52 protein-coding genes, 1 pseudogene and 1 riboswitch are annotated in these 56,526 nt (G+C 72.3%); of the genes and pseudogenes, 43 read left to right on the plus strand and 10 right to left on the minus strand.

The window, feature by feature from the left end:
• On the plus strand, positions 1–852 hold an 852-nt coding region (gene metK, locus ACWC2T_RS29420), incomplete at its 5' end, for a methionine adenosyltransferase (RefSeq protein ID WP_450673375.1).
• A 196-nt stretch (positions 853–1,048) separates the two neighbouring features.
• A complete protein-coding gene (locus ACWC2T_RS29425; RefSeq protein ID WP_450673376.1) occupies positions 1,049–3,208 on the plus strand; it encodes a primosomal protein N' in 2,160 nt (719 codons plus the stop codon).
• Positions 3,209–3,329: 121 nt separating this feature from the next.
• Here the strand turns inward: ACWC2T_RS29425 and ACWC2T_RS29430 are convergent, their stop codons facing one another.
• Positions 3,330–3,878, minus strand: coding sequence for a hypothetical protein (locus tag ACWC2T_RS29430; RefSeq protein WP_450673377.1), 549 nt, complete (start codon positions 3,876–3,878; stop codon positions 3,330–3,332).
• 263 nt (positions 3,879–4,141) lie between these two features.
• On the opposite strand from ACWC2T_RS29430, the gene fmt reads away from it, so the two are divergent.
• The 9 genes from fmt (at position 4,142) to ACWC2T_RS29475 (ending at position 13,289) form a co-directional block, all read left to right on the plus strand.
• Complete coding sequence (fmt, locus tag ACWC2T_RS29435) at positions 4,142–5,074, plus strand: methionyl-tRNA formyltransferase (RefSeq protein ID WP_450673378.1); 933 nt, start codon at positions 4,142–4,144, stop codon at positions 5,072–5,074.
• An 89-nt stretch (positions 5,075–5,163) separates the two neighbouring features.
• Positions 5,164–6,582 (plus strand): RsmB/NOP family class I SAM-dependent RNA methyltransferase, encoded by a 1,419-nt coding sequence (locus tag ACWC2T_RS29440; protein WP_450673379.1) that lies wholly within the window; start codon positions 5,164–5,166, stop codon positions 6,580–6,582.
• 133 nt (positions 6,583–6,715) lie between these two features.
• Positions 6,716–7,399 carry a ribulose-phosphate 3-epimerase gene (rpe, locus tag ACWC2T_RS29445; protein ID WP_450673380.1) on the plus strand — a complete coding sequence of 228 codons (684 nt, stop codon included), beginning with the start codon at positions 6,716–6,718 and terminating at the stop codon, positions 7,397–7,399.
• A gap of 90 nt (positions 7,400–7,489) precedes the next feature.
• Complete coding sequence (locus ACWC2T_RS29450) at positions 7,490–8,533, plus strand: sugar-binding transcriptional regulator (protein WP_228618930.1); 1,044 nt, start codon at positions 7,490–7,492, stop codon at positions 8,531–8,533.
• A gap of 74 nt (positions 8,534–8,607) precedes the next feature.
• Positions 8,608–9,066 (plus strand): ribonuclease domain-containing protein, encoded by a 459-nt coding sequence (locus ACWC2T_RS29455; RefSeq protein ID WP_450673448.1) that lies wholly within the window; start codon positions 8,608–8,610, stop codon positions 9,064–9,066.
• Positions 9,063–9,383, plus strand: a complete 321-nt coding sequence (locus tag ACWC2T_RS29460; RefSeq protein ID WP_450673381.1) for a barstar family protein — start codon at positions 9,063–9,065, stop codon at positions 9,381–9,383. The genes ACWC2T_RS29455 and ACWC2T_RS29460 overlap by 4 nt, the downstream gene beginning before the upstream one ends.
• A 208-nt stretch (positions 9,384–9,591) precedes the next feature.
• A complete protein-coding gene (locus ACWC2T_RS29465; protein WP_450673382.1) occupies positions 9,592–11,034 on the plus strand; it encodes a GuaB1 family IMP dehydrogenase-related protein in 1,443 nt (480 codons plus the stop codon).
• Positions 11,035–11,321: 287 nt separating this feature from the next.
• Positions 11,322–12,809, plus strand: coding sequence for an amino acid permease (locus tag ACWC2T_RS29470; RefSeq protein ID WP_450673383.1), 1,488 nt, complete (start codon positions 11,322–11,324; stop codon positions 12,807–12,809).
• Positions 12,810–12,836: 27 nt separating this feature from the next.
• Complete coding sequence (locus ACWC2T_RS29475) at positions 12,837–13,289, plus strand: Lrp/AsnC family transcriptional regulator (protein ID WP_031174468.1); 453 nt, start codon at positions 12,837–12,839, stop codon at positions 13,287–13,289.
• Positions 13,290–13,305: 16 nt separating this feature from the next.
• On the opposite strand, the gene ACWC2T_RS29480 is transcribed toward ACWC2T_RS29475, so the two are convergent.
• Positions 13,306–14,046 carry a GntR family transcriptional regulator gene (locus ACWC2T_RS29480; protein ID WP_450673384.1) on the minus strand — a complete coding sequence of 247 codons (741 nt, stop codon included), beginning with the start codon at positions 14,044–14,046 and terminating at the stop codon, positions 13,306–13,308.
• A gap of 204 nt (positions 14,047–14,250) precedes the next feature.
• On the opposite strand from ACWC2T_RS29480, the gene ACWC2T_RS29485 reads away from it, so the two are divergent.
• From ACWC2T_RS29485 to ACWC2T_RS29530, 10 genes are all read left to right on the plus strand, one after another.
• Positions 14,251–15,411, plus strand: coding sequence for an ABC transporter substrate-binding protein (locus ACWC2T_RS29485; RefSeq protein WP_450673385.1), 1,161 nt, complete (start codon positions 14,251–14,253; stop codon positions 15,409–15,411).
• The gene (locus tag ACWC2T_RS29490) at positions 15,408–16,307 is read left to right on the plus strand and encodes an ABC transporter permease (RefSeq protein ID WP_450673386.1); all 900 of its coding nucleotides are present in this window, start codon (positions 15,408–15,410) and stop codon (positions 16,305–16,307) included. The genes ACWC2T_RS29485 and ACWC2T_RS29490 overlap by 4 nt, the downstream gene beginning before the upstream one ends.
• Positions 16,292–17,113 carry an ABC transporter permease gene (locus ACWC2T_RS29495; protein WP_450673387.1) on the plus strand — a complete coding sequence of 274 codons (822 nt, stop codon included), beginning with the start codon at positions 16,292–16,294 and terminating at the stop codon, positions 17,111–17,113. Before ACWC2T_RS29490 ends, ACWC2T_RS29495 begins: the two co-directional genes overlap by 16 nt.
• A gap of 5 nt (positions 17,114–17,118) precedes the next feature.
• A complete protein-coding gene (locus ACWC2T_RS29500; RefSeq protein WP_450673388.1) occupies positions 17,119–18,189 on the plus strand; it encodes an ABC transporter ATP-binding protein in 1,071 nt (356 codons plus the stop codon).
• 14 nt (positions 18,190–18,203) lie between these two features.
• Positions 18,204–19,670 carry an HAD-IA family hydrolase gene (locus ACWC2T_RS29505; protein WP_450673389.1) on the plus strand — a complete coding sequence of 489 codons (1,467 nt, stop codon included), beginning with the start codon at positions 18,204–18,206 and terminating at the stop codon, positions 19,668–19,670.
• A gap of 93 nt (positions 19,671–19,763) precedes the next feature.
• A complete protein-coding gene (locus ACWC2T_RS29510; RefSeq protein WP_450673390.1) occupies positions 19,764–22,508 on the plus strand; it encodes a nitrate- and nitrite sensing domain-containing protein in 2,745 nt (914 codons plus the stop codon).
• A complete protein-coding gene (locus ACWC2T_RS29515; protein ID WP_450673391.1) occupies positions 22,498–22,920 on the plus strand; it encodes a roadblock/LC7 domain-containing protein in 423 nt (140 codons plus the stop codon). The genes ACWC2T_RS29510 and ACWC2T_RS29515 overlap by 11 nt, the downstream gene beginning before the upstream one ends.
• Positions 22,921–22,930: 10 nt before the next feature.
• Positions 22,931–23,311, plus strand: coding sequence for a DUF742 domain-containing protein (locus ACWC2T_RS29520; RefSeq protein WP_450673392.1), 381 nt, complete (start codon positions 22,931–22,933; stop codon positions 23,309–23,311).
• Positions 23,312–23,723: 412 nt separating this feature from the next.
• Positions 23,724–24,521, plus strand: a complete 798-nt coding sequence (locus ACWC2T_RS29525) for a carbon-nitrogen hydrolase family protein (RefSeq protein ID WP_450673393.1) — start codon at positions 23,724–23,726, stop codon at positions 24,519–24,521.
• A gap of 61 nt (positions 24,522–24,582) precedes the next feature.
• Entirely contained in the window at positions 24,583–26,280 is a 1,698-nt protein-coding gene (locus ACWC2T_RS29530) for a flavin monoamine oxidase family protein (RefSeq protein ID WP_450673394.1), read from the plus strand.
• 40 nt (positions 26,281–26,320) lie between these two features.
• On the opposite strand, the gene ACWC2T_RS29535 is transcribed toward ACWC2T_RS29530, so the two are convergent.
• Both ACWC2T_RS29535 and ACWC2T_RS29540 read right to left on the minus strand, forming a co-directional pair.
• Positions 26,321–27,250, minus strand: a complete 930-nt coding sequence (locus tag ACWC2T_RS29535; protein ID WP_450673395.1) for an LLM class F420-dependent oxidoreductase — start codon at positions 27,248–27,250, stop codon at positions 26,321–26,323.
• 98 nt (positions 27,251–27,348) lie between these two features.
• Positions 27,349–28,035 carry a DUF5995 family protein gene (locus tag ACWC2T_RS29540; protein ID WP_450673396.1) on the minus strand — a complete coding sequence of 229 codons (687 nt, stop codon included), beginning with the start codon at positions 28,033–28,035 and terminating at the stop codon, positions 27,349–27,351.
• 110 nt (positions 28,036–28,145) lie between these two features.
• Here ACWC2T_RS29540 and ACWC2T_RS29545 point away from each other — a divergent pair.
• A pseudogene (locus ACWC2T_RS29545) lies at positions 28,146–28,257 on the plus strand (alginate lyase family protein); the annotation flags it as partial.
• Between the two features lie 106 nt (positions 28,258–28,363).
• A complete protein-coding gene (locus ACWC2T_RS29550) occupies positions 28,364–28,822 on the plus strand; it encodes an acyl-CoA thioesterase (protein ID WP_450673397.1) in 459 nt (152 codons plus the stop codon).
• On the opposite strand, the gene ACWC2T_RS29555 is transcribed toward ACWC2T_RS29550, so the two are convergent.
• Positions 28,782–29,999, minus strand: a complete 1,218-nt coding sequence (locus ACWC2T_RS29555; protein WP_450673398.1) for an MFS transporter — start codon at positions 29,997–29,999, stop codon at positions 28,782–28,784. The two genes, ACWC2T_RS29550 and ACWC2T_RS29555, sit on opposite strands and share 41 nt — an antisense overlap.
• Positions 30,000–30,127: 128 nt before the next feature.
• Here ACWC2T_RS29555 and ACWC2T_RS29560 point away from each other — a divergent pair, with 128 nt between their 5' ends.
• Complete coding sequence (locus ACWC2T_RS29560; RefSeq protein WP_450673399.1) at positions 30,128–31,393, plus strand: ROK family transcriptional regulator; 1,266 nt, start codon at positions 30,128–30,130, stop codon at positions 31,391–31,393.
• Positions 31,394–31,533: 140 nt separating this feature from the next.
• On the opposite strand, the gene ACWC2T_RS29565 is transcribed toward ACWC2T_RS29560, so the two are convergent.
• A complete protein-coding gene (locus ACWC2T_RS29565; protein ID WP_450673400.1) occupies positions 31,534–32,277 on the minus strand; it encodes an SDR family oxidoreductase in 744 nt (247 codons plus the stop codon).
• A gap of 104 nt (positions 32,278–32,381) precedes the next feature.
• Positions 32,382–33,272, minus strand: a complete 891-nt coding sequence (locus ACWC2T_RS29570; RefSeq protein WP_450673401.1) for an RNA polymerase sigma-70 factor — start codon at positions 33,270–33,272, stop codon at positions 32,382–32,384.
• A 269-nt stretch (positions 33,273–33,541) separates the two neighbouring features.
• Positions 33,542–33,672: riboswitch (FMN riboswitch) on the plus strand.
• A gap of 156 nt (positions 33,673–33,828) precedes the next feature.
• Here ACWC2T_RS29570 and ACWC2T_RS29575 point away from each other — a divergent pair.
• The 9 genes from ACWC2T_RS29575 to ACWC2T_RS29615 all read left to right on the plus strand — a co-directional run bounded on the left by ACWC2T_RS29575 (position 33,829) and on the right by ACWC2T_RS29615 (position 41,241).
• Positions 33,829–34,437 carry a riboflavin synthase gene (locus tag ACWC2T_RS29575; RefSeq protein WP_450673402.1) on the plus strand — a complete coding sequence of 203 codons (609 nt, stop codon included), beginning with the start codon at positions 33,829–33,831 and terminating at the stop codon, positions 34,435–34,437.
• On the plus strand, positions 34,434–35,084 hold the full coding sequence (pnuC, locus tag ACWC2T_RS29580; protein ID WP_450673403.1) for a nicotinamide riboside transporter PnuC: 651 nt from the start codon (positions 34,434–34,436) through the stop codon (positions 35,082–35,084). The genes ACWC2T_RS29575 and pnuC overlap by 4 nt, the downstream gene beginning before the upstream one ends.
• Positions 35,081–36,370, plus strand: a complete 1,290-nt coding sequence (locus tag ACWC2T_RS29585) for a bifunctional 3,4-dihydroxy-2-butanone-4-phosphate synthase/GTP cyclohydrolase II (RefSeq protein WP_450673404.1) — start codon at positions 35,081–35,083, stop codon at positions 36,368–36,370. The genes pnuC and ACWC2T_RS29585 overlap by 4 nt, the downstream gene beginning before the upstream one ends.
• Positions 36,371–36,393: 23 nt before the next feature.
• Positions 36,394–36,879 (plus strand): 6,7-dimethyl-8-ribityllumazine synthase, encoded by a 486-nt coding sequence (ribH, locus tag ACWC2T_RS29590; protein ID WP_351028309.1) that lies wholly within the window; start codon positions 36,394–36,396, stop codon positions 36,877–36,879.
• A 33-nt stretch (positions 36,880–36,912) separates the two neighbouring features.
• Positions 36,913–37,185 carry a phosphoribosyl-ATP diphosphatase gene (locus ACWC2T_RS29595; protein ID WP_450673405.1) on the plus strand — a complete coding sequence of 91 codons (273 nt, stop codon included), beginning with the start codon at positions 36,913–36,915 and terminating at the stop codon, positions 37,183–37,185.
• Positions 37,186–37,239: 54 nt separating this feature from the next.
• A complete protein-coding gene (gene hisG / locus ACWC2T_RS29600) occupies positions 37,240–38,088 on the plus strand; it encodes an ATP phosphoribosyltransferase (protein ID WP_450673406.1) in 849 nt (282 codons plus the stop codon).
• 15 nt (positions 38,089–38,103) lie between these two features.
• Positions 38,104–38,568: a PH domain-containing protein gene (locus ACWC2T_RS29605; protein WP_450673407.1), complete on the plus strand. Its 465-nt coding sequence runs from the start codon at positions 38,104–38,106 to the stop codon at positions 38,566–38,568.
• Between the two features lie 268 nt (positions 38,569–38,836).
• Positions 38,837–40,171, plus strand: a complete 1,335-nt coding sequence (locus ACWC2T_RS29610) for a hemolysin family protein (protein ID WP_450673408.1) — start codon at positions 38,837–38,839, stop codon at positions 40,169–40,171.
• Complete coding sequence (locus ACWC2T_RS29615; protein WP_450673409.1) at positions 40,168–41,241, plus strand: hemolysin family protein; 1,074 nt, start codon at positions 40,168–40,170, stop codon at positions 41,239–41,241. Before ACWC2T_RS29610 ends, ACWC2T_RS29615 begins: the two co-directional genes overlap by 4 nt.
• An 80-nt stretch (positions 41,242–41,321) precedes the next feature.
• Here ACWC2T_RS29615 and ACWC2T_RS29620 read toward each other — a convergent pair whose 3' ends face one another.
• The gene (locus ACWC2T_RS29620) at positions 41,322–43,184 is read right to left on the minus strand and encodes an AAA family ATPase (protein WP_450673410.1); all 1,863 of its coding nucleotides are present in this window, start codon (positions 43,182–43,184) and stop codon (positions 41,322–41,324) included.
• Positions 43,185–43,612: 428 nt separating this feature from the next.
• Positions 43,613–44,233 (minus strand): uridine kinase family protein, encoded by a 621-nt coding sequence (locus tag ACWC2T_RS29625; RefSeq protein WP_450673449.1) that lies wholly within the window; start codon positions 44,231–44,233, stop codon positions 43,613–43,615.
• Positions 44,234–44,461: 228 nt separating this feature from the next.
• Between ACWC2T_RS29625 and ACWC2T_RS29630 the strand changes: the two genes are divergently transcribed.
• The 8 genes from ACWC2T_RS29630 (at position 44,462) to ACWC2T_RS29665 (ending at position 53,589) form a co-directional block, all read left to right on the plus strand.
• The gene (locus ACWC2T_RS29630; protein WP_450673411.1) at positions 44,462–45,418 is read left to right on the plus strand and encodes a hypothetical protein; all 957 of its coding nucleotides are present in this window, start codon (positions 44,462–44,464) and stop codon (positions 45,416–45,418) included.
• A 58-nt stretch (positions 45,419–45,476) separates the two neighbouring features.
• A complete protein-coding gene (locus ACWC2T_RS29635) occupies positions 45,477–47,006 on the plus strand; it encodes an amino acid permease (protein WP_450673412.1) in 1,530 nt (509 codons plus the stop codon).
• Positions 47,007–47,218: 212 nt separating this feature from the next.
• A complete protein-coding gene (locus ACWC2T_RS29640) occupies positions 47,219–48,589 on the plus strand; it encodes a peptidase C39 family protein (protein WP_450673413.1) in 1,371 nt (456 codons plus the stop codon).
• A 68-nt stretch (positions 48,590–48,657) separates the two neighbouring features.
• Positions 48,658–48,810 carry an SCO1431 family membrane protein gene (locus ACWC2T_RS29645; RefSeq protein WP_450673414.1) on the plus strand — a complete coding sequence of 51 codons (153 nt, stop codon included), beginning with the start codon at positions 48,658–48,660 and terminating at the stop codon, positions 48,808–48,810.
• 104 nt (positions 48,811–48,914) lie between these two features.
• Complete coding sequence (locus tag ACWC2T_RS29650; RefSeq protein ID WP_450673415.1) at positions 48,915–49,568, plus strand: TetR/AcrR family transcriptional regulator; 654 nt, start codon at positions 48,915–48,917, stop codon at positions 49,566–49,568.
• Positions 49,569–49,861: 293 nt separating this feature from the next.
• Positions 49,862–51,034 carry an acyl-CoA dehydrogenase family protein gene (locus ACWC2T_RS29655; protein ID WP_450673416.1) on the plus strand — a complete coding sequence of 391 codons (1,173 nt, stop codon included), beginning with the start codon at positions 49,862–49,864 and terminating at the stop codon, positions 51,032–51,034.
• A 342-nt stretch (positions 51,035–51,376) separates the two neighbouring features.
• Positions 51,377–52,477: a hypothetical protein gene (locus ACWC2T_RS29660; RefSeq protein WP_450673417.1), complete on the plus strand. Its 1,101-nt coding sequence runs from the start codon at positions 51,377–51,379 to the stop codon at positions 52,475–52,477.
• A gap of 14 nt (positions 52,478–52,491) precedes the next feature.
• A complete protein-coding gene (locus ACWC2T_RS29665; RefSeq protein ID WP_450673418.1) occupies positions 52,492–53,589 on the plus strand; it encodes a phosphotransferase family protein in 1,098 nt (365 codons plus the stop codon).
• A gap of 6 nt (positions 53,590–53,595) precedes the next feature.
• Here ACWC2T_RS29665 and ACWC2T_RS29670 read toward each other — a convergent pair whose 3' ends face one another.
• Entirely contained in the window at positions 53,596–54,030 is a 435-nt protein-coding gene (locus tag ACWC2T_RS29670; protein ID WP_450673419.1) for a hypothetical protein, read from the minus strand.
• A 244-nt stretch (positions 54,031–54,274) separates the two neighbouring features.
• Here ACWC2T_RS29670 and ACWC2T_RS29675 point away from each other — a divergent pair, with 244 nt between their 5' ends.
• Together ACWC2T_RS29675 and ACWC2T_RS29680 are read left to right on the plus strand one after the other, a co-directional pair.
• Positions 54,275–54,715 (plus strand): Lrp/AsnC family transcriptional regulator, encoded by a 441-nt coding sequence (locus tag ACWC2T_RS29675; protein ID WP_043498889.1) that lies wholly within the window; start codon positions 54,275–54,277, stop codon positions 54,713–54,715.
• A 62-nt stretch (positions 54,716–54,777) separates the two neighbouring features.
• Positions 54,778–56,391 (plus strand): amidohydrolase, encoded by a 1,614-nt coding sequence (locus tag ACWC2T_RS29680; protein ID WP_450673420.1) that lies wholly within the window; start codon positions 54,778–54,780, stop codon positions 56,389–56,391.
• The last annotated feature ends 135 nt before the right edge of the window (positions 56,392–56,526 follow it).

Raw genomic sequence — 56,526 nt, forward strand, 5'->3', positions numbered from 1 at the left:
GACGAACTGGACAAGCAGGGCGCCGGCGACCAGGGCCTGATGTTCGGCTACGCGTCCGACGAGACGCCGACGCTGATGCCGCTGCCGATCTTCCTGGCGCACCGGCTGTCCAAGCGCCTGTCCGAGGTGCGCAAGAACGGCACCATCCCCTACCTGCGCCCGGACGGCAAGACGCAGGTCACCATCGAGTACGACGGCGACAAGGCCGTCCGCCTGGACACGGTGGTGGTCTCCAGCCAGCACGCCTCGGACATCGACCTGGAGTCGCTGCTGGCGCCCGACATCCGCGAGTTCGTCGTGGAGCCGGAGCTGAAGGCGCTGCTGGACGAGGGCATCAAGCTGGAGACCGAGGGCTACCGCCTGCTGGTCAACCCGACGGGCCGCTTCGAGATCGGCGGTCCGATGGGCGACGCCGGCCTGACCGGCCGCAAGATCATCATCGACACCTACGGCGGCATGGCCCGCCACGGCGGCGGCGCGTTCTCCGGCAAGGACCCGTCCAAGGTGGACCGCTCGGCGGCGTACGCGATGCGCTGGGTGGCCAAGAACGTCGTGGCGGCGGGCCTGGCCTCCCGCTGCGAGGTCCAGGTCGCCTACGCGATCGGCAAGGCCGAGCCGGTGGGGCTGTTCGTGGAGACCTTCGGCACCGCCAAGGTCGACGCCGAGAAGATCGAGAAGGCGATCGACCAGGTCTTCGACCTCCGCCCGGCCGCGATCATCCGCGACCTCGACCTGCTCCGCCCGATCTACGCGCAGACGGCCGCCTACGGCCACTTCGGCCGCGAGCTGCCCGACTTCACCTGGGAGCGCACCGACCGCGTGGACGCCCTGCGCGCCGCCGTGGGCCTGTAAGCACCGATCACCCTTCTCACCGAGGCCCGGACCCCCTTGCCGGGGGCCGGGCCTCGGCGCGTCGGGCTCCTCGCGGACCGGGGCCCGGCCGCGGAGTGCGCCCTGAGGGGCGTGCGGTGAAGCTGAATCCGTACCGCTGCCGACCGGGATCCCGGGCGGACGTCGGTTGTCAGTGCCGTTTGGTAAGAATGCAAGCGTGAGCAGCGAGAACGGGGCGCCCCCGGCAGCAGGGGACGGCGGGGCCGAAGGGGCGCCGCCGGAGCAGCTCGCGCTCATCCGGGAGAGCGTGCGCAAGGCGAAGGTGCCGCGGGCCAAGCCGCGGACCTGGCGGGGAGCCGAGCTCGCCCCGCGGCTGCCCGTCGCCCGGGTGCTGGTCGACAAGGGCGTGCTGCATCTCGACCGGTTCTTCGACTACGCCGTGCCCGCCGAGCTGGACGAGCAGGCCCAGCCCGGGGTGCGGGTCCGGGTGCGGTTCGGGGCCGGGCGGGGCCGGGTGCGGGACGGGCGTCGGGAGGGCGGCGGCCTCATCGACGGGTTCCTCGTCGAGCGGCGGGCCGAGTCCGACTATTCCGGGCCGCTCGCCGCCCTGGCCCAGGTCGTGTCGCCGGAGCCGGTGCTGAGCGAGGAACTGCTCGGCCTCGCGCGAGCCGTGGCCGACCGGTACGCCGGAAGCCTCGCCGACGTGCTCCAGCTGGCCGTCCCGCCGCGCAGCGCCCGCGCCGAGCAGCGGCCGTCGCCCGCCCCCCTGCCCCCGCCGAAGGCACCGGAGGCGGCCTCCTGGGGGCGGTACGAGCACGGGGAGGCATTCCTCCAGGCCCTGGCCTCCGGCGGGTCGCCCAGGGCCGTCTGGAACGCACTGCCGGGCCCGCTGTGGAGCGAGGAACTGGCCCGCGCCGTCGCCGCCACGCTCGCCTCGGGCCGCGGCGCCCTCGTCGTCGTACCGGACGGGCGTGCCGCCGCACGGGTCGACGCCGCGCTCACCGCGCTGCTCGGCACGGGCCGGCACGCGCTGCTCACCGCCGACGCGGGACCCGAGAAGCGGTACGCGCAGTGGCTCGCGGTGCGCCGGGGGTCCGTACGGGCCGTGGTGGGGACCCGGGCCGCCATGTTCGCACCCGTGCAGGACCTGGGCCTCGTGGCCGTCTGGGACGACGGGGACGACAGCCACAGCGAGCAGCACGCCCCGCAGCCGCATGCCAGGGACGTGCTGTTGCTGCGGGCCGCTCTGGACAAGTGCGCCTTCCTGCTGGGGAGTTGGAGCTGTACCGTGGAGGCCGCCCAGCTCGTGGAGAGCGGCTGGGCCCGGCCGCTGGTCGCCGGGCGGGAGCAGGTGCGGCGAGCGGCCCCCCTGGTCCGGACGGTCGGGGACGACGACCTCGCGCGCGACGAGGCCGCCCGTGCCGCCCGCCTGCCGACCCTCGCCTGGCAGGCGGCCCGTGACGGGCTGCGGCACGGACCGGTGCTCGTACAGGTGCCGAGGCGCGGCTACGCGCCCCGCATGGCCTGCGACCGGTGCCGGGCACCCGCCCGGTGCCGGCACTGCTCCGGGCCGCTCCAGGGGCAGGACGCCGGGGTTCTGCGGTGCGACTGGTGCGGACGCGAGGAGGGTGCCTGGCACTGCCCGGAGTGCGGCGGCTTCCGGCTGCGCGCCCAGGTCGTGGGGGCGCGGCGGACGGCCGAGGAACTGGGGCGCGCCTTTCCCGCCGTCCCGGTGCGCACCTCGGGCCGGGAACACGTGCTGGACACGGTGCCGGGCACGCCCGCGCTGGTCGTGAGCACCCCGGGGGCCGAACCGGTCGCCGAGGGAGGCTACGCGGCGGCCCTCCTGCTGGACGGCTGGGCCATGCTCGTACGACCCGACCTGCGGGCCGGCGAGGACGCGCTGCGCCGGTGGATCGCGGCGGGCGCGCTGGTACGGCCGCAGAGCGAGGGGGGCACGGTGGTCGTGGTGGCCGAGCCGACCCTGCGGCCGGTGCAGGCGCTGGTGCGCTGGGACCCCGTAGGGCACGCGGTGCGGGAACGGGCCGAGCGGGCCGAGCTGGGCTTCCCGCCGGTGTCGCGGATGGCGGCCGTGTCCGGGACGCCCGCGGCCGTCAGCGATTTCCTGGCCTCGGTCGAACTGCCGCCGGACGCGGAGGTGCTGGGGCCGGTGCCGATGCCGCCCGTGTCGCCCGGCCGGCCCCGCAGGCCCGGAGCGCCGCCGCCGGGTGAGCACTGGGACCGGGCGCTGGTCCGGGTGCCGCCGGGCAGCGGGGCCGCGCTGGCTGCCGCGCTGAAGACGGCCCAGGCCGCTCGGATGGCACGGGGGAGCGGGGAGGCGGTGCGGGTGCGGATCGATCCGCCGGACATCGGGTGACGGGGTTGCTCGTTGCTCGTCGTCGGTGGCTGACCGGTGGTGGTGTGGTGCGCCGTACTCCGTCCGGGCGCGTGTCTGCCCTCCCGGTGTGCGGGAGGGCAGGGCGGATGTCAGCCGTCGTTCAGCCGTTGCGGGGGCTGGGGAAGGCCGTCGGGCGGGCCTCGTCGCGCTCGCGCAGGGCCGGGCTGCCGGCGGTGGGCTGCGTGGGCATCGAGCGGGCCGCGGGGACCGTCGGGACCGCGGGCAGGCCGGTGTTCACATTGAGCGTGCGGGTGCCGGACGGCTCCGTGGTCCGCTCGGCCTCGGCGGCCGCCTGGGCCGCGGCGCGGCGGGCGCCGTAACGGCGGTGCACCGCCTGTTTGGTGACGCCGAGCGCCGAGCCCACCGCGTCCCACGAGAAGCCGAGTGAGCGGTCGAAGTCCACGGCGGCCGTGACCAGGGTTTCGACACTGTCCCGGAGTTCCTGGGCGAGGCGCACCGTCGGGGCGGGGGCGCGTCCGTAGACGACGAAGCCCGTGGACGGGCCGGAGCGGCGCGGGCGGTAGACGTTGCCCAGCTGGGCGGTGAGCGTGCGCAGGGCGTCCACCTGCCGGCGGACTCGCTCGATGTCCCGCACCAGCAAGTGCAGGCTGGCCCGGGCCTGGGCGTCGTGGGTTGCGTGGTCGGCCATGAACAAGCCTCTCGAACCGGCGTTGAAAGGAATTGGGCCGCGAAAGCGGCCCTTTGTGGTCAACTCTTTCTTGACCAACGCGTGTGCGCTCCGCTGGTCACGGGGTGGGGGCGTACGGGCATATGCGTACGCCGGTCGTCCCGGGTGCGCGCCGTCGGCGTCCGCACCTGCGTCCGTCCGTGGGGATGGCCTGTGGCTGCTTGCTTGGTCATAGACTGGTGCGCTGCCCGTCCGACCCCCGCCCGAGAGGCCCGATCCCGCCCATGAAGCTCGTCTTCGCCGGTACCCCCGAGGTCGCCGTTCCCGCCCTGGACGCTCTGATCGCCTCCGGGCGGCACGACGTGGTCGCCGTCGTCACGCGGCCCGATGCGCCGGCCGGGCGTGGGCGCAGGCTGGTCGCGTCGCCCGTGGCCGAGCGGGCGGAGGAGGCCGGGATCGAGGTGCTGAAGCCGGTCAGGCCGCGGGAGCCGGAGTTCCTCGAGCGGCTGAAGGAGATCGCGCCGGACTGCTGTCCCGTCGTCGCCTATGGCGCCCTGTTGCCCCGCGTGGCCCTCGACATCCCCGCCCACGGCTGGGTCAACCTGCACTTCTCGCTGCTGCCGGCCTGGCGGGGCGCCGCTCCCGTGCAGCACGCCATCATGGCCGGCGACGAGATCACCGGGGCGTCGACGTTCCTCATCGAGGAGGGGCTCGACTCCGGTCCCGTCTACGGCACGGTGACCGAGCAGATCCGGCCCACCGACACCAGCGGCGACCTGCTCACCCGGCTCGCCTTCGCGGGGGCGGGGCTGCTCGCCGCGACCATGGACGGCATCGAGGACGGCACCCTGAAGGCCGTACCGCAGCCGGCCGACGGCATCACCCTCGCGCCGAAAATCACCGTCGAGGACGCCCAGGTCGACTGGACGGCGCCCGCGCTACGAGTCGACCGGGTGGTGCGCGGCTGCACCCCGGCGCCCGGCGCCTGGACCATCTTCCGCGGCGAGCGGCTCAAGCTCATCCAGGTCACCCCCGTGCCCGAGCGCACCGACCTCGCGCCGGGGCGGATGGCCGTCGGCAAGAACAGCGTGCACGTGGGCACCGGTTCGTACGCCGTCGAGCTGCTCTGGGTGCAGGCGCAGGGCAAGAAGCCGATGCGGGCGGCCGACTGGGCGCGGGGCGTGCGCATCGCCGAGAACGAGACGCTCGGCGGCTGAGGCTGCTGAGGCCCCGGGCGGCGGGGGTGGCGGTGCGCCGACGTAGGCTGGAGACCGCACCCCTTCTTCACATCCGGAGCACCTTTTTCGTGAGCGAGCAGTCCCGGCGGCCGCGCAGGCCCGCCAAGCCCTACCGCCGTCCGCAGAAGGACCCCGTCCGCATCCTGGCCTTCGAGGCACTGCGCGCGGTCGACGAGCGGGACGCGTACGCCAACCTCGTGCTGCCTCCGCTGCTGAGGAAGGCCCGCGAGAAGGGCGACTTCGACGCGCGGGACGCCGCCCTCGCCACCGAGCTGGTGTACGGCACGCTGCGTCGGCAGGGCACGTACGACGCGGTGATCGCCGCCTGTGTCGACCGGCCGCTCGGCGAGGTCGACCCGCCGGTGCTCGACGTGCTCAGCCTCGGTGCGCACCAATTGCTCGGTACCAGGATCCCTACTCACGCCGCCGTGTCCTCCGCCGTGGAGCTGGCGCGGGTGGTGCTCGGTGACGGGCGGGCCAAGTTCGTCAACGCCGTGCTGCGCAAGGTGGCCCAAGACGACCTCGACGGGTGGCTGGGGAAGGTCGCGCCGCCGTACGACGAGGACCCGGAGGACCACCTGGCCGTCGTGCACTCTCATCCCCGCTGGGTCGTCTCCGCGCTCTGGGACTCCCTCGGCGGCGGGCGCGCCGGTATCGAGGACCTTCTGGAGGCCGACAACGAACGGCCCGAGGTGACCCTGGTCGCGCGGCCGGGGCGGGCCACTGCCGAGGAGCTGCTGCGCGAGGAGGCCGCCGTGCCGGGGCGCTGGTCGCCGTACGCCGTGCGGCTCGCCGAGGGCGGTGAACCGGGCGCGGTACCGGCCGTGCGGGAGGGGCGGGCCGGAGTGCAGGACGAGGGCAGCCAGCTGGTCGCCCTCGCACTCGCCACCGCGCCCCTGGAGGGGACCGACACGAAGTGGCTCGACGGGTGCGCCGGGCCCGGCGGGAAGGCCGCCCTGCTGGCCGCCCTCGCCGCCGAGCGCGGGGCCACGCTGCTCGCCTCCGAGAAGCAGCCGCACCGGGCGGGGCTCGTGGCCAGGGCGCTGGCCGGCAACCCGGGGCCGTACCAGGTGATCGCCGCCGACGGCACCCGGCCGCCGTGGCGCCCCGGCACCTTCGACCGCGTCCTCATGGACGTGCCGTGCACCGGCCTCGGCGCCCTGCGCCGCCGCCCCGAGGCCCGCTGGCGGCGGCGTCCGGAGGACCTGGACAACTTCGCCCCCCTCCAGCGCGCCCTGCTGCGCACGGCGCTGGACTCGGTGCGGGTCGGCGGAGTCGTCGGCTATGCGACCTGCTCCCCGCACCTGGCGGAGACCCGCGCCGTCGTGGCCGACGTACTCAAGCAGCGCCCGGACACCGAGCTGATCGACGCCCGCCCGATGCTGCCGGGGGTTCCGGCGTTGGGCGAGGGCCCGGACGTACAACTCTGGCCCCACCTGCACGGCACGGACGCGATGTACCTGGCCCTGATCCGCAGAACGGGCTGAAACACCGCGGGGTGTAGCGCCCCGCAAGGGGCGCGGGGAACTGCGCGACCAGCCCACCACCGGCCGGCAGACGAACCACAACCGCACCAGACCGCCGTTACAGCCCAGCGCAGCGGCATGGCAGGCTTGGGGCATGGCCCAGATCAACCCCAGCATCCTGTCCGCCGACTTCGCCCGCCTCGCGGAGGAGGCCAAGGCGGTCCAAGGCGCCGACTGGCTCCATGTCGACGTCATGGACAACCACTTCGTCCCGAACCTCACGCTCGGCGTGCCGGTCGTGGAGTCCCTGGCGCGAGCGACGGACACCCCGCTGGACTGCCACCTGATGATCGAGGACCCCGACCGCTGGGCGCCCCAGTACGTGGAGGCGGGCGCCTCCTCCGTCACGTTCCACGTGGAGGCGGCCGCCGCTCCGGTGCGACTCGCCCGGGAGATCCGTGCCAAGGGGGCCCGCGCCTCCATGGCGCTCAAGCCCGCGACGCCGATCGAGCCGTACGAGGACCTGCTCCCGGAACTCGACATGCTGCTGATCATGACGGTCGAGCCCGGCTTCGGCGGCCAGGCGTTCCTCGACATCATGCTGCCGAAGATCCGCCGCACCCGTGAGCTGATCAGCAAGCACGGCCTGCAGCTGTGGCTCCAGGTGGACGGCGGCGTCTCGGCCTCGACGATCGAGAGTTGCGCCGACGCGGGAGCGGACGTGTTCGTGGCCGGCTCGGCCGTGTACGGGGCGAAGGACCCGGCAGAGGCGGTCCGTGCCCTGCGCGCCCAGGCCGAGACGGCTACCGCCAAGGCATCCTGGGCATGCGACCACTGAGCCACAGGTACGTGAACGGTTAAGTGAACGGCCCCTATCAGGGCGGATCCGCAGCGCCGAATCTGCAAGGATGAACGGCGAGTCCAGAGTGTGAACAGCAGTGAGGAGATCGCCGTGTCGGGTATGTCGGCGGGCCGGTCAGCCATGCGGATGGGACCCGCTGAGCTGGTGCAGGCGGCGGCCATGGCCCGCCGCTTCTACCTCGAGGGCAAGTCCAAGATCCAGATCGCGGAGGAGTTCGGCGTCAGCCGCTTCAAGGTGGCCCGGGTCCTGGAAACGGCTCTCGAACGGGATCTCGTGCGCATCGAGATCCGTGTCCCCGCCGAGCTGGACGCCGAGCGCTCCGACGCGCTCCGCGCCCGCTACGGCCTGCGGCACGCCGTCGTGGTCGAGTCCCCGGCCGAGGCCGAGGAGACCCCCGACCCCGAGAACCTGGGGGAAGTGGCAGCCGACCTGCTCGGCGAGCTCGTCAACGAGGGGGACGTGCTCGGGCTGGCCTGGGGCCGGTCCACGATCCACATGGCGGCGGCGCTCGACCGGCTGCCGCCGTGCACGGTGGTGCAGCTGACGGGCGTGTACGACGCCGGGACCTCGGAGCGCGGCTCGGTCGAGGCCGTGCGCCGCGCCGCCCAGGTGTCGGGCGGCGACGCCCACCCCATCTACGCGCCGATGCTGCTGCCGGACGCGGCGACCGCGGCGGCGCTGCGCAACCAGACCGGGATCGCCCGGGCCTTCGAGTACTTCGACAAGGTCACGGTCGCCTGCGTCTCCATCGGCTCCTGGGAGCCGGGCATCTCGACCGTGCACGACATGCTCAGCGACGAGGAGCGGGCGCACTACGCCTCGCTCGGCGTCGCCGCCGAGATGGCCGCGCACCTCTTCGACGCCGAGGGGCGCCGGATCGGGCGGGACCTGGGGGAGCGGTGCATCACCGTCAAGGCCGACCAGCTGCGCCGTATCCCGGAGGTCGTGGCGATCGCCGGCGGTCAGCGCAAGGCGGCCGCGATCGACGCGGTGCTGCGCTCCGGGCTGGTCACCAGCCTGGTCACGGACACCTCCGCCGCGGACTACCTGATGACGGCCGGGCCGACGCCGAAGCCGACGCTCGGCCGCACGGACCCCGACGGGCACTGAGGCGCCCGGTGCGCGGACGCGCCACGCGGGGCGGGGCGTCCTCGGTGCGGGACGGCCGTGGCAGCATCATCGGCATGCTGTCGCGGTTCGTCCCCCGCCGTCCTCGTCTCTCGGTGCCCCGTGCGCTCGCGGGGCTGCTGGCCGTCGTCCTCGCCGTCCTGCTGACGGGTTGCTCGTCGAGTGCCTCCGGCACCCGTGCGAGCGTGGGGTCCAGCCGGGGCCCGTCGGCCGTGTCCGCGCCGTCATGGGCCCACGGCATGGCCACCGTCCGGGCGGCCGAGCTGCCCGCCGAGGCCCGGCGGACGCTCGCCCTCATCGACCGGGGCGGCCCCTTCCCGTACGCCAGGGACGGGGTCGTCTTCGGAGACTTCGAGGGCCGGCTGCCGAAGCACGGGCGCGGCTACTACCACGAGTACACGGTCCGGACGCCCGGCTCCCGCGATCGCGGGGCCCGGCGCATCGTCACCGGTCAGGGCGGGGAGATCTACTACACCGATGATCACTACACATCGTTCCGGGCGGTGCTGAGATGAGCAACGACCTCGCGGGCCGACTGACGGTCCGGCTGGATCTCGGCGGCGTCACGGACAAGGCCGGGCTGATGGACGCCGTGGCGCGGACGCTGGCCCTGCCCGACTGGTTCGGCCGGAACTGGGACGCGCTCCTCGACAGCCTCTCCGATCCGTCCGTCTGGCCCGAGGAGGCGGCGAACCGGGGGCTCCTCCTCGTCGTCACCGGCTGGCGGCCGTACGCGGACGACCGCCCGGAGGAGTGGCGGGTGGCGCGGGAGGTGCTCACCGAGGCCGCCGACCGCACCGGGCCGCTCACGGTCGCCCTCGCGCTGGAATGACCCGCTCCGGTGCCTGATGGCGTGTCAGGTTCGGCCGCGCCGGCGCCACCGTGCGGCATTCGGCGGATCCTCCGAACGGGTCCCGGGGACCCTGGAGGTTCCGCCCGGGTATGACCGTGGCCCCGGCATGGGACAATGAAGTACGTGCTCTTTTCCCCCTGGCACACCTGTCGGGGGGTCACCTCTGATCGACTGGGATGTGCAGCACGTGCGTTTCCTCAATGACATCCAGCCCGCGTACGACCTGACGTACGACGACGTGTTCATGGTGCCGAGCCGCTCCGCGGTGGGCTCGCGTCAGGGCGTGGACCTCGCCTCGCCGGACGGCACGGGCACCACCATCCCGCTCGTCGTGGCCAACATGACCGCCATCGCCGGCCGCCGCATGGCCGAGACGGTGGCCCGGCGCGGCGGTCTGGTGGTCATCCCGCAGGACATCCCGATCGATGTCGTCACCGATGTCGTCTCCTGGGTGAAGAGCCGCCACCTGGTGCTCGACACGCCGATCGTGCTGGCCCCGCACCAGACCGTCGCCGACGCCCTCGCCCTGCTGCCCAAGCGCGCCCACAACGCAGGTGTGGTCGTGGACGAGGAGCAGCGGCCCGTCGGCGTCGTCACCGACGCGGACCTCACCGGCGTCGACCGCTTCACCCAGCTCGAAGTGGTCATGTCCAAGGACCTGCTCCTGCTGGACGCGGACATCGACCCGCGCGAGGCCTTCAACACCCTGGACCACCACAACCGCCGCTACGCCCCGGCCGTCGACAAGGACGGCAAGCTGGCCGGCATCCTGACCCGCAAGGGCGCCCTGCGCGCCACGCTGTACACCCCGGCCGTCGACAAGAACGGCAAGCTGCGGATCGCCGCCGCCGTCGGCATCAACGGCGATGTGGCGGGCAAGGCCAAGCAGCTGCTCGACGCGGGCGTGGACACGCTCGTCATCGACACCGCGCACGGCCACCAGGAGTCGATGATCACCGCCATCAGGCTGGTGCGCGCGCTCGACCCGCAGGTGCCGATCGCCGCGGGCAACATCGTCTCCGCCGAGGGCGTGAAGGACCTGATCGACGCCGGCGCGGATATCGTCAAGGTCGGTGTGGGCCCCGGTGCCATGTGCACCACCCGCATGATGACCGGTGTGGGCCGGCCGCAGTTCTCCGCGGTGCTGGAGTGCGCCGCCGAGGCGAGGAAGTACGGCAAGCACGTGTGGGCCGACGGCGGTGTCCGGCACCCGCGTGACGTGGCCATGGCCCTCGCGGCCGGCGCGTCCAACGTGATGGTCGGCTCCTGGTTCGCGGGCACCTACGAGTCCCCGGGCGACCTGCAGCACGACGCGGACGGCCGCGCCTACAAGGAGTCCTTCGGCATGGCGTCCGCCCGCGCGGTGCGCAACCGCACCTCGGAGGAGTCGGCGTACGACCGCGCCCGCAAGGCGCTGTTCGAGGAGGGCATCTCCACCTCGCGCATGTTCCTCGACCCGGCCCGCCCGGGCGTGGAGGACCTGATCGACTCGATCATCGCGGGCGTCCGCTCCTCGTGCACCTACGCCGGTGCCGGCTCCCTGGAGGAGTTCGCCGAGAAGGCGATCGTGGGCATCCAGAGCGCGGCCGGCTACGCCGAGGGCAAGCCGCTGCACGCCAGCTGGACCTGATCCAACTCCCTTCCGCACGGCCCCCGTTGTTCCCGCTCGCCGGGAGGACGGGGGCCGTTGCCGTGCAACGGTCGACAGTCGGCGCACAACGATTTGTCATTCCGGTCCGATCAACGCAATGATCATGCGGGGACGCGCAAGGTTGCTGCATTACGCCCGTGAAGGCCACCCCCGTAAGGTGCTGCGCTGTACGTGGCGTGGCGGGGACCTCGCTCGGTGGGCCCCGGCCCGCGCAGGGCTGCCCCGGTCCCCGAACGCAATGACCGGCAGGATGAAGGAGCCAGCGCGTGCTCGACCAAGGCGCACCCCCGCACGACCGCACAGCGACCGCCCCCGCAGCCCGGGGAGTCGCCGCGCGCCTCATGCGGCGCAAGCCCGTGGAACGCCTGGTCGCGGAGGGCGGCCAGGGCGAGGGAGGCTCGCTTCGGCGGTCCCTCGGCCTGTGGCAGCTGACCATGATCAGCATCGGTGCCACCCTCGGCACCGGCATCTTCGTCGTCCTCGGCGAGGCCGTCCCCAAGGCGGGCCCGGCCGTCACCCTCTCCTTCGTGATCGCCGGACTCACCGCGCTGTTCTCCGCCCTGTCCTACGCCGAGCTGGCGGGCACCATCCCGGTCTCCGGCTCCTCGTACTCGTACGCATACGCAACGATGGGCGAACTGATCGCCTGGGTCTGCGGCTGGTGTCTGCTCCTGGAGTACGGCGTCTCGGTCGCCGCCGTGGCCGTCGGCTGGGGCGAGTACCTGAACGAGCTGCTGGACGGCACCATCGGCGTGACCATCCCGACGGTCCTGTCGGCCCCGCCCGGCCAGGGGGGCATCTTCAACCTGCCCGCCCTGATCGTCGTCCTGCTCGGCATGGTGTTCCTGCTCGGCGGCGCCAAGGAGTCCGCGCGGGCCAACACCATCATGGTGTCCGTGAAGATCGCCGCGCTGATCCTCTTCTGCGCCATCGGCTTCATGGGCTTCAAGTCCGGCAACTACTCCCACTTCATGCCGCTCGGCATGGCCGGCGTCAGCGCGGCCGGCGCCACGCTGTTCTTCTCCTACATCGGCTTCGACGCCGCCTCCACCGCCGGTGAGGAGGCCAAGAACGCCCAGCGCGACCTGCCCCGCGCGATCATGCTCTCCCTGGTCATCGTGACCGCGCTGTACGTCCTCGTCGCCGCCGTCGCCGTGGGTGCCTGGCCGTGGCGGAAGTTCAAGGACTCCGAGGCCGCGCTCGCGCAGATCATGACGGACGTCACCGGGCAGAGCTTCTGGGGCACCCTGCTGGCGTTCTGCGCGGTCATCGCCATCGCGAGCGTCGTGCTGACCGTGCTCTACGGCCAGACCCGCATCCTGTTCGCCATGTCCCGGGACGGGCTGGTGCCCAAGATCTTCGCCAAGGTCCACCCGAGGACCGGCGCCCCGCGCGCCAACACGGTCATCGTCTCGGTGTTCTGCGGTGTCCTCGCCGCCGCGATCCCGCTGGGCCAGCTCGCGGACGCCACCAGCATCGGCACGCTGTTCGCCTTCGCGCTGGTCAACGTGGCCGTCGTGGTGCTGCGCCGGACCCGCCCGGCCATGCACCGCTCCTTCCGCGTTCCGCTGTCGCCGGTGCTGCCCGCGCTGGGCTTCGCCTTCTGCGTGTGGATGATGGGCAGCCTGTCGGCCGTCACGTGGATCGTGTTCGGTGTCTGGATGGCCGTCGGGCTCGTGTTCTACTTCGTGTACGGCTATCGCCGTTCCCGTCTCGCGACCGGTGACGACCTCGCGGTGACGGCAGAGAAGTGACCGAACCGAAGAAGTGACACACCCCCTGTGCTGAACGATCTCGACGAACGTATCGTGCACGCCCTCGCCGAGGACGCCCGCCGCTCGTACGCGGACATCGGGCAGATGGTCGGGCTGTCCGCGCCCGCGGTGAAGCGGCGCGTGGACCGGCTGCGGGCCACCGGAGCGATCACCGGATTCACCGTGCGGGTGGATCCGGCGGCGCTCGGCTGGGAGACCGAGGGCTACATCGAGATCTACTGCCGGCGGAACACGTCGCCGGACACCATCCAGCGCGGCCTGGAGCGCTATCAGGAGGTCGTGGCCGCGTCGACCGTCACCGGCGACGCGGACGCGATCGCCCAGGTCTTCGCCTCCGACATGCGGCACTTCGAGCGGGTGCTGGAGCGCATCGCCGGGGAGCCCTTCGTGGAGCGGACCAAGTCGGTGCTGGTGCTGTCGCCCTTGCTGCGGCGCTTTTCCTCCGGGGCGCCGGGGTAGGGGAACTGCGCGAGCTCTACTCCGCGGTCTTCCGCGCCAACGCGTTGCTGCCTATCGAGTTCCGCACGCTGAAACTGACCGCGTCGGGGCGGTACCGGTCATCGGACCACTCGACGGGTCGGCCCTCACGGGTCGTGGTGACGCGCCGCACCCGCAGCAGCGGGCTGGTACGGCGGATCCCCAGCAACTCGGCGTCCCGCGCGCCGCAGGCGACCGCGTCGATCACATGCTCGCCGTACGCGAAGACGAGACCCGTGTCGTCGTACAGCCGCTGTGTGACCGAGGGACAGTCCGGCTCGATCGACTCGACCGCCGGGGAGATCCAGTCGGCGTACACCGTGCGCTCCAGCAGCACCGGCTCGCCGTCCAGGCCGCGCACCCGGAGTACGTGCAACACCTGTGTGCCGACAGGCAGTTGGAGGCGTACGGCGTCCTCGGCCGTGGCCGGGCGGTACTCCTGGGACACCACCCGGCCCGTCGCCGCGCGGCCCATCGCGCGGGCCCACTGGGCGAAGCTGCGCAGTTCCTCGAAGCTCTGGCTGCGGCGGCTGGCGAGCACGACGCGCCGGGCGCCCTGACGGGAGCCGATCAGGCCTTCGGAGGTGAGGGTCGCGACGGCCTGGCGGACCGTGCCGCGGGAGACGCCGTAGTGCGTCGCGAGTTCCGCCTCCGAGGGCAGCCGGCTGCCGACCGTGTACTCCTCGCGGTCGATCGCCCGCCGCAGCTCGTCGGCGATCTCCTCGTGTCGCGCGGTCATGCTTCCCCTCTGCTCGGGTCAGTGTGCACAGCGTGACCAGCCTAATCGAGACCTGAGCGTGATCTGAAACGGTCTGGATTGTGCAGCCAACCAGGGCCCAAAGTTTCGCTCCCGTTTACAGACAGGACACCGCGAGCGGGCGTACTGTGACGCAACTTGTTCAGACAAGTTCTCCGCAACCCTCATGCGTCCCCTGGAGAGACCGTGACCGTGTCCCTGCCGAGAAACGCCGTCCTCGGCGGCACCCTCGCCGCCGTCGCCGCGCTCGCGCTCAGCGCCTGCGGCGCCGCCCCCGACAACGCGTCGACCACGACCAAGGACGGCAAGAACGCCGCCTCCGCCACCTCCGCGGCCGACTTCGGCGGCATGGACGCCCTGGTCAAGGCGGCCAAGAAGGAGGGCACGCTGCACATCATCGCGGTGCCCCGCGACTGGGCGAACTACGGCGCCCTCATCGACGGTTTCCAGAAGAAGTACGGCATCAAGATCCAGGACGAGAGCCCCGACGGCACCAGCCAGGACGAGATCAACGCCGTCACCACCCGCAAGGGCCAGGACCGCGCCCCCGACGTCCTCGACCTGGGCTCCTCGTTCGCGCTGAGCGCCGCCCAGCAGGGCCTGCTCGCCCCCTACAAGGTGGCCTCCTACGCCGACATCCCCGAGGCCCAGAAGGACCCGCAGGCCCGCTGGTACAACGACTACGGCGGCTATGTCTCCATCGGCTGCGACGACAAGCGCGTCAAGGAGTGCCCGACCAGCTTCAAGGACCTGCTCAAGCCCGAGTACAAGGGCCAGGTCGCCCTCAACGGCAACCCCACCAAGTCCGGCTCGGCCTTCGGCGGCGTCTACGCGGCGGCGCTCGCGAACGGCGGCTCCTTCGACGACATCCAGCCCGGCCTGGACTTCTTCGCCAAGCTCAAGAAGAGCGGCAACTACACGCCCGTCGAGTCCACCCCGGCCACCGTCGAGAAGGGCGAGACGCCCATCTCCATCGACTGGGACTACCTGAACGCCGGCTACGCCGACGAGTTCAAGTCCAAGGGCCTGGACTGGAAGGTCGTCATCCCGAGCGACGGCCAGTACGCCCAGTACTACTCCCAGGCCATCAACAAGGACGCCCCGCACCCGGCGGCCGCCCGCCTGTGGCAGGAGTACCTGTACAGCACCGAGGGCCAGAACCTCTGGCTGGGGGGCTACGCCCGCCCGGCCCTGATGACCGCCATGGAGAAGGCCGGCACGCTGGACAAGACGGCCGCCGCCAAGCTCCCGAAGGTCACCGGTACGCCGTCCTTCCCGACCGAGACCCAGCAGAGCAAGGCCAAGACGGTCATCGCGCAGGGCTGGGGGAAGGCCGTCTCCGGATGACCGCCGCTCTCCCGCGCGCGGACGTGGCGCCCGTCGCTTCGGCGAAGCGGCGGCGCCGCGCCCCCGGCTGGCTCGCGGTCGTACCGCTGCTGGTCTTCGTCGCCATCGCCTTCGGCCTGCCCGCCGTCGCCATCGTGAACGGCGCCTTCTCGGTCGACGACGCCACCACGGGCGCCACCACCTACACCGGCGCCAACATGACGGCCTCGCTGCAGGGCCCGTACCTCACCGCCCTGCTCGGCAGCGTCAAGCTGTCCGCGCTCTCCGCCGCGCTCGGCGCCCTGCTCGGGCTGCCGCTCGCCCAGGCCGTGGTCTCCTCCCGCTCCAGCTGGCTGCGCGAGGCCGTGCTGACCGCCTCCGGCGTGCTCGCCAACTTCGGCGGGGTCCCGCTCGCCTTCGCCTTCGTCGCCACCCTCGGCAACGCGGGTGTGCTGACCGTGCACCTCGGCCTGAAGGACAGCGGCTGGGACCTGTACAGCTTCTGGGGCCTGGTCCTCGTCTACCTGTACTTCCTCATCCCCCTCATGGTCCTCACCATCACCCCCGCGCTGGACGGACTGCGCTCCCAGTGGCGCGAGGCCGCGCTGAACAACGGCGCCACCGGCGTGCAGTACTGGCGGCACGTGGCCCTGCCCGTGCTGGCACCCTCGCTGCTCGGCGGCCTGGTGCTGCTGTTCGGCAGCGCCTTCGCCGCCTACGCCACCGCCGCCGCCATGGTCGGCAGCGCGGTCCCCCTGGTCACCCTGCAGATCGCCGACGCCCTGTCCGGCAACGTGCTGGTCGGCCAGGAGAACGTCGCCCTCGCCCTCAGCCTCGACATGGTCCTGGTGGCGGGCCTGGTGATGTCCGTGTACCTGCCCCTTCAGCGACGGAGTGCCCGATGGCTCGACGCCTGACCCTCTGGCGGTGGATCGTCCTCGGCCTCGCCGCCCTGTACTTCCTGGTGCCGCTCGCCGCCTCCGTGATCTTCACGGTCGACGTGCCCGGCCAGGGCCTCACCGTCGACGCCTACACCAAGATCCTCTCCGCCGACGGCTTCCTGACCAGCCTGCTGCTCTCGCTGGAACTGGCCGTCGCCACCATCGCGGTCGTGCTGCTGCTGATGGTGCCCGCCGTGGTCGCGCTCCGGCTCGGCGCGCCCCGGCTGCGCCCGGTGGTGGACGTGGTGTGCTCGCTGCCGCTGGTGGTGCCGCCCATCGCGTTCGTCGCCGGGATCGCGACCGTCCTGAAGTGGGGCCCCGAGCATCTGGCCCGGACGCCGCTGTTCGAGACGTTCGTGGTGATCCAGAACGACAGCTTCCCCGTCGTGCTCGTCCTCGCCTACGTCGTGATGGCCCTGCCGTTCGTCTACCGCGCCCTGGACACCGGTCTGCGTGCCATCGACGTACGGACCCTGGTCGAGGCGGCCCGCAGCTGCGGCGCCTCCTGGCCCAAGGCCCTCGTCCGGGCCGTGCTGCCCAATCTGCGCGGCGCCCTGCTGAACGCGTCCTTCCTCACGCTGGCCCTGGTCCTCGGCGAGTTCACGGTCTCCCATCTGCTGGGATACGCGCCCTTCGCCGTGTGGATCTACAACGTCGGCGGCGAGCAGGCCCAGATGTCCGTCGCCGTGTCCGTGCTCAGCCTGCTCGTCACCTGGGCCCTGCTCCTCGCGCTCGCCGGTGCCGGCCGCGGACGCACCCGAACCGCTCCTTCCCGGGGATGACCTACATGACCGCCACCCTGCCCGAGACCCGCACACAGGCCGCCACCGTCGAATTCCGTTCGCTGCGGCGTGAGTTCGGGGCCACCGTCGCCCTCGACGGGCTCGACCTGACCGTCCGCCCGGGGGAGTTCCTGGCCCTGCTCGGCCCCTCCGGCTGCGGCAAGACCACCGCACTGCGCATGCTCGCCGGCTTCGAACACCCCGACTCCGGCGCCGTGCTGGTGGACGGCGAGGACGTCACCCACGTGCCGGCCCACCGCCGCGACGCCGGCATGGTCTTCCAGTCGTACAGCCTCTTCCCGCACCTGAGCGCCGTCGACAACGTCGCCTTCGGGCTGCGCATGCGCGGCGTCCGAACCTCCGAGCGGCGCGCCCGCGCCGCCGAGTTGCTGGAGCTGGTCGGCCTCGCCGACAAGAGCGAGCGCTATCCGCACCAGCTCTCCGGCGGCCAGCAGCAGCGCATCGCGCTGGCCCGCGCCCTCGCCCTGCGCCCGCGTGTGCTGCTGCTCGACGAGCCGCTGTCCGCGCTGGACGCCAAGGTGCGGCTCACCCTGCGCGAGGAGATCCGCCGGCTCCAGCAGGAGCTGGGGATCACGACCCTGTTCGTCACCCACGACCAGGAAGAGGCCCTGTCGATCGCCGACCGGGTCGCCGTCATGCGCGCCGGATGCCTCGAACAGTGCGCCGAGCCCGCCGAGTTGTACGGCCGCCCCGCCACCGCCTTCGTCGCCGAGTTCGTCGGCACGATGAGCCGGATCCCGGGCGCGCTGAAGGACGGCACCGTCGAGGTGCTCGGGCAGCGGCTGCCGGCCGACGGCGAGGTGTCCGACGGCGAGGTGGACGTGCTGGTGCGGCCCGAGGCCGTCCAGGTGCGCCCGGACGAGCAGGGCACCGCCCGGGTCGTCGCCACCGCCTTCCTCGGCGCGGTCGTCCGGGTCACCGTACGGCTCGCCGACGGCACCGAGGCCAAGGCCGACCTGCCCGCCCACGAGGCCACCGGGCTCGGCGCCGGGACCGCCGTCGAGGTGTCGCTGCCCGAGCGGCCGGTGCTCGTGGCCGAACGTATCCAGAAGTGAGGAATCTCCCGAACGTGACCCCCCACATCCATCAACTCCCGCTGCAGGCCGTTCTGTTCGACATGGACGGCACGCTCGTCGACACCGAGCGGCTGTGGTGGGAGGCGGTCGAGCAGATCGCCGGGCGCCCGCTGACCGAGGCCGACCAGCCCGATGTGCTCGGCCGCCCGGTCGAGCACACCGCCGCCTGGCTCGGTGCGGCCGACGGCAGGCCGGCCGCCGGCCTCGCGGCCGAGCTGCACCGCGAGTTCGCCGCGCGCGTCCGCACCGGGATCGTGCCCCGGCCCGGCGCCCTGGACCTGCTGGACGCGCTGGCCGCCGCCGGCGTCCCCGCCGCCCTGGTCACGGCGTCCCCGCGCGCGGTCGCCGACGTCGTGCTCGACGCCCTCGGCGCCGACCGGTTCGCGGCCTCCGTCACCGCCGACGACACCGCCCGCACCAAGCCGGACCCCGACCCCTACCTGGCGGCCTGCCGGGCCCTCGGCGTCGACCCCGCCGCCTGTGTGGCCGTCGAGGACACCGGGACCGGCGTCGCCTCCGCGGAGGCCGCCGGCTGCGCCGTCCTCGCCGTACCGTCCCTCGCCCCCATCGGCGCGGCGCCCGGCCGGACCGTACGGGATAGCCTCACCGGGGTGACGGTCGAGGAACTGGGGCGGATGGTCGCGCCCGAACTGCGGGTGATGAGCTGGAACCTGTGGCTGGGCGGCAGCGAGGTCGACGACCACCGGGCCAAGCAGCTCAAGGTCATCCTGGAGAGCGGTGCCGACGTCGTCGGGCTCCAGGAGACGGGCGGCACCGCCGCCCAGGAGCTCGCCGAGGCGCTGGGCTGGCACCACCACCGGGCCGGCGAGAACCTCGGCGTCATCAGCCGTCACCCCATCACCGCCCGCTTCGGCGACCCCGACGTCGGCTTCTACGGCGCCGCGGGCGTCCGGATCGCCGTGGCGCCGGGCCGCGAGGTCGACATCTGGACCGCGCACCTGCACTACACGCCGTACGGCCCCTACGAGTCCGTCTTCGACGGGTTGCCGGCACCGGAGCTGATCGCCCACGAGGAGCTGCGGCTGACCCAGATGCGGGACGCCCTGGACCGCATCGCCGAGACGTCCGCCGAAGGCATCCCGGTCGTTCTCGTCGGCGACTTCAACTGCCCCTCCCACCTGGACTGGCCGGACGTGGCGTGGCCGGTGACCAGGGCCGCCGAGGACGCGGGCTTCGCCGACTCCTACCGGGAGGCCCACCCGGACCCCGTGGCCGAGCCCGGACACACCTGGTCGCCGATCCACCCGGTGCACGAGGACGGCAGCGGACGGCCCGAGCCGCAGGACCGGATCGACTACGTCCTGCACCGCGGCCTGACCGTGCGGGACGCGCGCACCCTCGTCACCGGCAGCCCGCGGCCCTGGCCCGACGTCGCGGACAACGACTGGCCCTCCGACCACGCGGCGGTCGTCACCACCTTCGCCCTGACCAGGACGTGACCCCGGGTTACCGTAGGTCACCATTGCGGCACTGGTGATCATCCCGTAGGTTGTGCCGCGCTCTCTACTGACTGGTAACCCGGCAGGTACCCCATGCGCTGGCCCCTCGGCCGTCCCACCACCGTCCGTGCGCGGATCGTGGCGCTCGCGCTCGCCCCGGCCGTCGCGCTGATGGGGCTGTGGAGCTTCGCCATGTGGTCCGTCACCGGCGAGACGCGCGCGCTGATCCGGCTCCAGGGGGTGTACGAGGACTTCGGCACCCCCGTGGACACCGCGGTCGGGCAGATCCAGATCGAGCGCCGGATGTCCGCCGCCTACCTGGGCGCCCGCCTCGACACGGCCACGGCCGCATCGCTGCTCGAACAGCAGCGCCGCACCGACCGGGCCGTGGACGCCATGCGGCAGGCGATCCGGGGCGGCGACCGCAGCCGGCTCACGGCCCGGCAGCGGCAGGCGCTGGACGCCATGGACGCGGCCACCGGGAAACTGGACGGGCTGCGCTCGCTGGTGCTGTCCCGGCACATCACCTGGGACCGGGCGGTGGACGCGTACAGCGCGCTGGTCGAGCCCGGCTTCGACGTGCAGTCCACGCTCACCGCCCTCCAGGCCGGACAGCTCGCCCGCGAGGCACAGGTCGTCATCGAGCTGGTACGGGTACGGGAGTTCGTCTCGCGGGAGGACGCGCTGGTCGCCGGGGCGCGGGCGGCCGGCACGCTGAGCGGTCGGCAGTACGACACGCTGACCGCCACCATCGAGGACCGGCGGGTGTTCCAGCGCACGTACGTGCCGGACCTGCCCGCCGACTCGCGTGCGCTGTTCGGGGACTTCCAGCGCGGGGACCTGTACGGCTCGCTGGTGCGCGGCGAGGACGCGCTGCTGCGGGCCGGGGCCGCGGGGGCCGGGAAGGCGGTCGCGGCGGACACCTGGCGGTCCACCACCGACCGGGCCGTCAAGCGGTACATGGAGCTGTGCACGCGGTCCGCCGAGAACTCCGCGGCACGCGGGCGGGCCTTCGCCTACCGGGAGCTGACCAAGGCGGCCGTCGTCGGTGTGGTCGGGCTCGCCGCCGCCGGTCTTTCGCTGTGGTTCGCGGTGCGCGGCGCCCGGCGCATCTCGCGGCGCCTGGAGACCCTGCGGGACGCGGCCGACGTACTGACGCAGCATCAGCTTCCCGATGTCATGCGCCGGTTGAGTGCCGGTGAGGACGTGGACGCGGCGGCGGAGGCACCACCGGTGGCCGCCGACGAGGTGCGCGACGACGAGATCGGGCAGGTCGGCCGGTCCTTCAACACCGCGCGGCTCGCCGCCGTCGAGGCCGCCGTCAAGCAGGCGACGCTGCGCCGCGGCCTGTTCGCGGTGCTGCTCAACATCGCACGCCGCAACCAGGCGCTGGTGCACCGTCAGTTGAAGCTCGTCGACACACTGGAACGGCGCACCGACGATCCCGACGTGCTGCGTGAGCTGTTCCGCATCGACCACCTGACCACGCGCATGCGCCGGCACGCGGAGAGCCTGATCATCCTCTCCGGCGCCGCGCCCGGACGCCGCTGGCGCCGGCCCGTGCCGATCGCGGACGTCGTCGCCTCGGCCGTTGGTGAGATCGAGGACTACGCGCGCGTCGCGGTGCCGCCGATGCCGGAGCTCGGCGTCGCGGCGGACGCGGTCGCCGACGTGGTGCACCTGATCGCCGAACTCCTCGAGAACGCCACGGTGTTCTCGCCGCCGCACACCCAGGTCACCCTGCGCACCGGGCGGGTCGGCAGTGGGTTCGTGCTCGAGATCGACGACCGGGGGCTCGGCCTCGACAGCGAAGCCCGTGACCGGGCCCACGCCACCCTCACCGACCCCGACGCCTTCGACCCGACCCGCCACGACCGGCTCGGCCTCTACGTCGTCGGCCGCCTCGCAGCCCGCCACGGCATCGAGGTGAGCCTCCGCGACTCGCCGTACGGCGGCACGACAGCGGTGGTCCTGCTGCCGGAGGGGGTGCTGGCCGAGGTGGAGCCGCGCGAACCGGGCGCAGCGGTACGGGAGTTGCCGTCCAGGAAGCGGGCGGCTGTGCCCCCGCCGGGCGAGCCGTTGAGCACGCCCGCGGGTGACTTGCCCACGCGGAACCGGCTCGCCTCCGTGCCCGCGCCGGGTACGGGGCCCGTGTCCGAGCCGGGGCCGGAGGAGGGGCCGTCGTCTCGAACCGTCCCTGATCCGGGGGCGGTACGCGAGCTGCCGCCGGACGGCCCGACGACTGTGGCTGCTCCCGGTCCGGGGACCGGTTCCGCACCACCGCCGGAGCCCGCCCCGCCGACGCCGGGCCCCCTGCCGTCCCGGCCCGCGCCAGCCCCCGGGGCCGAGCCCGAGTTGCCGGTGGGTGACCGGTCGTCGTCCCCGGCCGCCCCCGCCCCCGAGGCCGTATCCGAGGCGCCGGTGTCCCCGCCCGCCCTGCCCACCCGGACCCGGCAGGCCTCCCTGGTCCGGGAGCTGCGGGACGAACCGCCGCAGCACGACGCCGCACCCGAGCGCGAGATCGACGCCGATGAGATGCGGGCGGTCTTCGGCGCCTTCCAGCGCGGCCTCGACCGCGGCCGCAGGGGCCTGCCGGCGACTCGCGGCACCGCTGCGGCACAGCCGACGGAACGGCAGTCCCCCAGGGGCGCGGGGAACGGCGCGACCAGCCCCCACGCACCCGCGCCCGAACGCCCACCCGTACCCGGCCACGCACCCGAACGCGCGCCTGACCATGGACCCGCACCCACACCCGCCCCCGACCACCCGGACGACGCGATCAACGACACCGTGCCCACCCACGCCCACGAAGGGACGGACACCGACGATGCCCGGTGACGAAGAGCAGCCCGCACGGCCCGCCGAGTCCGGCGGAGCGCTCGACTGGCTGCTGGACGACCTCGTGGCGCGCACCGAGCACGTCCGGCAGGCCGTGCTGCTGACCGCCGACGGTCTCCCGCTCAGCAGCTCGGACGGGATGCGCCGACGGGACATCGAGCACCTGGCCGCCGTCTGCTCCGGCTTCCACAGCCTGGCCCGCTCGGCGGGGGAGCGGTTCGCCGCGGGCGAGGTACGGCAGACCATGGTGATGCTCGACGACGGTTACCTCTTCATCACCCCGGCCGGGCACGGCAGCCGGCTCGCCGTCCTCAGCGAGGCCGGCACCGACGTGGGCCAGCTCGCCCACGAAATGGCCCTGCTCGTCCGCCGCCTGGGCCACCACCTGGACGCGGCCGCCCGCACCCCCTGATGATCCCGCGGTGAGCGACGAGCACTGGTACGAGGACGAGACCGGGTCGATGGTGCGCCCCTACACGGTGACCCGTGGGCGCACCCGGCCCGCGGGCGCGCACGCCATCGACCTGATGTCCCGGGTCACCGCGCTGGAAGCCGATGCGCCGGGACCCGGTGTCGACCATGCCCGTGCCGCCCTGCTCGACCTGATCCGGCGCGGCCCGCGTCCCGTGGTGGAACTGGCCGCGGACGCCGACCTGCCCCTGACCGTCCTGCGGGTCCTGCTCGGTGACCTGGCCGAGGCGGGCCTGATCCGTATCGACGAGCCCCGCCGCCCCCCGGCCGGCGGCCCGGCCGCCGACCCGGGGCTGCTGCGGGAGATCATGGAACGGCTGCGGGAGATCTAGCCGTTTGTCACAGCCCTGTACGAGAGCGTGTCGATGAGCGTGTTTATGGGGCAGCACGTCACCCGTACCGCCGAAGGGGAACCATGGCGGTCCTTTCCGCAGGTCAAGCGCGTGAACTGAACGATCTCCACTCTTCCGGCGGCCGCCGGCCCGCACATCGCTCCACGGCCGGAACCCCACCTCCCCCGTCCGGCGGGGAACCCCGGCCGGGACCTGCGCCCTGGGGGAGGACGGGGAACCGGACCCGTGGGCGCGCAACGAATCGCCGCCCGGCCCGCACTCCACGCAACGAACCGTGCACGGGCGCGCAACGGCTCCTTCTTGTCGGGCCGAGCGCGCCGACCGTACCTTCTTCGTGGCCCCGAAAAACGTCGGGGGTCACCCCAAAAGCCACTTTCCGGTGAGGACCCGCATGCGCACCGCCCTGCTCCAGAGCTCCGGCCACCCCGGCTCGATCGCCGAGAACCTCAAGGTCCTCGACGAGGCCGCGGGCCGTGCCGCCGCCGCGGGCGCCGCGCTGCTCGCCGCACCGGAGATGTTCCTGACCGGGTACGCGATCGGCGACGACATCGCCCGCCTCGCCGAGCCAGCCGACGGCGACAGCGCGGACGCGATCGCCGAGCTGGCCCACCGGCACGGCCTGGCGATCGCCTACGGCTACCCGGAGCGCGACGGCCAGGCCGTGTACAACTCCGCCCAGCTGATCTCCGCCGAGGGCACCCGGCTCGCGAACTACCGCAAGACCCACCTCTTCGGCTGCTTCGAACGCGACCACTTCACGCCGGGCGAGCAGCCCGTCGTCCAGGCCGAGCTGAACGGCATCACCGTCGGCCTGATGATCTGCTACGACGTCGAGTTCCCGGAGAACGTGCGCGTCCACGCCCTGGCCGGCACCGACCTCCTCGTCGTCCCGACCGCGCAGATGCACCCCTTCCAGTTCGTCGCCGAGTCCCTGGTGCCGGTGCGCGCCTGGGAGAACCAGATCTACGTCGCCTACGTCAACCGGGTCGGCCAGGAAGGCGAGTTCGAGTTCGTCGGGCTGTCCGTCCTCGCCGGTCCCGACGGGGTCGCCCGCGCCCGGGCGGGCCGCGGCGAGGAGTTGGTGTGCGCCGACGCCGACCCCGCCTTTCTGGCCGCCTCCCGCGAGGCCAACCCGTACCTGGAGGACCGCCGCCCCGGTCTGTACGGGTCCCTGACCCAGAATCCCTGAGCTTTCCCCTGAACTTCCTGAACTTCCCCCCGAGTTCTTTCGCGCAAGGAGTCCGTACCCCATGACGTCCATGGTGCCCAACGCCGTCGAGCACACCGACGAGCAGCAGCCGCCGATCACCATGTTCGGCCCGGACTTCCCCTACGCCTACGACGACTTCCTCGCCCACCCCGCGGGCCTCGGCCAGATACCCGCGAGCGAGCACGGCACCGAGGTCGCGGTCATCGGCGGCGGTCTGTCCGGCATCGTGGCCGCGTACGAGCTGATGAAGATGGGCCTCAAGCCCGTCGTGTACGAGGCCGACCAGATCGGCGGCCGGCTGCGCACCGTCGGCTTCGAGGGCTGCGACGAGTCGCTGGGCTGCGAGCTGGGCGCGATGCGCTTCCCGCCGTCCTCCACCGCCCTCCAGCACTACATCGACATGGTGGGCCTTCAGACCAAGCCCTTCCCGAACCCGCTCGCCGAGGCGACCCCGTCCACCGTCGTGGACCTCAAGGGCGAGTCGCACTACGCCGAGACCATCGACGACCTGCCCCAGGTCTACCGGGACGTCGCCGAGGCCTGGAACAAGTGCCTCGACGAGGGCGCCGACTTCTCCGACATGAACCGCGCCATGCGCGAGCGGGACGTGAAGCGCATCCGCGAGATCTGGGCCAGGCTGGTCGAGAAGCTCGACAACCAGACCTTCTACGGCTTCCTCTGCGACTCCGAGGCCTTCAAGTCCTTCCGGCACCGCGAGATCTTCGGCCAGGTCGGCTTCGGCACCGGCGGCTGGGACACCGACTTCCCGAACTCCATCCTGGAGATCCTCCGTGTCGTCTACACCGAGGCCGACGACCACCACCGCGGCATCGTCGGCGGCTCCCAGCAGCTGCCGCTGCGCCTGTGGGAGCGCGAGCCCGAGAAGATCGTCCACTGGCCGTACGGCACCTCGCTGAAGTCCCTGCACGTGGACGGCGAGCCGCGCCCGGCCGTGACCCGGCTGCACCGCACCGCGGGCAACCGGATCACCGTGACGGACGCGAACGGCGACATCCGCACCTACAAGGCGGCGATCTTCACCGCCCAGTCCTGGATGCTGCTGTCCAAGATCGACTGTGACGACTCGCTCTTCCCGATCGACCACTGGACCGCGATCGAGCGCACCCACTACATGGAGTCCTCGAAGCTCTTCGTGCCGGTCGACCGGCCGTTCTGGCTGGACAAGGACGAGGAGACGGGCCGGGACGTCATGTCGATGACGCTCACCGACCGCATGACCCGCGGCACCTACCTGCTGGACGACGGCCCGGACAAGCCGGCCGTGATCTGCCTGTCCTACACCTGGTGCGACGACAGCCTGAAGTGGCTGCCGCTGTCCGCGAACGAGCGGATGGAGGTCATGCTGAAGTCGCTCGGCGAGATCTACCCGAAGGTCGACATCCGGAAGCACATCATCGGCAACCCGGTGACGGTCTCCTGGGAGAACGAGCCCTACTTCATGGGCGCGTTCAAGGCCAACCTGCCGGGCCACTACCGCTACCAGCGGCGCCTGTTCACCCACTTCATGCAGGACCGGCTGCCCGAGGACAAGCGGGGCATCTTCCTGGCCGGCGACGACATCTCCTGGACGGCCGGCTGGGCCGAGGGCGCGATCCAGACCGCGCTGAACGCGGTCTGGGGCGTCATGCACCACTTCGGCGGCGAGACCGACCCGGCCAACCCCGGCCCGGGTGACGTGTACGACGAGATCGCCCCTGTGGAGCTGCCCGAGGACTGACCAGAACAACGAGCAAGGACCAAGGCGCGGGCGGCCGGACTCAGACTCCGGCCGCCCGCGCCTTTTCCAACACCTCCGCCGCGACGTCCGTCAGCTCCTGCGCGTCCCGCGCGGTGCCCTGGAGGTCGATGAGGATCTCGTCCAGACCGATGCCGGCGTACTCCACGAGGTCCGCCACGATCTGGTCGACATCGCCCTGGAAGGGTCGGCGGTCCGCCCCGTCGTACGGCTTCGCCTGGCGGCTGGTGTTCACCCGCAGCACGGTCCGGATGGGCTTCGTACGGCCCCGCTCCTCGGCCAGCTCCCGCAACCGCCGCCACTGTGCGCCGACTCCCTCCGCGCTGAACCCCGCGGGCAGCCAGCCGTCGGCATGGTCCACGAGCCTGCGGAAGGCCCGCTCGTTGCTCGCCGCCAGCATCACCGGGATCGGCCGGGCGGGCTTGGGCCCGACCACGGCGGAGGCGATCCTGGTCACCTGGCCTTCGTAGACGACCGGATCCGGACCCCACACCGCCCGGCACACCTCGATGATCTCGTCCAGCACCCTGCCGCGCTCCTCGAAGGGCCGGACGGAGGAGGCCGCGTACTCGTCCAGGGACCAGCCGGTGCCGAAGCCCGCGATCACCCGGCCCCCGCTCGCCGCGTCCAGCGAGGCCAGGGCCTTGGCGAGCTGGAACGGCACGTGCAGCGGCGCCACCAGCACGCTGGAGCCCAGCTCCGCCCGCTCGGTGGCCGCCGCGGCGAGGGTGAGGGTGACCAGCGGATCCGCCACGTTCCGGTACTGGTCCGGCCAGGGCAGGCCCTCGATGCCGTACAGACCCTGGGTGGCGGGCTCGGGGAACAGGGCCCGTTCGAAGACCCACAGGCTGTCGTAGCCGATCCGTTCGGCGGCGCGTGCCACCGCGGGCACGTCCGCGCCGATCGAGTACTGCCGCATCTGGGGAAGACTCAGGCCGAGCCGGGTCGCCATACCGCTGCTCCTCTGCCGTCGGATGCCTGCCGGGGGAACGTACGGCGATCACGGGGTGTTCCGAAGGCGGCTCGCGCAGGGGCGGAATCCGGCCAGGTTCAGCCGCCGAGCGGTGTCAGCAGCATCCGCCCCGCGAACCCCACCGCCGCGTCCAGCCGTTCGGCGAACTCCTCGGCCATGCCGGCGCAGTGGCGCAGCGCCCACAGGGCCCGTGCCGCCACCCAGGCCGCGTCGCGGGCCCGCTCCAGGCTCCAGGAGCCCAGCAGATGCGTGAGCGGGTCGGCGAGCTGGAGCAGATCGGGGCCCGGCATCAGATCCTCGCGGACCCGCTCCTCCAGGGAGACGAGGAGCTCGCCCACGCGGTCGAACTCGTCCTCCAGGTCCGGCGGTTCGCAGCCGAGCGTACGACAGGCGTCCACCACGGCGAGGGCCAGGTCGTGCCCGATGTGCGCGTTGATGCCCGCCAGCGCGAACTGCAGTGGCCGTACCCCCGGATGGCGGCGGAGCTGGAACAGCGGACGCCAGCAGGCGGGCGGACGGCGGTCCGCGGCCACCGCGTCGACCGCCGCCAGATAGCGCTCGGCGAACCGCACGTCCAGCGCGATCGCGCCCCGCGGGTCCGGGAACTCCCCGCCGCCCAGGCGCCGGTCGATCTCCTCGGTGACGGTGAGGTAGACGCGGTTGAACACGGCGACACCGTCCCGCTCGGGCAGCGCCGCGCCCAGGGCCCGCATGCGGCAGACGACCGCGTCGACGGGAGTGGTGACGTGTTCCAGCTGCGCCATGAGGGAAGGGTCCCAGCCCCGGGCCGAGGGGCGTGCCGACCGGCCGGAGACGTCGCCGGAACGGGGGAACGGACGCGCGGCACGGACCGGCAGGACGCCGAGAAGGTTCGAATGCCGGCTTCCTGGACTGGCAGAAGAACAGCGACTTCGGCAAGCAGGAGGGCGCGGCCGGCAACAACCACGGCACCTTCTACGACATGCAGCTCGCCGCCCTACTGGACTCCGTTGGACTCCATCGCGGGCTGAGCGCGGCCCGGAACAGGGCTTCTGAGCGGTCGCTTAGTATGGAACCGTCCCAAGAGCAGCGAAGTTTCAGGAGCCCGTCCCCTTGACCGCCGAAGCCCCGATCGCGCCCGCCGTCTCCCACGGCCGGCTGATCCCCGTCACCGTGCACTTCGACGACCTCGACGCGCTCGGGCTCCTCCACAATGCGCGCTACCCGCTGCTGGTCGAGCGCGCCTGGACCGAGCTGTGGAGCGAGCACGGCGTCCGCTTCGACGGCGACTGGCACGCGGCCGGCGACGCCTGCAACGCGGTCCGCGAACTGCGCATCAGCTACGAGGCGCCGGTGACCAGCCCCGGCGTCTATGGCGTCCATCTCTGGCTCGACCGGCTCGGCACCACCGGTCTGACCTACGGCTTCCGCTTCTGCTCGGCCGACGGGGTGCAGACCTATGCCCAGGGCACCCGGGTGCTGGTCCGGCTGGACGCGTCGACCCTGCGGCCGACGCCGTGGACCGACGCCTTCAGGGCCGTGGGTCGGGAACTGCTGCGGCCGGCCGGCTGACCTCGGCCCGGCCGACGCCCCGCTCGGCGCTGCGCAGCACTCCTGCGAACACCGCGAGCCCGCAGGCCAGCGCCGTCACCGCACAGAACGACACCACCAGGCTGGTCGCCTGGGCCACCCCGCCGATCAGACTCGGCGCGATCAGGCCGGAGGTGTAGGTGATCGTCGCCACCCCGGCGATGGCCTGGCTGGGGTTGGGCCCGGCGTGCCCGGCCGCCGCGAAGCACAGCGGCACGACCACCGCGATGCCGAGCCCCATCAGCGCGAACCCGCCCATCGCCACGGCCGGATGCCCGGCGAACACGATCAGCAGCCCCCCGAGCACGGCCAGGACGCCGCCGGCCCGGACGGTACGCACCGCGCCGTACCGGTTCACCACCGCGTCCCCGGCGATCCGGGCCAGCGCCATCGTCAGCATGAAGCCGGTCGTGCAGGCCGCGGCCACCCCGGCCGAGCTGTCCAGCCGGTCCCGCAGGAACACCGCCGACCAGTCCAGGCTCGCGCCCTCCGCGAACACCGCGCAGAAGCCGACCGTGCCGATCAGCAGCGCCGAGCGCGGCGGCAGCGCGAACCGCGGCGGCGGCTCCTCGTCGTCGGCCGGCTGCAGATCCAGCACCCAGGTGCAGGCCACCAGTCCGAGCACGGTCAGCACGGCCGAGGCGAGCGAGAAGTGCAGCCGGGCGTCGGAGCCGAGGTGCGCCGCGAGCGTGCCGGCCGCCGATCCGATCAGCGCGCCCGCACTCCACATGCCGTGCAGGCCCGACATGATCGACTTGTCCAGCAGCCGCTCGATCTCGACACCGAGCGCGTTCATCGCCACGTCGGCCATGCCCGCGCTCGCGCCGTAGGCGAACATCGCCAGGCACAGGGTGTACAGGTTCGGCGCGAGGGACGGCAGGACCAGGCAGAGCGTCCACAGCGCGAGCAGACCGCGCAGGGCCGTACGGCTGCCGAAGCGGTGGGTGACCCGGCCCGCCAGTGGCATCGCGCACGAGGCACCGAACGCCGTGAAGGCCAGCGCGAACCCCAACTGGCCCGCGCCGAGCGACGCGTGGTCCTGGATCCAGGGCACCCGGGTGGCGAAGGAGCCGGTCACGGCGCCGTGCACGGCGAACACGGCCGCCACGGCGTACCGGGCGCGCCTCACTTCCGTCCGGGCGTATCCCACGTCACTCATGTCCGTCCCTCCCCAGGGTCACCGCTGCGGCATGCGCCGTAAACTATCAGGGACCCTGCCTGATAGATAGACGGTTTTACGGCCGCCGACGGCGTTCACCGGCGCGCCGATCTGGAAGGATGCCCGTCATGCCCGCATCACCCAGCACCGCCCGGGCCATCAACGACCGCCTGGCCCTGCGCCTGCTGCAGCAGGAAGGCCCGCTCACCGCCGGGCAGTTGAAGCAGCTGACGGGTCTGTCCCGGCCCACGGTCGCCGACCTCGTGGACCGGCTCACCGCCGCCGGCCTGATCACGGTGGTCGGCGAGTCGGGCGAGCAGCGCCGGGGCCCCAACGCCCGGCTCTACGGCATCGTCGCCGACCGGGCCCACCTCGCCGCGCTCGACGTCCGCACGGGCGGTGTCTTCGTGCTGGTCTCCGACCTGGTCGGAGGGGTGCTGGCCGAGGCGTCCGTGCCGATCGGCGGCGACACCGGGACCGGTCCCGCCGTGGAGCAGGCGGTGGCCGCGGTGGAACGGACCGCGAAGGAGGCCGGGGCGGACCGGCTGCACACCGTCGGCATCGGCGCACCGGGCCTCATCGACCCGGCCACCGGCGACCTGCGTGACTCCGGGGGCCTGCCCGAGTGGCACCGCAGCCTGGTCGCCGCGTTGCAGGAACGGCTGCCGGGGTCCCGCGTCACCGTGGAGAACGAGACCAACCTCGCGGCCCTGGCCGAACAGCGCGAGGGCGCCGCCCGTGACCGGGACACCTTCGTCCTGCTCTGGCTGGGCCATGGTGTCGGCGCGGCGGTCGTTCTCGACGGCACCCTGCGCCGCGGCGCCTCGGGCGGCACGGGCGAGATCGGCTTCCTGCCGGTTCCGGGCACCGCCTCGCTGCCCTCGGCGCGGGACTGCGACGGAGGCTTCCACTCCCTGGCGTGCGCGGCGGCGATCGGCGCTCTGGCGGCGGAGCACGGCCTGCCGGTACCGGCCACGCTGGACGGACCGGGCACGGCGGTGGTGATCCGGGAGGCCGTGGCGGAGGCGGCGGGGGAGGGCGGCGACTGCGGTGCGGCTCGTCCGGGTGCCGAACAGCCCGCCGGCTCAGTCGGTCCGGGCGCCCCACGCTCCGCCGAGCGCTTTCTCCACGCCCTCGCCGACCGGATCGCCATCGGCGCCGCGTCCGTGGTGGCCGTGCTCGACCCCGGCTGTGTGGTGCTCGGCGGAGAGGCCGGGCAGGCGGGCGGCGCGGTGCTCGCCGAGCTGGTGGAGGAGCGGCTGCGCCGTATGTCACCCCTGCTCACGGAGGTACGGGCGAGCACCCTGGGCGGCGCGGCGGTCCTGCGCGGTGCCCTCCTGACCGCCCGCGACCGCGCCCAGGACGACCTGTTCGCACCGCGGGACCGCACCTGACGGCACACCGGACCGCGGCGAACCACCGGCCGCCACTCCTCCGCCCGGCGCCCGCACGACGTTGGCCCCAGCACATGGACGAGCAGCCGGAAGCGCCTTGATCCGCTCATGGTCCGGAGTCAGGGCGGCCGCCCGCTCCCTCAGCCGCCGAAGCGGCGCCCCAGATACTCCTCGAACGTCGTCTTCCCCACCGCCTGTTCCGGCGTCAGCAGGCCACCCTCGCGGCAGGCGCGGTAGGCCCGGCCGAACAGGGGCACCTGTGCCACCGCCCGGCGCCGCCCGGTCGCGTGGAGGTACGCGCGGGCCAGCGAGTCCAGCGAACGCACTTCGGGACCGCCCATGTCCGCCACCCGCCCGGCCGGCGCGGCGAGCGCCAGCTCGGCCAGGCGGTCCGCGACTTCCGTCACCTCCAGCGGCTGGTCCGGGACCCCGGCCGGGACCAGCATGACGGGCGGCTTGGCCAGCCCGCCGAGGATCGTGACCAGCAGGTCGTGGAACTGGGTCGTGCGCAGGACGGTCCAGCCGAGCCCCGACTCCTCGATCCGCCGCTCCACGGCCAGCTTGGTCCTGTAGTACGCGAGCGGTACCCGGTCGATGCCGACGATGGAGATGTAGACCAGATGGCCCACACCGGCCCACCGGGCCGCCGCGATCAGGTGATCGGCGGAGGTCTCGTCCCCGCCCCGCTGCGTGGTCGCGCAGTGCACCACCGTGTCCACGCCGGCGAGCGCGGCGTCGAGAGCACTCCCGCCCACGCGCAGATCGACGGCGTACGGCTGCGTGTGCCGGCTGAGCACCCGCACCTCGTGCCCCTCCGTCCGCAGCCGCTGAGTCACATACCGGCCGAGCGTGCCGGTCCCGCCGGTCACCAGGATCGTGGTCATGCTGTTGCTGTCCCTTCGGACTCCGGGTGCCCCGGTCGGAACACCTTCGTCAGCCGAGACCACGCAGCCCCCGTGGAATGTGACAAGCCCCCCGGACGGCTCGGCTACGACCGCGTCAGCTGCCGTTGCATGTAGGCAAGCTTGTCCGGGTTCATCATGGTTCGCACATGGGTGATGAGCCCGTCCCGCAGCTCGAAGGACGCCACCCCGGCGAGCACGTCGCCCGCCCACGCGACCAGCGCGCTCGCGCCGTTGACCTCCACCAGCGTGAAGTCCAGGCCGCCCGTGAACCGCTCGGCCCCGCCCACCAGGAAGCGCACGACCTTGTCGCGTCCCTCGACCGGCCGCCGGACCGCGGACACCTTGCCGCCGCCGTCGCTCCAGTAGGTGACGTCCGCCGCGAGCATCTTCTCCAGGCCGGCCAGGTCACCTTCGCGGGCCGCCGCCAGGAAGGACATGAGCAGCCCCTCCCGCCGCTCCGGCGCCGGCTCGAAGCGCCCCTCCGGCGCGCCGACCTGGGCCACCGCCCGCCGGTACAGCTGACGGCAGTTGGCCTCGCCGAGGTCCAGGACGTCCGCGATCTCCCGGTGGGCGTAACCGAACGCCTCGCGCAGCACGTACACCGCCCGCTCGGTCGGTGTCAGCCGCTCCAGCAGGACCAGCAGGGCCATGGAGACCTGCTCGCGGCGCTCCGCCGACTCCAGCGGGCCGAGCGTTCCGTCGGAGGTGACCACCGGCTCGGGCAGCCAGGTCCCGGGGTACTCCTCGCGCCGCGCCCGGGCCGAGGTCAGCCGGGTCAGACAGAGGTTGGTGACGGCCTTGGCGAGCCATGCCCCCGGGTGTTCGATCGCCGCCCGGTCGGCGCCGCTGAACCGCAGATACGCGTCCTGCACCGCGTCCTCCGCCTCGTGGGCGGAGCCCAGCAGGCGGTAGGCCAGGCCGAACAGTCGGGGCCGGTGGGACTCGAACTCGTCGGCGGGCGGCGCTGGCCTCATGCGCCTCAGACTGCCAGACGCCGGCGGCGTCCTGACGGCCCGGCGGCGGGCAAGGGCCGTCGTCACCGCCACCGGACCCGCCCGCACCATAAAAGGACTAGACCAGGATGGTCAACGGTCCGGATCAATGGCCAATCCGCCCTTTGTCTCCGGTAGTTGTGCGGATCGACCGCGCCGCGCAAGGCCGACGGCACGCACTGTGAGGGAGCCCACACCCTCCGCCTACCTGGAGTGCCGCGCGGCGTGGCACACTGGCCCTGTACCAGAAGCAGCGCACTCCGGGGTCGGTGAAAGTCCGAACCGGCGGTTACAGTCCGCGACCCGGTCGCTTCCAGCGGCCGGTTGACCAGGTGAAATTCCTGGACCGACGGTTAAAGTCCGGATGGGAGGCAGTGCGCGGCGGGCGGGCACATCTATCTGTGCGCGTCGCCGTATCTGGGCTTGTCCGTGCGCGGACGAGCCTCTTTCGGCGTCGCCCCGGCGTGCTCACCCGTACATTCTGTCGTCATCGACAGGCCCCGGAGTCCGTGCCCGAAGAGGCAGGAGGACCCGGGAAGTGTTCACCGGAATCGTCGAAGAGCTGGGTGAGGTCACCGCCGTCGAGAACCTCGGCGACGCCTCCCGCTTCCGGCTCCGCGGCCCCGTCGTGACCGAGGGCGCCCAGCACGGCGACTCCATCGCCGTGAACGGGGTCTGTCTCACCGTCGTGGAGCACGAGGGCGACGAGTTCACCGCCGACGTGATGGCGGAGACCCTGAAGCGTTCCAGCCTCGGTGCCCTCACCGTCGGCTCCCGCGTCAACCTCGAACGCCCCATGGCCGTGGGCGCGCGTCTCGGCGGGCACATCGTGCAGGGCCATGTCGACGGCACCGGCGAGGTGCTGGCGCGCACGCCCTCCGAGAACTGGGAGATCGTGAAGATCTCCCTCCCGGCCGACCTCTCCCGCTACGTCGTCGAGAAGGGCTCCATCACCGTCGACGGCATCAGCCTCACCGTCGTGGACGCCGGCCCCGACCACTTCACCGTCAGCCTCATCCCGACCACCCTCGCCCTGACCACGCTCGGCGTGAAGCAGCCCGGCGACCCGGTCAACCTGGAGGTCGACGTCGTCGCCAAGTACGTCGAGCGGCTCCTCGGCGACCGTACCCAGGGAGCCGGCAAGTGAACTGGCTGAACTCCGAGGCGTTCACCCTCTTCGGCCAGCGCATCATCTGGTCGGACATGACCGGCAACGTCCTCGGCCTGATCACCCTCGCCCTCGGCTGGCGCCGCTCGCTGATGACCTGGCCCGTGCAGTTCCTTTCCGGTCTCGTCCTGTTCATCGCCTTCTACGGTCACCTGGCCGGCAGCGCCGGCAAGCAGGTCGTCGTCATGGCGGTCGCCCTGTACGGCTGGTGGCAGTGGAACCGCAACAAGGGCCGAGCCGAAGACGGTGGCGACGGGCACATCGCCCCCCGGTTCGCCACCTGGCGCGAGCGCGCGGCGATGCTCGGCGCGGCCGCCGCCGGCACGGTCGCGGCGGCCCTGCTCTTCACGGCCTACCCGTCGCTGTCCTGGGACCCCTGGCCCGACGCCTACATCTTCGTCGGCACCATCGTCGCCATGTACGCCCAGGCCAAGGGCATGGTCGAGTTCTGGATCGCCTGGCTGCTGGTCGACCTCGTCGGCGTACCCCTCAACTTCGCCAACGGCTACGCCTTCTCCGGTTTCGTCTACGTCATCTACGGCGCACTCGTCCTGTGGGGCATGCGCGACTGGTGGCTGCGCTCCCGCCGGAGCCCGCAGCCCGTCCTGGAAGGAGCCCCGGCATGACCTCGGCACTGCCCCTGTACGCCACGGACGCCCTCGACAGCTTTGGCCTCGACCCCGTCGAGCAGGCCATCGCCGACATAGCGGCCGGCCGGCCCGTCGTCGTCGTGGACGACGAGGACCGGGAGAACGAGGGCGACCTCGTCATCGCCGCCGAGAAGGCCACCCCCGAGATCGTCGCCTTCATGATGAGCGAGTGCCGGGGACTGATCTGCGCGCCCATGGAGGGCGAGGAACTGGACCGGCTGCGGCTGCCGCAGATGGTCCAGGACAACACCGAGTCGATGAAGACCGCGTTCACGATCTCCGTGGACGCCTCGGCCGCTCACGGTGTGAGCACCGGCATCTCGGCCTTCGACCGCGCGACGACGCTTCAGCTCCTGGCGAGCGGCACGGCCGAGTCGACGGACTTCGTCCGCCCCGGCCACATCTTCCCGCTGCGCGCCAAGCCCGGCGGCGTCCTCGCCCGCAACGGCCACACCGAGGCCGCCGTCGACCTCGCCCGGCTCGCGGGCCTGCGCCCGGCCGGCGCCATCGTGGAGATCGCCGGCGAGGACGGCCGTATGCTCCGCCTGCCCGAGCTGATCCCGTTCGCCCGCAAGCACGGCCTGACGATCATCTCCATCGAGGACCTGATCGCCTACCGCCGCAGCAGCGAGCCCACCGTCCGCCGCGAGGCCGAGACCCGCCTGCCCACCCGGCACGGCACCTTCACCGCCTACGGCTACCGTTCCACCGTCGACGGCGTCGAACACGTCGCCCTCGTCCACGGCGAGGTCGGCGACGGCGAGGACGTCCTGGTCCGCGTCCACTCCGAATGCCTCACCGGAGACGTCTTCGGCTCCCTGCGCTGCGACTGCGGCCCCCAGCTGGACACCGCCCTGCAGCGCATCCAGGAGGAGGGCCGGGGAGTCGTGGTCTATCTGCGCGGCCACGAGGGGCGCGGCATCGGCCTGCTGTCCAAGCTCCGGGCGTACGAGCTGCAGGAGCGCGGCCGCGACACCCTGGACGCCAACCTCGAACTCGGCCTGCCCGCCGACGCCCGCGACTACGGCGCCGGCGCCCGGATCCTCGCCGACCTCGGCGTGCGCAGCGTCCGGCTGATGACCAACAACCCGGACAAGACGGACGCGCTGGAGCGCCACGGCCTGAAGGTCACCGGCCGCGAGCCGATGCCCGTCCAGGCCGGCGAGCACAACCTGCACTACCTGCGCACCAAGCGCGACCGCATGGGACACGACCTGCCCTGGCTGGACACGCCCGCCGTGGCGGCCTGCAACAACCGGTAAGCAAGAAAGCACTGAGGAGACACGTGAGCGGCAAGGGTGCACCGGAGCTGTCCGTACGCAACGCGAGTGACCTGAGGGTCGCCGTCATCGCGGCGCAGTGGCACGAGAAGGTGATGGACGGTCTGGTGAACGGCGCCCTGCGCGCCCTGCACGACCTGGGGATCGACGAGCCGACCCTGATCCGGGTCCCGGGCAGCTTCGAACTCCCGGTCGCGGCCAAGGTGCTGGCCGGCCGCGGTTACGACGCCGTGGTCGCCCTCGGTGTCGTCATCCGCGGCGGCACCCCCCACTTCGACTACGTGTGCCAGGGCGTCACCCAGGGCCTCACCCAGGTCAGCATCGAGACCGGCGTGCCCGTCGGCTTCGGCGTGCTCACCTGTGACACCGAGGAACAGGCCCTGGACCGGGCCGGTCTGGAGGGCTCGAACGAGGACAAGGGCCACGAGGCGGTGACCGCGGCGGTGGCGACGGCCGCCACGCTCCGCTCAGTATCCGAACCCTGGCACTAGGTCGGCGGCCTCAGCGGCTAGGGTGGGACCATCATGTCCAAGAAGACGTTCGAGGAGCTCTTCACCGAGCTCCAGCACAAGGCCGCCCACGGCGACCCCGCCACCTCCCGCACCGCCGAGCTGGTCGGCAAGGGTGTCCATGCCATCGGCAAGAAGGTCGTCGAAGAGGCCGCCGAGGTCTGGATGGCCGCCGAGTACGAGGGCAAGGAGGCGGCCGCCGAGGAGATCTCCCAGCTGCTGTACCACATCCAGGTGATGATGGTCGCGCGCGGGATCTCCCTGGACGACGTCTACGCCCACCTGTGACCCGCCTGCCGTACAAGCCGTAGAAAACCCCTTCACGCAAAGGAAGCCGACCTCATGCTGCGCATCGCCGTCCCCAACAAGGGTTCACTGTCCGGCCCTGCGGCGGAGATGCTGCATGAGGCCGGCTACCAGCAGCGCCGCGAGTCCAAGGAGCTGCGGATCGTCGACCCGGTGAACGAGGTCGAGTTCTTCTACCTCCGCCCCCGCGACATCGCGATCTACGTCGCCTCCGGCCGCCTCGACGTGGGCATCACCGGCCGCGACCTGCTGATCGACTCCGGCGCCGACGCCGAGGAGATCCTGCCGCTCGGCTTCGCCCGCTCCACCTTCCGCTTCGCCGCCAAGCCGGGCACCGCGAACGGCGTCGAGGACCTCAAGGGCAAGACGGTCGCCACCTCCTACGAGGGGATCGTCGCCGGGCACCTCGCGGACAGCGGCGTCGACGCCTCCGTCGTCCACCTCGACGGCGCCGTGGAGACCGCCATCGAGCTGGGCGTCGCCGAGGTCATCGCCGACGTCGTGGAGACCGGCACCAGCCTGCGCAACGCCGGCCTGGAGGTCTTCGGCGAGCCGATCATGAAGTCCGAGGCGGTCGTCATCCGCCGCACCGGCACCGACGGCGAGGAGCCGAAGGTCCAGCAGTTCCTGCGCCGCCTCCAGGGCGTCCTGGTCGCGCGGACGTACGTGATGATGGACTACGACTGCCGCGTCGAGCAGCTGGAGAAGGCCGTCGCGCTCACCCCCGGCCTGGAGTCCCCGACCGTCTCCCCGCTGCACAACGAGGGCTGGGTCGCGGTGCGCGCCATGGTCCCCGCCAAGGAGGCGCAGCGGATCATGGACGACCTCTACGCCATCGGCGCCCGCGCCATCCTCACCACGGCCATCCACGCCTGCCGCCTGTAAGGGGTGCGCACCGAGATGTCCGCCACTCCTGCCCCTCTCGCCCTTCCCGTCACCTTCCGGCCGGGCCACACCCGGGTGATCCTGCTCACCGCCGGTGTCGCGATCTTCCTGACCATCTCCGCGGTCGCGATGCTGCTGGAGCAGCTCGGCCCGGGGGAGCGGGCCAGCTTCGTCGTCACCGGGGCGCTGATCTTCTGGGTGCTGGCCCAGCTGGCCCGGGTGAAGGTCGTCGCCGACGAGTCCGGTGTCACCGTGGTCAACATCGCCAGCAGGCGGCGCCTGGAGTGGGCGGAGATCGTCCAGGTGAACCTCCGACCGGGGGATCCCTGGGTGTTCCTCAACCTCAGCGACGGCACCAGCCTGCCCGCGCTCGGCATCCAGCCGGGCCTCGCCAAGCAGCGCGCCATCGCCGACGCGCAGGCCCTGCGGGCCCTCGCCGAGGCCCGTGCCGCGGCCCATCCGGTGGAAGGCGACCGCTGACCCGGGGCAGATCGGGGGCTGACTTGGGGCAGATCAGGGCGGACTCGGGGGCAGATCGGGGCTGACTCGGGGTCGCCCACCCTGCCCGAGTGGGCCATGTCTTGATTAATCTGGTGGCGGAGGCCCTTTCGCTGCGCCTCCGCCCCTGGACACCGCCCGGTGCACAGGGGTTCCTGCTACCCGAGGAGTGACTCCCTCCAGCGATGGACGGATCGTCCTGTAGTACCTGCGCCGCCCCGACCCGACATACCGGGAAGGCGGTGGCAGCGTGACCATCTCCCTGCTGCTCCTGGGAGCGGCTTTCCTGCTGATCCTCGCCAACGGCTTCTTCGTGGCGGCCGAGTTCGGCCTGGTCACCGTCGAGGCGACCGACGCCGAGAAGGCGGCCGCCGAGGGCGACCGACGGGCCCGTAGAGTGGCCGAGTCGCTCAAGGAGCTGTCCTTCCAGCTCTCCGGCACCCAGCTCGGCATCACCATCACCTCCCTGGTCGTCGGCATGCTCGCCGAGCCGGCCCTGGCCGGGCTGCTGCGCGGCCCGTTCGCCGCCACCGGCATTCCCGACGGCGCCGTCTCGGGCGTCGCCGTGGTCGTCGGCATGCTGCTGGCCTCCGCGATCCAGATGGTGATCGGCGAGCTCGTGCCCAAGAACTGGGCGGTGTCCAAGCCGCTGCCGGTCGCCCGGTTCGTGGCAGGCCCGCAAGCCCGCTTCTCCCGCCTGTTCCGCCCGGTGATCGCCGCGCTCAACACCGTCGCCAACCGGCTGGTGCGGGCCCTCGGTGTCGAACCGGCCGAGGAACTGGCCTCCGCCCGCACCCCCGGCGAACTCGTCTCCCTGGCCCGGCACTCCGCGCAGGCCGGCGCCCTGGAGCAGGACACGGCCGACCTGTTCGTCCGCACCCTGTCCCTGGGCGAGCTGACCGCGCAGCACGTCATGACCCCGCGCGTGAAGGTCAGCGCCCTCCAGGACACGGCCACCGCCGAGGACGTCGTCAACCTCACCCGGGCCACCGGCCTGTCCCGCTTCCCCGTCTACCGGGAGAAGATCGACGAGATCGTGGGCATGGCCCATCTGAAGGACGCCCTCGCGATCCCCGTGCACGACCGGTTGCGCACCCCGGTGCGCCGCATCGCCCGCAAGGCGCTGCTGGTCCCGGAGACCCTGCCGGTCCAGCCCCTGCTCGCCCGGCTGCGCTCCGAGCAGCCCATCGCGGTCGTCGTCGACGAGTACGGCGGCACGGCGGGCGTGGTCACCCTGGAGGACATCGTCGAGGAACTCGTCGGCGAGGTCCGCGACGAGCACGACGCCAAGGACATGCCCGAGCTGGCCCCCGCCCCGCCGGAGGACGGCCGGCCCGCCTGGGACGCCGACGGCAGCTGCCGTGTCGACATCCTCCAGCGCATAGGCCTCGACGTGCCCGAGGGGCCGTACGAGACGGTCGCCGGACTGGTCGCCGACCTGCTCGGCCGCATCCCGGCCCCCGGTGACCGGGCCGAGCTGCCCGGCTGGCGGCTCTCGGTCCGCCAGGTCGGCCACTACCGCGCCGAGCGGGTCCGCCTGGTCCGGACGGCCCCGGCGGCGAACGTGATGGAGGCCGTCCGATGAGCGTCCTCCAACTGGTCTTCGCCGCGCTGCTCGTGCTCGCCAACGGCTTCTTCGTCGGCGCCGAGTTCGCGCTCGTCTCCGTGCGCCGCAGCCAGATCGAACCGCTGGGTACGGCGCGGGCCCGTCAGGTCCTCCACGGCCTTCAGCGGCTGCCGCAGATGATGGCCGCGGCCCAGTTCGGCATCACCGTCTGCTCGCTGACGCTGGGCGCGGTGGCCGAGCCGACGGTGGCGCATCTGCTGGAGCCGGTGTTCGCCGCGGTCCACCTCCCCGACGGCATGGTCCACCCGCTGGGCTATGTCATCGCGCTCGCCGCGGTGGTCTTCTTCCACCTGGTCATCGGCGAGATGGTGCCGAAGAACCTGGCGATGGCGGCCCCCGAGAAGGCGGCGCTGTGGCTGAGCCCCGGCCTGGTCTGGTTCGCCCGCCTGTGCAGGCCGATCACCGTGACCCTCGGCGCCTGCGCCCACGGCATCCTGCGGCTCTTCCGGGTCGAGCCCAAGGACGAGGTCGAGGCGGTCGTCACCAGCGAGCAGCTCAACCGCCTGCTGGAGGACTCCGGCCAGGCGGGCCTGCTCGACCCCGAGGAGCGGGAACGCCTGGAGGACGCCCTGGAACTGGGCTCGCGTCCGGTGACCGACGTCCTGCTGCGCCGGGAGTCCCTGGTCACGGTGGCCCCGTCGGTCACCCCGGGCGAGATCGTCGAGCTGACGGCCCGCACGGGGTACTCCCGCTTTCCGATCGCCGCGTCGGACACGGGTCCCTTCATGGGATACGTGCACGTCAAGGACGTCCTGGACCTGGAGGCCTCGGACCGTGCCGTCCCGCAGCAGATCTGGCGTCGCATGGCCACCCTGCGGGCCGAGCTGCCGCTCGACGACGCGCTGACCGTCATGCGGCGGGCGGCCACGCATCTGGCCCAGGTCGCGGACGCCTCCGGCAAGGTGCTGGGTCTGGTGGCCCTGGAGGATGTGCTGGAGCTGCTGGTGGGTGAGGTGCGGGATCCGGCGCACCGGGACATGCCGGAGCCGCGGGCGAGCGGGGAGCCGGAGCAGGTGCTCGCCTCCTAGCCCGGGTGGTCGGGGGAGCTGCGCGGCTGCGGCCCGGAGGTGGGTCACCCGCGCAGTTCCCCGCGCCCCCTCAGGGCGCTTCACATACCGGGCGGATCCTGTGGCCCCCGGCCCGACAGCACCTCCCCGTACGCCTGCATCAGGTCCGGCAACCGGAGCGTGGCCAGGTCCTCCCGCGACAGCGACCCCGCGTACGTGGACAGCCGGAGATCCCGGTATGCGCAGCTCTTCTCGTACAGGGTGCGCAGGAACCGGCCGTTGCCCAACTCGTCGATCCATCCCTGTTCGACCACGTGCCCGGCGATCGAGCGCAGCTCGTCCTGCGCCTCCTCGTCCCACACGTCCCCGTTCTCCGCGGCCAGCACCTTCCCGATCTCGGTGAGTTCCTGCGGCCGGTAGGAGGGGAAGTCGACACGGGTCGTGAAACGGGAGGACAGCCCGGGGTTCGCGGCCAGCAGGCGATCCATGCCCTCGGGATAGCCGGCGAGGATCACCACCAGGTGGTCCCGGTTGTCCTCGGCCCGCTTCAGCAGCACCTGCAGGGCCTCGTCGCCGTACGCGTCCCCCTTGCCGTACCCCGAGTTGGACAGCGAGTACGCCTCGTCCACGAACAGCACCCCGCCGATCGCGGAGTCGATCAGCTCGTTGGCCTTCACGGCCGTCTGCCCGAGGTACTCGCCGACCAGATCGGCCCGCTGGGCCTCCACCAGGTGATCCCCGCCGAGCAGGCCGAGGGCGTAGAACACCCGCCCCAGGATGCGGGCCACGGTGGTCTTCCCCGTCCCCGACGGCCCGGAGAAGACGAAGTGCCGTTTCGGCGGCTGCACCGGCAGCCCCTGCCCGGCCCGCAGCCGGGCCATGTTCAGCTGCGCGGACAACGCTTTGACCTGGCGTTTCACCGGCTCCAGCCCCACCATGCGCTCCAGCTCGGCGAGCGCCTCCTCGAGGAGGGCGGGATCGGTCGGACCGGCCGGAATGGGGGAGGAGGAGACACCGGTCTTCACCCGTACCGCCGGATCGGTCACCGACGGCAGGGGCCCCGTCGGCAGGTCCGGCTCCGGCAGCCGCAGATCACGGCCCTCGGTGCCGAACAGCGGATCGAAGCCGTCGGGCCCGTCCACGCTGTCCTGCCCGGCACCGGTCAGGGTGATCGCGGCCAGATCGGCGGTGTCGTCGTACCCGTCGCCCTCGGCGATCGCCGCGAGCCGTGCCGCGGTGTCCATGAAGGCCGGGTCCACCCGGTGGACGGCCCGGTACAAGGGGAGCGCCGCCGCCGAGCGCCCCGTGCCCTCGTGCGCCCGCGCCAGCCAGTAGCGCAGCTCCTTGCGCTGCGGCTGCTCGCTGCGGCAGCGCATCAGCGCCGCCGACAGCAGGGGTTCGGCCTGGCCGTACATCTCCAGCCGGACTCGGGCCATGCCGCCGAACAGGCCCGCCTCGATGCCGAGCATGGGATCGTCCAGCAGCGGGTCGGTGTGCCGTACCAGCTGCTCCCAGTCCTTGACCAGATAGGCGCGGCAGGCGTGCAGGAAACGGACCTGGGGGTCGGTGTCGACCGGGGGCAGTCCGGCGAGGGCCCGGTCCAGCTCGGGCACGTGCCGGCCGTCCAGCCAGTGCGAGGCGTGCGCGAGCAGCAGATCGCGCGGGCTCTCCAGCACTGGCTGCACCCACCAGCCCAGCCAGTACCAGGAGTTGAGCGTCCTGCGGTGCCGGGCGCGCTGTTCGCCGAAGCGGTCGCGGTGCCGGAACATCCTGAGCAGTGAGGTCGTCGTGTCGACCCGGAGCGCGTGCAGCCCTAACCAGCCGTCGGCCATTCCGGGGTCCATCCGCACCGCGGCGCGGAACTCCTCCTCCGCCTGCGGGTAGGCGCCCATCGTGTAGGCGTCCACCCCCCGCAGCCAGGCCAGGTCGGCCGGGGCCTCGGGGCCCTGCGTGCCGAAGTCCATCCCGTCCCCCCACAGACCGTGCCCCCGTGGTTCACCACCGGGCAGTGACCCGACGGCCGCCGCAGTCGAACCGCTGTGCCGCGGACCGGAGTTACCGGTGCGCGAGGCAGCCTCGAAGGCCGCACCGAGGGCATCGTACCCGCGCGGTGACCGCGTGCCGAAGGGTGCCGCACCGGCCGTTTGACGAGGTGGGAGCAGACGGGGCGCACATGGATCGGTGACCGAGGGTGAGCGGATCGGTGCACGGGGCGCCCGGAAAAAGGCCCGCGGGCAGAACGAAGCCCCCGGTCACGGGGGAACAACCGGGGGCTTCGCGTCGGTGGGCGGTCCCGAATGACCGCTCATTGAGAACGTAAGACCTGTACGGCCCCCCGGTCAAGCGGAGTTGGGGCACTCGGAGAAGTTCCCCCGCAGGGGTCTTCACAACTTCACCACAACGCGGACGATCCATCACTCTGGGTCACACTTTGGTCCGGTCCACGAGTCGCCGCAGGGCCCGGCAGCATCTCGTATCCCTTCCGCGTCTGCAGCACCAGAAGATCGGCATGGGGGCGCGAGGGGTCCGCGGTGAAGTGCGCGCGCTCCGCCTCGACCCAGCCCTCCCAGAACTCCCGCTGCTCCGCCCCGTCCCGCAGTCGGCCGCGCGCCCAGGACTCCTCCTGCGGCAGCTCCATCCACAGCAGCAGGGCCAGATGCGGCCGCAGCGCCCGGCGGCCGGCGCCCACCCCCTCGATCAGGACCACCGGTGCGGCCGGCAGGAGGCGCGGCGCGCCGAAGTCGCGGGCGACCCAGTCGTACGGCAGGTAGGAGGCGCTCTCGCCGCGGGCGAACGGGCGGATCACCTGGGCCATGAGCCGGCCGGTCCACTCGAAGAGCTGCTCGTGGCTGGCGATGTCGTCGAGGTGCAGCACCGGAGCCCCGCCGAGCGCGGCGGCCACCTGTCCGGCGAAGGTGGACTTTCCCGAGCCGGCGTGCCCGTCGACGCCGATCAGCCGGACCGGCCCGAGGGAGGGGGGAAGCCCGCGCAGCCGGGCGGCGAGGTCGCGAATGGTGGTCCCCCGGGGTGGGCAGATGGGCGGTTTTCCGGAAACGGTGCAGCAACAGTGTAGTGGTAGTCGCGTTTTGAATCACCGGCTGGCAGCCAGTCAATGGCCCCCGATAAACATTCGCGAATCCCCTGACCGATATGTCGAATTAGGCGTTCCGGGTGTGACCGCCGCTGAGTATGGTGCCTGAAGCGCAACCGCTGTGCGCCGTACGGGTACTGGCAGGGGGACATGGCCGCGGAGTTATTCGAAGGGCAGTACGTGTGGCACCCGGCGGCCGACGACCGTGTCCTGGCGAGCGCATGCGTCGACGTGCGTGCGGGTCGTTATCGATACGCGCACGAGGCCCTCGCCGAGACGCGCACCGACTTCGCCCTGCGCGCCCATCGCTCGCTGGTCCTCGCCTCCGAGGCGGCCGGCACCGACCTGGTCGAGCGCTGGCTCGCCGAGGAGCCGACGCCCGAGTCCGCGCTGATGTGGGCCCGGGTCGCGGTGCAGCGTGCGCTGCGGGCCGCCGATGCCCGCGACGAACGCGCCGAAGCGCTGGAGCGGATCGCGCTGACCGCCTGCGCCCGCGCCGCCGCCATGGCCCCCGACGACCCCACCCCCTGGGTCGCCAGGCTCGCCATGGCCCGGCTGCACCGGCTGCGCGACCCGGCCCCGCAGGGCCTGCTCACCGCCCCGCCCGGCCCCTGGCGGCTGTTCGCGCACGTCCTGTCGCTGGACTCCTGGCACCGCGAGGGCCACCACCGCTTCCTCTCCTTCTTCTTCACGCGCTACGGCGGCTCGGTCAACGCGGCCTGGGACGTGGCCGCCTTCCTCAGCCAGCGGGCCCCCGCCGACTCCGCCCTCCGACTGCTGCCCCTGGTGGCGCTGGTGGAGAGCTACAACCCCACCCAGTTGCTCGCCGACCGCGTCTGGGAACAACCGCAGTGGCGCTCCACCGCGCTGGCGATCTACCAGAACTGGCTGCCCGCGGTGGGCCGTTACCGCTTCACCCCGGTGCTCGACCTGGCCTACCTCGCGCACGCCCTGATCATGGGCCGGCGCGAGTTCGAGGCCCGGGCCGTGTTCACGGCGATGGGCCCGTACGCCTCGCGCATGCCCTGGAGCGCCTTCGGCGACCCGGCCGAGCAGCTCTCCCGGGCCCGGCGCGCCTGCGGACTGCCCGTCCCGCGGCCCGGTTGACCGCCGTTCGTCCCCTTTCCACCCCCACCGAGAGAAAGGCCGATCTGTGTCGGAACGGATGTCGACTCCACGGGCCAAGGCCCGCGGGGGAGAAGACCCGGTCGTGCTCGACGACGACGCGACCCTGCACGCGATGGGTTATCCGCGGAAACTCACCCGGCGCTTCCAGGCGTTCGACAATTTCGCGATCTCCTTCACCATCATCAATATCCTCTCGGGTATTTTCTCGTCCTTCGGATTCGGTATGAACGCGGGCGGCCCGCGCATTCTCGTGTTCGGCTGGATCGGGGTGTGCGTCATGGTGCTGCTCATCGGGGCGGCCATGGCGGAAGTGGCCTCGGCCTACCCGACGAGCGGTGCCCTGTATTTCTCCGCCGGTAAACTTGCAAAGCGGCACAAGGGGGCCTGGTCCTGGTTCACCGGCTGGCTGAACTTCGTGGGCCAGATCGGCGGGACCGCGGCCACCGGCTATGCGGCGGCCACCTTCATCCAGGCCTTCATCCAGCTGCAGTGGCCCTCCTACCGGGCGACCGCGCACCAGACGGTGCTGATCACGGCCCTGATCATCGTCGTACAGGGCCTCGCCAACACCTACACCGTGCAGCTCGTCGCCGTACTGAACCGCATTTCCGTGTGGTGGCTGCTGATCGGACTCGTCGTGATCGTGGGCGCACTCATAGTGATGCCCCATCATCATCAGCCTGCGTCGTTCGTGACGCATTTCGAGAACAACACCGGCTTCACGAACGGACTTTACGGCGGGATGCTCGGCCTGCTGGTCACCAGCTGGACGTTCACCGGGTTCGACGGCAGCTTCCACATGTCCGAGGAAACGGTCCACGCGACGGTCAACGCCCCCAGGGGGATCACCCGCGCCATCGGCTATTCGGCGATCACCGGTCTGATCCTGATGCTGGCACTGGTCTACAGCATCGGCGACTACGCCAAGGTGGCCGGTTCGGATGCGCCGCCGGTCCAGATTCTCATCGACGGCCTCGGACTCGGCACGGCCAAGGTGATGCTGCTCATCGTCATCGGCGCGATGCTCTTCTGCGGTCTCGCCAACCTCACCAGCAACACCCGGCAGATCTTCGCCTTCTCCCGCGACGGCGCCATGCCCGGCTCCCGCTGGTGGCACTCGGTCTCGCCGCGCACCCGTACGCCCGTGAAGGCGGTGTGGCTCGCGGTGGTCTGCTCGCTGGCCCTGGTCGTGCCCGGCTGGTGGTCGCACACCGCCTTCACCGCGATCGTCAGTGTCAACGTGGTCGGTCTCTTCCTTGCCTACGCCGTGCCGATCTTCCTGCGGCTGCGGCTCGGTGCCGCGTTCCAGCCCGGGCCCTGGCACCTGGGGCGCTGGGGCCGGCCGGTCGGCTGGCTCGCGGTGATCTGGATCGTGCTCAGCAGCGTCCTGTTCATGCTGCCGCAGGCCTCACCGATCACCGTCGACTCCTTCAACTACGCGCCGATCGCGCTCGCCGCCGTCCTGATCGTGGCGACAGTGTGGTGGTTCGCCACCGCCCGCCGCCGCTTCCAGGGGCCGATCAGCTATGGCCGGCCCGACGAGGTAGCGGCGATGGATCTCGTCTGATGCCGGGCCACCACGGGTGGCGCGGGGTGTTGTGCACCCACGCGGCGGAGCCGCAATGGGGTACCGCCCCGCGCCCCTTCGGGCCCTCCATTGGCCCAGACCAATATTGATGGCGTGGCATGCGCAGAAGTGCTGGCAGCGCCATGCCGCCTGCTCCATAGTTGGCGCACGAACCGCACCGGATCACCGGACACCTGGGGGTAATCGCGCCCATGAGCAGAGCCCGACAGCCGTCCCGCAGAACCGTCCTCACCGCAGCCGTCGCCGTGGCGGTGGCCGGCGGAACGGCCCCCGCTGCCGCCGCCGCGCCACGGCCCGCCTCCGACGCCGACGACCCCGGCCAGGCGCAGGCCCGCCCGATCGACTACCACGCCTGGACCACGTACCGCGAGTGGCGCCTCGGCGTCGCCCAGGGAGTCCGGGCCGTCGCCGGCGCCCGCCCCGGCGTCGTGATCGGCGTCCCCGCCGGCCGCACCGACTACACCGACCCGCACACCGGTACGACCGCCACCTGGGAGTACGCCACCTGGACTTCCCCGCTCCACCGGCTCACCGTCCCCGCCACCGAGGTCGTCTCCTCCTGGAACGCCCACACCCCCGAGGGCACCTGGCTCCAGGTGGAGCTCCAGGGCACGTACTCCGACGGCACCGAGACCCCCTGGTACGTGATGGGCCGCTGGGCAGCCGGTGACCAGGACATCAAGCGGACCTCGGTGGACGGCCAGGCCGACGGCAAGAGCACCATCTCCACCGACACCTTCGCCATCGACGACGCGAGCACCGGCCTGCGCCTGACGTCGTACCGGCTGCGCCTCACCCTCTACCGCAGGCCGGGGACGCATCTGACGCCGACCGTGTGGCGGCTGGGCGCCATGGGCTCCGACATCCCCGACCGCTTCACCGTCCCCGCCTCCACCCCCGGCCTCGCCCAGGAACTGTCCGTACCGCGCTACTCGCAGGAGATCCACAAGGGCCAGTACCCGCAGTACGACAACGGCGGCGAGGCCTGGTGCAGCCCCACCTCCTCGCAGATGATCATCGAGTACTGGGGCGGCCGGCTCACTCCGGGGCAGCTGTCCTGGGTCGACCCCTCCTACGCCGACCCGCAGGTGGACAACGCCGCCCGCTTCACCTACGACTACCAGTACCAGGGCTGCGGCAACTGGCCGTTCAACGCCGCCTACGCGGCCACTTTCGAGGGCCTGCAGGGCGTGGTCACCCGGCTCGCCTCGCTGACCGACCTGGAGACGCTGATCGCGGCCGGCATCCCGGCCATAACGTCCCAGTCGTTCCTGAAGACCGAACTGACCGGCGCCGGCTACGGCACCTCCGGCCATCTGATGACGGTGATCGGCTTCACCGCGGACGGCGACGTGATCGCGAACGACCCGGCCTCGCCGAGCGACGACGCGGTACGACGGGTCTATCTGCGCCGGGAGTTCGAGAACATCTGGCTGCGCACCAAGCGGTACAACGCCTCCGGCAAGGTCGTCTCCGGCACCGGGGGCGTCTGCTACCTCTACTTCCCGGCCCACCCGAGCCCGCGCCAGCGCACGGCGCTCGCGGCGGTGGGCGTGCGCTGACCAGGTGCGCGCGACCGTGTGAGCAAGCTCATCACCGCGGACGCCGTCGCGGGTGGCAAGGTGGCCAAATGGACATGACCGCAGCCTCGGCCACCGCCACCCGCGCCCGCACCCGCACCGGCGGCCCCCAGGAAGACGGCCCGAAGATCCTCGAGCACGTCATGGGCTGGGTCCTCGTGGCGGTCGTCGCGATGTTCGTGACCCAGCTCGGCCTGCTCTGACGCCCGGGCCCAGCCTGCTCCGAGTAGACCCGCTCACGTGTGCGGCATGTTCTGACATACTGCGGGGGTCCCGCCGACCGCCTGGAACAGGGTCGAAATTGAATATGCCGCCGCAGCGTGCCGCCGTCCGCCCCCGGATGCGCGGTACCGAGCGCTCCGTGGCCCGTCGCGCCGAACTGATCGCCATCGGGCGGAAGTTGTTCGCCGACACGTCCTACGACGCGCTGTCCATGGACGACATCGCCCGCCAGGCGCATGTCGCGAAGGGGCTGATCTACTACTACTTCCAGTCCAAGCGTGGCTATTATCTGGCGATCATCCGGGACTCCGTCGCCGACCTGGTCACGTTTGCCGCGAATGGCCTGGAGATGCCCGCCGTGGACCGGGTCCACCGCACCATCGACGGCTATCTGCGGTACGCCGAGCACCACCAGGCCGCGTACCGCACCATCGTCAGCGGCGGCGTCGGCTTCGACGCCGAGGTCCACGCCATCCGGGACGGCGTCCGCGAGGCGATCATCGCCACCATTGCCGAAGGGGCGTACGGCCGCAGCGACATCGCTCCGCTCGCCCGGATGGGCCTGCTCTCCTGGGTGTGCAGCGTCGAGGGCGCGACCCTGGACTGGATCGACCGCCCCGAGCTGTCCCGCGACACCATGCGCGAGCTGCTGGTGAAGATGCTCGGCGGCGCCCTGCGCGCGGTCGAGGAACTGGACCCGGCCTACCCGGCACCGCAGCCGGCCCGCCGCAACACCTGACGCACCCGGCCGCCGTGCCGCCGGGCATGGATTGGCATGAACGCGATGGTCTATCGACCGGGCCCACCTGCTGTTCGACCCGTACCCGAGGTTCCGACTGGATTCTTGAAGTAAGCGGTCGTTAACTGGTGACGGGAGGTCGCTGATCGGGCATACTCACAGCGCACAGCCGCTGGTCAGCCGCTTCCGAGACCCGGGAGCGGGCGCCTTCGGCATCACGGAACGACCAGGCGGAGCCGCCCCCACCCGAAGGGCCAGACCGCCGGTGCCCGACCAGGGAGGAGACCGACGCCATGTCCGACCGCGACCCGCAGCCGGTGGAGCGTCAGCTGCCGACGGAGGAGGCGCGGGATCTGCTCGCCCTCGTCCGGGACATCGCCCAGCGCGAGATCGCGCCGAAGGCCGCCGAGGAGGAGGACGCGGGCCGCTTCCCGCGCGAGGTCTTCACCCTGCTGTCCGAATCGGGCCTGCTCGGCCTGCCGTACGACTCCGAGTACGGCGGCGGCGACCAGCCCTACGAGGTCTACCTGCAGATCCTGGAGGAGCTGGCCGCGGCCCGGCTCACCGTGGGCCTCGGCGTCAGCGTGCACACGCTCGCCTCCTACGCGCTCGCCACCTACGGCACCAAGCAGCAGCAGGTCGAGCATCTGCCCGCCATGCTCGGCGGCGGCCTGCTCGGCGCGTACTGCCTCTCCGAGCCGTCCTCCGGTTCCGACGCGGCCTCGCTGCGGACCAAGGCCGTCCGCGACGGCGACCAGTGGGTGATCGACGGGACCAAGGCCTGGATCACGCATGGCGGCATCGCCGACTTCTACACCGTGATGGCCCGCACCGGCGAGGAGGGGCCGCGCGGGATCACCGCCTTCCTGGTTCCCGGCGACGCGCCGGGTCTGAGCGGCGCGCTGCCCGAGAAGAAGATGGGCATGAAGGGCTCGCCCACCGCGCAGGTCCACCTCGACGGCGTCCGCGTCGGCGACGACCGGCGGATCGGCGAGGAGGGCCAGGGCTTCTTCATCGCCCTGTCCGCCCTCGACTCCGGGCGGCTCGGCATCGCCGCCTGCGCGATCGGCCTCGCCCAGGCCGCCCTGGACGCGGCGGTCGCCTACGCCACCCAGCGCCGGCAGTTCGGCCACCCCATCGCCGACTTCCAGGGCCTGCGGTTCATGATCGCCGACATGGCCACCCAGATCGAGGCCGGCCGGGCGCTCTACCTCGCCGCGGCCCGGCTGCGCGACGCCGGCAAGCCGTTCGCCAAGCAGGCCGCCATGGCCAAGCTGCACTGCACCGACACGGCGATGAAGGTCACCACGGACGCCGTACAGATACTCGGCGGCTACGGCTACACCGCCGACTTCCCGGCCGAGCGCTATATGCGCGAGGCCAAGGTCCTGCAGATCGTCGAGGGCACCAACCAGATCCAGCGGATGGTCATCGCCCGTCACGTGGCGGGACCCGAAAGCCGCTGAACTGCCCGGTGAGGACGGTCGGGGCCGCCAGCCTGATCCATTCCGGATCGTGGCGGCCCGGCAGCGTCCGGCCCCGGTCGGCCCACATCCGCATGAGATCGCGGTAGATGGGCGGGTCCTGCGGCACGGGCGGCGGAACCGATTCTGCCGGGCGGGGGACGAAGATCCGGCGCTGACGCCCGGTGGCCGAGTGCAAGGCGGTCATGCCTGGGCAACGCGGCAGCGGCCGGACAGGTCACCACTCGGTGGAATCGAGCGTCAGTTCAGGCGCATCCGGTCCCCGCTCTGGCCTCCTGCGGTCAACTGACGTACCGTCAGCCGACCAGCGCCCAGGGGGTGACCGTGGCCGACGACCGTCCCGTACCGCTCGACGAGTACCCGGTGCACCAGGTACCGCTGTCCATGAAGCACGTGGCGACCGGCGACCGGAACGCCTACGACCGCTGCATCTTCCACGTCTTCGACCACGCCGGCCGCGCCCTGCTCATCCTCGGCCTCGGCGTCTACCCCAACCTCGGCGTGATCGACGCCTACGCGACCCTGCGCACGGGGGACACCCTGCACGCCGTGCGCGCCTCAGACGCCCTGGGCGAGGACCGGATGCGGCTCGCCGTCGGACCGCTACGCATCGAGGTCCCGCGGCCGCTGAAGGAACTGCGCCTGATCTGCGAGGACGAGCAGCTGTCGTACGAGCTCACCTGGACGGCCGCCTTCCCCGCCCTCTGGGAGCCGCACCACCTCCAGCGCCGCGGCGACCGGCTCACCCTGGAGGGCCGCCGCTTCGTCCAGGCGGGTACCGCGGAGGGCGTCGTCCGGGCCGGGGGAGCGGAGTTCCGGGTCACCGCGGACGACTGGACCGGCACCCGGGACCGCAGCTGGGGCGTGCGGCCCGTGCCGGGTGAGGACGGCGGGCGGCTCGCCGCGGACCACCCCACCGAGGGTTTCCACTGGATCTGGTGCCCGGTCCGCTTCGACGACCGCTTCCTGATGGTCATCACCCAGGAGGACGCCGACGGCCACCGCTCGCTGAACGAAGCGACCGAGGTCCGCCCCGGCCGGCGCGACCGCCAGCTGGGCTGGCCGCAGGCCGAGATCGGCTACCGCTCCGGCACCCGCCACCCGCAGCGGGCGGTCATCCATCTGGGGGACGCACGGGAATCACGCAAGCTTGACGTCGAGATCCTGGCCTCCTCGCCGCTCGCCCTCGGCGCGGGCTATCCCCCGGCGGACGACTGGCAGCACGGGACCTGGCGCGGGCCCGGCTGGACCGACCGGCGCAGCTACGACATGACCCTGCCCCACCCGCTGGCCGGTTACGGCGTCACCGACCACTCCGCCCGCTTCCGGCTCGACGGGCAGATGGGTCACGGCATCTTCGAGCACGGCTCGTTCGGCCGGCACGACCCGAGCGGCTTCACCGGTTTCGACTCGGTCGCGCCTTGAGGAAGGGGAGCCGTATGGCCACGGCACCGCGTCCCCGTACGACCACCCGAGATCCCGATGAGCTCGCCCGGCGCCTGACCGCGTGGCTCGGCACCCGGCTGCCCGGCGCCAAGGCGACCGGCGTCACCGTCCCGGCCTCCAACGGCATGTCCAGCGAGACCCTGCTGTTCGACCTCGAGCACCCCGAAGCGCCCTGCCGGGCCTGCGCGTTGCGGCTCGCGGCGGACCCTGCCGCATACACCGTCTTCCCCGAGTACGACATGGCCCGGCAGTACCGCACCCTGCACCTGGTGGCCGAGCACACCGACGTGCCCGTGCCCCGGGTGCTGTGGCTGGAGGAGGACCCGGGCCCGCTCGGGGCGCCGTTCTTCGTCATGGAACGGGCCGCCGGCCGCGTGCCGCCGGACGTCATGCCGTACACCTACGAGGGCAGTTGGCTGCACGGGGCGAGCGACGCCGAACGCGAGCACCTGGAGGCCGAGACCGTCGGGCTGCTCGCCCGCCTGCACGACCAAGTGCCCGTCGCCGAGGCCAGCTTCCTCGCCACGCCCGGTCCGGGCGACGCGCTGCGCCGCCATGTGACCGCCCAACGCGCCTACTACTCCTGGGTGATCGACGGCCTGCCCCGCTCACCCCTCATCGAGGCCGCCTTCGACCGGCTGGAGGAGCTGTGGCCGCGCGAGGCGGGCGAAGCCGTCCTCAGCTGGGGTGACGCGCGCATCGGAAACATCGTCTACGACGGGTTCGACCCCGTCGCCGTCCTGGACTGGGAGATGGCGGCACTCGCCCCGCGCGAGGTCGACCTCGGCTGGATCGTCTATCTGCACCGCTTCTTCCACGACCTCACGGTCGCCTCCGGGCAGCGCGGACTGCCGGACCTCCTGCGCCGGGACCGCGTCGAGGCACGCTACGCACGCCTGACCGGTCACACGCCACGGGACATGGACTTCCACACCCTCTACGCCGCCCTGCGGCATGCGATCGTCATGCTCCGCATCGCCTACCGGCAGGCGCACTTCGGGGAGGTCGCCGTCCCGGCGGATCCGGACACACTGATCCTGCACCACGGCAGCCTGCGCGCCATGGTGCGGGGCACGTACTGGACGCGGTGAGGCGGCTCAGGCGGCCTGACGGCGCATCGCCGGTACGCGCATCGGGCGCGAGCCCGGGCCGCCGACGTGGGAGAACGGCTGCTTGCGCCAGTCCAGACCCTGCGGGAGCGTCAGCAGCAGGGCGGTGTCCTGCTCCTGCGGCGTGACGGACTCGTCCGCGGGGCGGGCGTCGGCCGCCGAACGGCCCGTGCCCGCACAGACCGTGAGACCGAACGGGTTCCACGGCGAGGCGCACAGCGCGTGCTCGGGCAGGACCCGCTCGTCCGCCAGGAGCGCGATCGGCTGGGCGCAGTCCGGGCAGATCACCCGGTACATCTCGAAGGTGTCGTAGGCGTCCGCTTCGTCGTCGAGGGCGTCGGGTTCGACGCCCTCCGGCTCGGGCTCGACGACCGGCTGCTGCCGCTTGGACGCGGATCGACCAGGGCGATGGACACTCTGCATGGGATTCTCCCCCTAAGGCTGGGCCGTGACGGCGCTGCGGCCTCGACCACAGCAAGCACTTCCCGCCCGCCCTCGGCGGTAATCACGAGGGCATCACGGAGCCTGCCCGTGGTGTGTGGCGTTCGTCACATGCCGGGTGCAGGTGCGCACTGCGGGCCTTATGCGTTGCCTTTTGTATCGAACCGGCCATGACCTGCGCTCTCGGCTATCCCAGGAGATCAAGCGCACTGTAGGTTTTGGCGCCATGGAGGAGCTGGACCGACAGATCGTGCAGCTGCTCGTCAAGGACGGGCGGATGAGCTACACAGACCTGGGCAAGGCCACGGGCCTGTCCACGTCGGCCGTGCACCAGCGGGTGCGCCGGCTGGAACAGCGTGGCGTCATCCGCGGCTACGCCGCGGTGGTCGACCCGGAGGCCGTCGGGCTGCCGCTCACCGCGTTCATCTCGGTGAAACCGTTCGACCCCAGCGCCCCCGACGACATCGCGGACCGCCTCGCCGGCGTCCCCGAGATCGAGGCCTGCCACAGCGTCGCGGGCGACGAGAACTACATCCTCAAGGTCCGCGTGGCGACCCCGCACGAACTGGAAGAGCTGCTGGCGAGGCTGCGCGGTCTCGCGGGGGTCTCGACGCGCACGACGGTGGTCCTGTCGACGCCGTACGAAGCACGGCCTCCCCGGATCTGACCCAGGGGTTGCGACACGCCCCCGGTGCGGCTCCGCCCCGACGGCAGGAGAAACTGTCCGCCATGAGCGACCGCACCGCCGAGCCCGAACCCGCCCAGACCGTCCTCCTGCGCCGAGGAGAGGTGCACAGCCCCGCGGACCCCTTCGCCACGGCGATGGTGGTGGAGCGCGGCCAAGTCGCCTGGGTCGGCTCGGAGGGCGCCGCCGACGCCTTCGCCGACGGCGTGGACGAGGTGATCGACCTCGACGGCGCCCTCGTCACCCCGGCCTTCACCGACGCCCATGTGCACACCACCGCCACCGGTCTCGCCCTGACCGGCCTGGACCTGTCCGGCGCACCCTCCCTGGGGGCGGCCCTCGCCCTGGTCCGCGACTTCGCCGCCGCCCGCCCGGACGACCGCGTCCTGCTGGGCCATGGCTGGGACGCCGCCCGCTGGCCCGGCGGCCGCCCGCCGACCCGCGCCGAACTCGACCGGGCCACCGGCGGCCGTCCGCTGTACCTCTCCCGCATCGACGTGCACTCGGCGGTCGTCACCACCGCCCTGCTGGACCTGATCGGCGGCGACGTCCCGCGCGAGGACGCCCCGCTCACCCGGGACGCCCATCACGCCGTTCGCGAGGCCGCCCTCGCCGCCATCACCCCCGCCCAGCGCACGGAGGCCCAGCGCACCGCCCTCGCCCACGCGGCCTCCCTCGGCATCGGCTCGGTGCACGAGTGCGGCGGCCCGCAGATCTCCTCCGAGGAGGACTTCACCGGCCTGCTGCGGTTCGCCGCCGAGGTGCCCGGCCCGCGCGTGGTGGGCTACTGGGCCGAACGGAACGTCGAGCGGGCACGGGACCTCGGCGCCGTGGGGGCGGCGGGCGACCTCTTCGCCGACGGCGCCCTCGGCTCGCACACCGCCTGCCTGCACGAGCCCTACGCCGACGCCGACCACTCCGGCATCGCCTACCTGGACGCCGAGGCCGTCGCCGCCCATGTCGTCGCCTGCACCGAGGCGGGCCTGCAGGCCGGTTTCCACGCCATCGGCGACGCCGCCGTGACCACCGTCGTGGAAGGCGTGCGTGCCGCGGCGGAGAAGCTCGGCCTCGCCCGGATCCGCGCCGCCCGGCATCGCGTCGAGCACGCCGAAATGCTCACCCCCGAGACCGTCGCGGGCTTCGCCGAGCTGGGCCTGATCGCCTCCGTCCAGCCCGCCTTCGACGCGCTGTGGGGCGGCGAGGACGGCATGTACGCCCGGCGGCTGGGCGCCGAGCGGGCCCGTACCCTCAACCCCTTCGCGGCCCTCCTGCGCGCCGGTGTGCCCCTCGCCTTCGGCTCCGACAGCCCGGTCACCCCGCTCGACCCGTGGGGCACCGTCCGGGCCGCCGCGTTCCACCACACGCCGGACCACCGGGTCTCCGTCCGGGCCGCCTTCACGGCGCACACGCGCGGGGGCTGGCGGGCCGTGGGCCGGGACGACGCCGGCGTCCTGGTGCCGGGCGCGCCCGCCGACTACGCGGTCTGGCGCACCGACGAGCTGGTCGTCCAGGCCCCCGACGACCGGGTGGCCCGCTGGTCGACCGACCCGCGCTCCGGCACGCCCGGCCTGCCGGACCTCACCCCGGGTCGTGACCTGCCGGTCTGTCTGCGCACCGTGGTGGGCGGACGGACGGTGTTCGTACGGCCGGGCGAGTGATCTACGGGGGTGGCGCGGCGGCGATCAGGTGCCGCTTCGCCACCGCCCGACCTGCGCATCCTCCCCGAAGGCGGCCTAGTCCGGGCCGTCGTCGCAGGTCAGGCGGCTGTTGACAGTCGACGGCCGGGGGCCGGT

The organism is Streptomyces sp. NPDC001393 (genome assembly GCF_053597455.1).

What these genes read in the sequence shown, in the direction of transcription:
- ACWC2T_RS29430 (WP_450673377.1), bottom strand. Translation starts at nt 3,878, where the DNA reads ATGGCCGACCACGCAACCCACGACGCCCAGGCCCGGGCCAGCCTGCAC.
- fmt (WP_450673378.1), top strand. Translation starts at nt 4,142, where the DNA reads ATGAAGCTCGTCTTCGCCGGTACCCCCGAGGTCGCCGTTCCCGCCCTG.
- rpe (WP_450673380.1), top strand. Translation starts at nt 6,716, where the DNA reads ATGGCCCAGATCAACCCCAGCATCCTGTCCGCCGACTTCGCCCGCCTC.
- ACWC2T_RS29455 (WP_450673448.1), top strand. Translation starts at nt 8,608, where the DNA reads ATGCTGTCGCGGTTCGTCCCCCGCCGTCCTCGTCTCTCGGTGCCCCGT.
- ACWC2T_RS29460 (WP_450673381.1), top strand. Translation starts at nt 9,063, where the DNA reads ATGAGCAACGACCTCGCGGGCCGACTGACGGTCCGGCTGGATCTCGGC.
- ACWC2T_RS29480 (WP_450673384.1), bottom strand. Translation starts at nt 14,046, where the DNA reads ATGACCGCGCGACACGAGGAGATCGCCGACGAGCTGCGGCGGGCGATC.
- ACWC2T_RS29490 (WP_450673386.1), top strand. Translation starts at nt 15,408, where the DNA reads ATGACCGCCGCTCTCCCGCGCGCGGACGTGGCGCCCGTCGCTTCGGCG.
- ACWC2T_RS29495 (WP_450673387.1), top strand. Translation starts at nt 16,292, where the DNA reads ATGGCTCGACGCCTGACCCTCTGGCGGTGGATCGTCCTCGGCCTCGCC.
- ACWC2T_RS29500 (WP_450673388.1), top strand. Translation starts at nt 17,119, where the DNA reads ATGACCGCCACCCTGCCCGAGACCCGCACACAGGCCGCCACCGTCGAA.
- ACWC2T_RS29510 (WP_450673390.1), top strand. Translation starts at nt 19,764, where the DNA reads ATGCGCTGGCCCCTCGGCCGTCCCACCACCGTCCGTGCGCGGATCGTG.
- ACWC2T_RS29515 (WP_450673391.1), top strand. Translation starts at nt 22,498, where the DNA reads ATGCCCGGTGACGAAGAGCAGCCCGCACGGCCCGCCGAGTCCGGCGGA.
- ACWC2T_RS29525 (WP_450673393.1), top strand. Translation starts at nt 23,724, where the DNA reads ATGCGCACCGCCCTGCTCCAGAGCTCCGGCCACCCCGGCTCGATCGCC.
- ACWC2T_RS29530 (WP_450673394.1), top strand. Translation starts at nt 24,583, where the DNA reads ATGACGTCCATGGTGCCCAACGCCGTCGAGCACACCGACGAGCAGCAG.
- ACWC2T_RS29535 (WP_450673395.1), bottom strand. Translation starts at nt 27,250, where the DNA reads ATGGCGACCCGGCTCGGCCTGAGTCTTCCCCAGATGCGGCAGTACTCG.
- ACWC2T_RS29540 (WP_450673396.1), bottom strand. Translation starts at nt 28,035, where the DNA reads ATGGCGCAGCTGGAACACGTCACCACTCCCGTCGACGCGGTCGTCTGC.
- ACWC2T_RS29555 (WP_450673398.1), bottom strand. Translation starts at nt 29,999, where the DNA reads ATGAGTGACGTGGGATACGCCCGGACGGAAGTGAGGCGCGCCCGGTAC.
- ACWC2T_RS29560 (WP_450673399.1), top strand. Translation starts at nt 30,128, where the DNA reads ATGCCCGCATCACCCAGCACCGCCCGGGCCATCAACGACCGCCTGGCC.
- ACWC2T_RS29565 (WP_450673400.1), bottom strand. Translation starts at nt 32,277, where the DNA reads ATGACCACGATCCTGGTGACCGGCGGGACCGGCACGCTCGGCCGGTAT.
- ACWC2T_RS29570 (WP_450673401.1), bottom strand. Translation starts at nt 33,272, where the DNA reads ATGAGGCCAGCGCCGCCCGCCGACGAGTTCGAGTCCCACCGGCCCCGA.
- ACWC2T_RS29585 (WP_450673404.1), top strand. Translation starts at nt 35,081, where the DNA reads ATGACCTCGGCACTGCCCCTGTACGCCACGGACGCCCTCGACAGCTTT.
- ACWC2T_RS29595 (WP_450673405.1), top strand. Translation starts at nt 36,913, where the DNA reads ATGTCCAAGAAGACGTTCGAGGAGCTCTTCACCGAGCTCCAGCACAAG.
- hisG (WP_450673406.1), top strand. Translation starts at nt 37,240, where the DNA reads ATGCTGCGCATCGCCGTCCCCAACAAGGGTTCACTGTCCGGCCCTGCG.
- ACWC2T_RS29605 (WP_450673407.1), top strand. Translation starts at nt 38,104, where the DNA reads ATGTCCGCCACTCCTGCCCCTCTCGCCCTTCCCGTCACCTTCCGGCCG.
- ACWC2T_RS29615 (WP_450673409.1), top strand. Translation starts at nt 40,168, where the DNA reads ATGAGCGTCCTCCAACTGGTCTTCGCCGCGCTGCTCGTGCTCGCCAAC.
- ACWC2T_RS29620 (WP_450673410.1), bottom strand. Translation starts at nt 43,184, where the DNA reads ATGGACTTCGGCACGCAGGGCCCCGAGGCCCCGGCCGACCTGGCCTGG.
- ACWC2T_RS29630 (WP_450673411.1), top strand. Translation starts at nt 44,462, where the DNA reads ATGGCCGCGGAGTTATTCGAAGGGCAGTACGTGTGGCACCCGGCGGCC.
- ACWC2T_RS29635 (WP_450673412.1), top strand. Translation starts at nt 45,477, where the DNA reads ATGTCGACTCCACGGGCCAAGGCCCGCGGGGGAGAAGACCCGGTCGTG.
- ACWC2T_RS29640 (WP_450673413.1), top strand. Translation starts at nt 47,219, where the DNA reads ATGAGCAGAGCCCGACAGCCGTCCCGCAGAACCGTCCTCACCGCAGCC.
- ACWC2T_RS29645 (WP_450673414.1), top strand. Translation starts at nt 48,658, where the DNA reads ATGGACATGACCGCAGCCTCGGCCACCGCCACCCGCGCCCGCACCCGC.
- ACWC2T_RS29650 (WP_450673415.1), top strand. Translation starts at nt 48,915, where the DNA reads ATGCCGCCGCAGCGTGCCGCCGTCCGCCCCCGGATGCGCGGTACCGAG.
- ACWC2T_RS29655 (WP_450673416.1), top strand. Translation starts at nt 49,862, where the DNA reads ATGTCCGACCGCGACCCGCAGCCGGTGGAGCGTCAGCTGCCGACGGAG.
- ACWC2T_RS29665 (WP_450673418.1), top strand. Translation starts at nt 52,492, where the DNA reads ATGGCCACGGCACCGCGTCCCCGTACGACCACCCGAGATCCCGATGAG.
- ACWC2T_RS29670 (WP_450673419.1), bottom strand. Translation starts at nt 54,030, where the DNA reads ATGCAGAGTGTCCATCGCCCTGGTCGATCCGCGTCCAAGCGGCAGCAG.
- ACWC2T_RS29675 (WP_043498889.1), top strand. Translation starts at nt 54,275, where the DNA reads ATGGAGGAGCTGGACCGACAGATCGTGCAGCTGCTCGTCAAGGACGGG.
- ACWC2T_RS29680 (WP_450673420.1), top strand. Translation starts at nt 54,778, where the DNA reads ATGAGCGACCGCACCGCCGAGCCCGAACCCGCCCAGACCGTCCTCCTG.